This is a genomic window from Labrys sp. WJW (assembly GCF_001676615.1).
Lineage (GTDB): Bacteria > Pseudomonadota > Alphaproteobacteria > Rhizobiales > Labraceae > Labrys > Labrys sedimenti.
This window is the reverse complement of sequence record NZ_LYXZ01000087.1, coordinates 1-44474: the sequence shown is the minus strand read 5'-3', so window position 1 is coordinate 44474 and position 44474 is coordinate 1. Positions and strand designations below refer to the sequence as shown.

Here is a 44474-nt window from a genome sequence, read left to right as displayed (position 1 = left end):
CGCCGCCCCGGTTCCGGCCGCGCCGCGCGTCGCTTCGCCGCCGGCCGATGCCGCGCGCGAGGAGCGCGTGCGCATGACCAAGTTGCGCCAGACCATCGCCCGCCGCCTCAAGGAGGCCCAGGCCAACGCTGCCATGCTGACGACCTTCAACGAGGTCGACATGACCAACGTCATGGCGCTGCGCAACCAGTACAAGGACCTGTTCGAGAAGAAGCATGGCGTGAAGCTCGGCTTCATGTCCTTCTTCGTGCGGGCCTGCACCCAGGCCCTCAAGGAGATGCCGGCCGTCAATGCCGAGATCGACGGCCAGGACATCATCTACAAGAACTATTGCCATGTCGGCGTCGCCGTCGGCACCGACAAGGGCCTCGTCGTGCCGGTGATCAGGGATGCCGAGACGCTCGGCCTTGCCGGTATCGAAAAGACCATCGCCGATTTCGGCAAGCGGGCCCGCGACGGCCAGCTCAAGATCGAGGAGATGCAGGGCGGTACCTTCACCATCTCCAATGGTGGCGTCTATGGTTCGCTGATGTCGACGCCGATCCTGAACGCGCCCCAGTCGGCCATTCTCGGCATGCACAAGATCCAGGAGCGCCCGATGGTGGTCGGCGGCCAGATCGTGGCGCGCCCGATGATGTATCTGGCGCTGTCCTATGATCACCGCATCATCGACGGCAAGGAAGCGGTCACCTTCCTGGTGCGCGTCAAGGAGAGCCTGGAGGATCCGGCTCGCCTCGTGCTGGACCTGTAACAGCCGTCATCCTGGACGCGGCGCAACATGCAATGTCGTGCCGCAGATCCGGGGTCGCGTGCCGCAATATTCCTCATCCTGATGACGGTCCCGGGTCTGCGCAGCACCGCTTCGCGCTGCCACTCACAAGCAAAGCTTGTGAGGAAACGCCCGGGATGACAGCAATAGAAAGCGAGCTCCCATGCCCTCTCATGATCTCGTCGTTATCGGCACTGGCCCCGGCGGCTATGTCTGCGCCATCCGCGCCGCCCAGCTCGGCATGAATGTCGCCGTGGTCGAGAAGCGCGCCACCTATGGCGGCACCTGCCTCAATGTCGGCTGCATCCCGTCCAAGGCGCTGCTGCATGCCTCCGAATTGTTCGACGAGGCCGGGCATGGTTTCAAGGCCTTCGGTATCGAAGTCCCCGCGCCGGTGCTCAATCTGCCCCAGATGCTGAAGCACAAGCAGGAGACCGTGGACGCCAACGTCCAGGGCGTTGCCTTCCTGTTCAAGAAGAACAAGATCACGGCCTATCGCGGCACCGGCAAGATCCTGGCTGCCGGCAAGGTCGAAGTGACGGCCGAAGACGGTTCGACGCAGACACTGGAAACGAAGTCGATCGTGATCGCCACCGGCTCGGACGTTGCGCAGCTCCCCGGCGTCACCATCGATGAGAAGACCGTGGTCTCCTCCACGGGCGCACTCGAACTGGCTGCCGTGCCCAAGAAGCTGGTCGTCATCGGCGCCGGCGTCATCGGCCTCGAGCTCGGCTCGGTCTGGCGCCGCCTCGGCGCCGAGGTCACCGTGGTGGAGTTCCTCGATCGCATCCTGCCGGGCATGGATCTGGAAGTCGCCAAGCAGGCCCAGCGCCTGCTCGGCCGCCAGGGCATCGAATTCAAGCTTGCCACCAAGGTGACCGGTGTCGAGACCAGCGCCTCGGGTGCCGTCGTTTCCGTGGAGCCGGTCGCCGGCGGCAATAGCGAGACCATCGCGGCCGACATCGTCCTGGTCGCCACCGGCCGCCGCCCCTATACGGACGGCCTCGGCCTGGAGGAAGCCGGCGTCGTCACCGAGCGCGGACGCGTGATCATCGACGACCATTTCGCCACCAATGTCCCCGGCATCTATGCCATCGGCGACGTGGTGCGCGGGCCGATGCTGGCGCATAAGGGCGAGGACGAGGGCATCGCCGTCGCCGAGATCCTGGCCGGCCAGCATGGCCATGTGAACTATGACGTCATTCCGGCGGTGGTCTACACCTATCCCGAGATCGCCTCGGTGGGTAAGACCGAGGAAGAGCTCAAATCGGCCGGCATCGCCTACAAGGTCGGCAAGTTCCCCTTCACCGCCAATGGCCGTGCCCGCGCCAACCGCACCACCGAAGGCTTCGTCAAGGTGATTGCGGATGCGACCACGGACCGCGTGCTCGGCGTGCATATCCTCGGCGCCGGCGCCGGCGAGATGATCCATGAGGGCGTGGTGCTGATGGAGTTCACCGGCTCGTCCGAGGACCTGGCTCGTTCCTGCCATGCACATCCGACCATGTCGGAAGCGGTCAAGGAGGCAGCGCTTGCCGTCGAAGGTCGCGCGATCCATATTTGATCGCAGCTTCGGCACGGCTTTGTTGTCACAAAGTCGCTAAAAGGCCATAGACACGCTTTAGGGCACACTTCCCAGAGCAAAGCGCGTTTGGTGAAAACGCCGCTTTGCTCTAGTTCTTCGCTTTGACGCGTCTTTGCGATTCTTGGTGAGACCGTCGAATCGCAAAACGCTATGAAGTGTGCCCACACTGTTTTCTGTCGCCGGTTCCGGTCCCTCAGGCCGGCCGTCCCGGAGTTTGCAATGCCTTTTGCCCGTACCGTTCTCGTCGCTCTTAGCCTGTCCTTGCTGGCCGGCACAGCCTATGCGCAGAACGAGTCAGGCACACCGCCCGCCGAAACGGCGCCTGCTCCCGCCGATGCGTTGCCGCCGGCCGACCTGGTCGCCGCCAACCAGCCGCTGGAAATCGACACTCATCGCGTCAATCCCAAGGCGCTGAGTGCGGCCGATAAGGCGACGCTCGACCGGGTCGACAGTTATTTCAACAATATCAAGTTCTTCTCCGGCAATTTCGTGCAGGTCGGCTCGGACGGCAAGCGCATCACCGGCAAGTTCTGGGTGTCCAAGCCTGGCCGCATGCGTTTCGACTATGATCCGCCGTCTTCGCTGCAATTGCTGGCCGACGGTACCTCGGTGGCGGTGCGCAACCGCAAGCTCAACACCCAGGACCTCTATTTCATCAAGCAGACGCCGCTGCGCTTCCTGCTGGCCAGCAGGCTCGACCTGATCGAGGATTCCAAGGTCCTGGCCGTCGGCAACGAGCCGGCCGGCATCAGCGTCATCCTGGAAGAGGGCTCGGCGGCCAGCGGCGGCAAGTCCCGCATCCAGCTGACCTTTCCGGCACCGGCCTATGATCTGAAGCAGTGGACCGTCACCGATCCGCAGGGCTACGACACCACGGTGACCATTTCCGGCATCGACCGCAAGCTGCAGCTGCCTGACAAGATCTTCTATATCGATCAGACCAAGATCCTGAAGTAGTACGCGGCTCCCTGAGATTCCGGGAAGAGCCGGTAACGAGGAGGAATGGCGCAGACCCCCTCATTGCACTGGCTCAGTGAGTTCCTTTTCGGGCAGAACGGGCTTCGGCAGCGGGATGAGATCGACATTCTTGGACTGGCCGCCCAGGAAGGCCGGATCCAGCACGCCGCCACCCGATGGATCGCCGCCCGGCGGCGCATTCACGTTGACGGGGCCGGACAGGCCTTGCGTCGACGAATGATCCCCGTAGTAGCGCGGCTTGCCGCCGACCAGCATGCCATCCTTGATCTGGCTCTGCGCCTGATTGACCCGATCAGCCAGTTGCCGCGAATAGGGCAGCAGATAGGAGCGGGGCACGCCGCTCGGCAGGTTGGCCGCGTCGAGTTCCTCGACCCAAAGATGCACGGCGCCGGGATTGGCGTGCGCCGGGTCGGGTTCGACGACATAGGTCCACAACACCTTGAAATGCTCTGGCAGGGCAACGGGCGCCGACCAGCCGAGCAGGCCCTGCGTGGAAAAGAAGACCGCGACGTAGAAGGCGCTGGCCAGCACGATCGCGGCCACCTTCGCGAGCCGGTTGAAGGCCATCCGGCTCAGGACGGCAAGCAGCAGGGCCGTCGTCGCGACATAGGCCAGGGTGAGCAGAAGCACATGGGTCTGGACCCAACTCATGGCTTGGCACCGTTGGCGCGAGGATTGTAGAAGGTCTGCAGGATCGACTTCTGGGTCTGGCTGACCTTGGTTACCGCACCCCTCTCGTCCATGGTGAAGCGCAGGGCCGTCTTCTCGGTGCCGCCGTCGACCACCTCCAGCGTTTCCTTGCCCACGATCGTCACCTTGGGATTGAGCTTCTGCAGCGTCACCGTTACCGGGACCGCGCGGCCGGTCAGGGCGGTGAAATGATAGACGTTGATGGTGTAGTCCCCGGCGACGAAGCCACGGATGCTGACGAGTTCCTGCCGGGTCGCCGTCGGCACCTTGCTGCCATTGACCATGACGAAATCGTTCAGCCCGCCCCTGTCGTCGCGATCGAGCAGCATGAACCCGGCCTCCCTGCGGCGATACCAGACCACGTTGCCGAGCGGATCCTGGACGAAGATATCCATGTCGTCGGGATGATTGTCCGGCCAGTCCATGCTGATCAGGAACTCGGCCTTACTGTCGACCTTGCCGTTGTCGGCCTTGGGCGCCACGATCACCAGGGCGATGAAGAACAGGAAGGCGACGACCTGCAACGCCTTGAACAGCACCACGCTGAACGGATCGAACGCCTCCTCGCGAGGCATCAGGTCGAAATCGTCGATCATGCTGCCTGAACCCGCCGTTCCAGCGCCGAGACCACATAGACCTCGGTGATATCCACGGCGAAGGCGAAGATGGCAGCGGTGGCGCTTTCCAGGAACTGATACTGGATCTTCAGGAGGATGGAGCCTGCCAGCCCCAGGAGCGTGGTGTACATGGCCACGGCCATGCCGTCGCTCATCAGCGACATCGAGGTCCGCATGGCCGTGTGGTTTTCGACGTCGAGGCCGGCGATCGGCGCCAGCATCATGATGAAGCCGATGATGGTGCCCAGGAGCCCCAGCTTCATCAAGGTATCGCTGGCGAAGGCGCCCAGGCCGTTCGAACCGCGCAGCCGATTGGCGAGAACCCGCAGCAGCAGCGTCTGGTCGAGGCGCATATGTCCCTGCAGGCTGGCCTTCGTCTTGAGATCCCGGATATGGGACGAGACAAGCCCCGCCGGCAACTCCTTGGCGAGATCGACTCTGGGCTCGCCGGACAGACCGTTCTCGTAGCGGACGAGAAGCCGCGCCGATCGCCGGGCTGCTTCGCCCTCCTTCGAGATGATCAGGACGCGCCACAGGCAATGAAGGCTGGCGGCGACATACAAGACGGCAATGACGACCGAGATGAAGGTATGGTCGCTCTCGACCATCTTGGCGACCAGCCCGAAATACCAGGCCAGCAGGAAGGCGAATAAAGTCACGCCAGTAAAGATCAACCAGGCTGGAAACGGGTCGCTGCCTGGCAATTCCGCCACTTCCTGCGTGCTCAACGCATCCTCCTTGCTGAACTTCGGCTGCCTTCAGGGCAAGCTCTCGCGGCATTCGAAAGGATAGGATGAGGTATTTTGGAATTTATGTCTTTATATCTTCGCTGAACCTAAATTAATAAGGATTTTATCAGCGTAATTGCCAGGTATTCCGGCGGATGATTGCTTCCTGTTCTGCGATGGGGGTTGCCGAGGCACAAGGTCAGGGGCGGCGACGCCGTGGGGAAGGCTGACCCGGAACGGGAGGTTCAACGCCTGGCCTTGGCCATCAGGGCGATTCGCATCAAGGCACGCGCGACGATCGCCTGGCCCAGAACGGCGTTGCGGCGGGCGTCGAGCACGGCTTCCGACAGGTCCGCCACGATGCGGTCGAGCCTTGCCATGTTCAGGGCCGAGAGCTGGGCCGTGACGCCGGCCTTGCGTCGGAAATGCACCTGCATGCCCATGGAATCGACGACGCCCGCGGCCGGGCGCCCCTTCTCGACCTCGCCTCGCAGGCGGTGAAGCAGGAGTGCATGACGCAGGGCCGTTCCCGCCAACTGCGAGGTATTGACGCCTTCGTTCCAGGCCTTGGCGAGGGTGGAGTCGAGCAGATCCGCCCGGCCGGAAAAGGCAGCGTCGATGATCTCGTCGGTGGCGAGCGCACTGGCATCGCCTACCACGGCCTCGACGTCGCTGAGCTCGATGCGCCCGGCGCCATGGGCGTAGAGCGTGAGTTTCTTCAGTTCGCTCCGGGTGGCCAGGCGATCGCCGCCGAGTAGCCCGATCAATGTCTCTCGGGCTTCAGGCGCGATGGTGAGGCCTGAAAGGGCGACTTCCTCGGCAATGATCTGGCCGATATTGGCGTTCTCGTCGCCGAAACAGGCGATCACAGCCCCGGCGCGCGATTTCTCCACCAGGGAGACCAGAGCATGGCTCTTCTTGAGGTCGCCCGCTTCGATCACCACCCGGCAGGCGCTGGGCGGATTGGCGAGCACGGGCTCGACTGCCGGCACGATATTGCGGCTGCCTGCCCTGAGGCGCACAGCGCGGCGCCCGCCGAAGAGGGGAATCGTGAAGACCTCGTCGGCGAGCCGCGCCGGATCACCGCTGATCTCGTCGCCGTCGAGCCGGACTAACTGGAAGGGATCCTCGATATCGTCGACCGAGGCTGCGACCAGGGCGCGCACTCGCTCGCTCACCAGCCCGGTATCCGGCCCATAGACCATGATCACCGCGAAATGGGCGTCCGGCTTCTTGATGAAGGCATCGACGGCGCGCCGTTCGATGGAGGCCATGGGTCAATCAGCCATCAGGGATGGTCGGCGAGCCAAGTCGCCAACCTCAGGCGGATCTGGTCAGCCATCACGTCGGCCGCATCGTTCTCCGCATCGCGTCGGGCGCGTACGGTGGCGAAACGTTGCAGGCCGGAATTATAGGATTTGCGCGTGAAGTTCTTCGCCTTGAGCAGGATCTTGTCCGTGGCCGGGTCGAGCAAGGTGTAGTCGGTCGTCAGTGTCACCGTGTCGATTTGCGGCGTGGCGTTCAGCGCGTCGACCAGCGCCGAATCGGAGCTGGAAGAGGTTACAAGCACCAGCCGGTAGCGCGCCGGCGGAGCCTCGGCGCCGCCCGTGAGATTGAACGACAGCCGGTTGCGCACCTGCTGGCCGACACGGTCGTCGACCGGATCGATGGCGATGGCGGCGAGCCGGTTCTTCAGCCCGGGCGAACCGTTGCCGGGCTCGGCCAGCATCGGACGGAAGCAGCCACCCAGCATCACCGCCGGCACGAGGGCGAGGGCGAACAGCGCGCAGCGGCGCGAGGTCTGACTAGACGACGACATTCACAATCCTTCCCGGCACCACGATGATCTTTTTGGGAGCGCGCCCTTCCAGCACGCGCTGGACGGTTTCGTTCGCCAATGTGGCAGCTTCGACTTCCTTTGGCGATGCCGATTTCGGCACCGTCAGATCGGCCCGCTTCTTGCCGTTGAACTGCACCGGCAGGGTGACGGTGTCGTCTTCCAGCAGCGCAGGATCGGCCACCGGCCAGGAGGCTTGCGCCACCAGGCCCTGACAGCCCAGCACGCTCCAGCATTCCTCGGCCAGATGCGGCATCATCGGCGCGATCAACTGCACCAGCATGACGCCGGCTTCCTTCAGCGCAGCGGCGAGATTGGCGGGCACAGCCTCGCCGTTCTTGTAGCCGTCCAGCGTGCGCCCCAGGCTGTTCACCAGCGTGTAGATATGGGCGACGCAGCGGTTGAAGCCGAGACGCTCGATATCGCCCTCGACGGCCGCCAGGGCACGGTGTGCCGCCTTGCGCACGGCGAGGACATCTTCCTCGCTTGCGGGGGCAACCGATGAGGGGACTTGGGCGGCGATCTCGTTGACGATGCGCCAGATGCGCTGCACGAAGCGGCCGGCGCCCTGGACGCCGTCCTCGGTCCAGATCACGTCGCGCTCGGGCGGCGAGTCCGACAGCATGAACCAGCGCGCGGTGTCGGCGCCGTAATCGGCGATGATGTCGTCGGGGTCGACGACATTCTTCTTCGACTTCGACATCTTCTCGATCGAGCCGATCTCGACCGGCTCGCCGGTGCGGTTGTTGACGGCGCGGCGCTCGGCGCCGTCGCCCTCGATGCGCACATCGGCCGGCACCACCCATTCGCCATTTTCAGCGCGATAGGTCTCGTGCACCACCATGCCCTGGGTGAACAGGCCCTTGAACGGCTCGTCCAGGCCGACATGGCCGGTCTTCTTCATGGCGCGCACGAAGAAGCGACTATAGAGCAGATGCAGGATGGCGTGCTCGATACCGCCGATATACTGGTCGACCGGCAGCCAGGCATCGGCTTCCTTGCGCACCGTCGGCGCCGTCTCGATCCACGGATCGGTGAACCGGGCAAAATACCAGGAAGAATCGACGAAGGTGTCCATCGTGTCCGTCTCGCGCCGAGCCGGCTTGCCGCATTGCGGGCAGTCGACATGGCGCCAGGTCGGATGATGGTCGAGCGGATTGCCGGGCCGATCGAAGGTGACGTCGTCGGGCAGCTTGACCGGCAGGTCCTTCTTGGGCACCGGCACCACGCCGCAGACCTCGCAATGGATCACCGGGATCGGGCAGCCCCAATAGCGCTGGCGCGAGATGCCCCAGTCGCGCAGGCGGAAATTGACCTTGCGCTCGGCCACTGGTGCGTTGCCATGCGTCCGGCTTTCCAGACGGCGGGCCACTTCTTCCTTGGCCTGCTCGATGGTCATGCCGTCGAGGAAACGCGAATTGATCATCAACCCGTCGCCGTCATAGGCGACGTCGGTGATCACGAAGCTGGCGGGGTCCTGGTCCGGCGGGCACACCACCGGCGTATTGCCCAGGCCATAGGCGTTGACGAAGTCGAGGTCGCGCTGGTCATGCGCCGGGCAGCCGAAGATGGCGCCCGTGCCGTATTCCATCAGCACGAAATTGGCGACGTAAACCGGCAGTTTCCAATCGGGATCGAAAGGATGCACGGCACGGATGCCGGTGTCGAAACCCTTCTTCTCGGCCGTCTCGATCACGGCGGCCGAGGTGCCCGTACGCCCGATCTCCTCGATGAACGCAGCCAGTTCCGGGTTATTCGCGGCGGCGGCCCTGGCGAGCGGGTGATCGGCCGCGATCGCCATGAACTTGGCGCCGAACAGCGTGTCGGGGCGGGTGGTGTAGATCAGCAGTTCGTTCTCGCCCGCCGGCGCCGTGGCCGTGTCGAGCTCGAAGCGCACCTGCAAGCCTTCCGACTTGCCGATCCAGTTCTTCTGCATCAGCCGGACCTTTTCGGGCCAGCGATCCAGCGTGTCCAGGGCCGAGAGCAGGTCCTGCGAGTAATCGGTGATCTTGAAGAACCACTGGGTCAGCTCGCGTTGCTCGACCAGGGCGCCCGAGCGCCAGCCACGGCCGTCGATCACCTGCTCATTGGCCAGCACCGTGTGGTCGACCGGATCCCAATTGACCTTGGAAACCTTGCGCTCGACCAGGCCCGACTGCAGGAAGTCCAGGAACATCGCCTGCTGGTGGCGGTAATAGGAGGGATCGCAGGTCGCGATCTCGCGGCTCCAGTCCAGCGACAGGCCCATCGACTTCAACTGGCCGCGCATGGTGTCGATATTGGCATAGGTCCATTTGGCCGGATGCGTCTTGTTCTGCATCGCGGCATTCTCGGCCGGCATGCCGAAGGCGTCCCAGCCCATGGGATGCAGCACGTTGAAGCCCTTGGCCCGGCGATAGCGCGCCACCACGTCGCCCATGGTGTAGTTGCGCACATGGCCCATATGGATGCGCCCGGAGGGATAGGGGAACATCTCGAGCACGTAGTAGCGCGGACGCGGATCCTCATTCCTGGTTTCGAAGATCGCCTGGTCGGCCCAGGTCTTCTGCCATCTGGGCTCGGCGTCGCGGGCGTTATAGCGCTCGGTGGTCATGGGGAAGGGAACTCGGAGTTGAGACGTCACTCAATGAGTGACATTGGAAACGCCGCTTTTAACCGGCGTATTGGTGCAAAGCTAGCCTCGTCTCCTTTCCAAGGCCTGAAGAGGACCGGTTTTTCGCAGGCGGGACGCCGAAACACGGTGTGCCGATCTTCTCAGCTCCGTCAAAGGACGGAGCGGAACCGGCATTCTCGAAAGCGGCGCGCCTGCCGACCAGAGTGCCGATCCGAAGATCGGCACACCGGCCTCTGGCTCATGTCCGCCAAGTCTCGTAGGGCAGCGGGCGCCTAGGGTGCGAGCTTGACCGGCACCGGACGGGTCAGGAGATCGACGTAGAAATCGAAGAAGCGCTTGTTGTCGAACTGCTTGACCACCTTCACCTTCTGCAGGAGGTCCGTCGGCTGCTTCTGCCAATAGCCGAGCGTGCGGCCATAGCCCGGCCCGAACGCCACATCGACGTCGATATAGAGATCGTCGACCTTGGTCGCGTAGCTCGGATCGACCAGATAGGCGAGGGCGAGCGTATCGAACACGCTGGCCTTGGCCTTGTCGTCCTTGGCGAACTTCTTGGCCATCCAGCTGTCCCGGAAGAGCTTCTGGACCGGGCCTTCGCCGGCGGTGAGGCGATCGAATTCGGGCTTGCCGATCTGGGTGATGTCGGTGACATCAAGGGGAATGAGGGCCTGTTCGATCGGCTCGCGCATGACGATACGGGCGGCCTCCGGATCGATCCAGACATTCATTTCGGCGGCGGGCGTGGTATTGCCCTTCACGTCGACCGCGCCGGCCATGTAGACGATACGCTTGATCAGCGGCACGATTTCCGGGTTCTTGCGGATCGCCAGGGCGATGTTGGTGGCCGGCCCGATCACCAGCAGTGAGACTTCGTGCGGATTGGCCTTGATCGCCTCCACGATGAAGTCGACAGCATCCTCCTTGCGCAGCTTCGCCTTCTTGGCGAAGCCGTCCGGCGGGGCGATCAGGTCGGCCTCCTTGGGCTGCGGGCGATGGAACGAGGTCTTGTAGCTCTCCCCGAAGCCGAACAGCGCACGCTCGTGCTCGAAGCTCCTGGGATCGTGAACGAGGGGCAGGTTCGCGCCGGCATAGACGCCGACCCTGTCCTCGATGCCGAGGCGTTCGACGGCGCGCAGGGCATCGGCGACTTCTTGCTTCAGCCAATCATTGCCGGTGACCACGGTGACGCCCAGAAGGTCTATCGCCTTGTCCTTCTGCAACTGGGCCGCCATGATCAGCACCTGGCCGTCATCGCCGAGCGTCGAGAAATCCGTGTCGAGAATGATCTTTTCGGGGGCAGCATAGGCGGGCGAAGCCAGGAATGCGCCTGCGGCCAGGAAGACGGCCGCCATCAATCGTTTCATCGAAAATTTCCTCCTGATTCCAATATCTGGTCACGCCGGAAGAATGGCGCGCCATGCCGCTCGAGCGGCGGCGAGGCCACATTCGAACCTGTGACAGGGGATGGCAAGCCGGCACGTGGTAGAGCTGACCCGGCAATATGTGTTCCGCGCGAAACAGATGATGGACGGAAGGCCGGCTCGCCGCGCTTGCGCCACAGCGATAGCCCGACTTCGCCATCATCGGCGGGGAGCTTGGCCTGTCGCAACTCGATTGCAGAACGCCCGGGAGACACGCCGTGAAATCCGCTCTTCGCCTCGCTTTCGCGACGGCCAGCCTGCTTGCACTCGCCATGCCGATCCTGCCTGCCTACGCAGCTCCGGATGCGCAGTCGCGCCCGCGCGTCGAGGTCGCCTTCGTGCTCGACACCACCGGCTCGATGGCGAGCCTGATCGACGGCGCCAAACGCAAGATCTGGTCGATCGCCAACGCCATTGTCGACGCCAATCCGGATGCGGAGATCCGCATGGCTTTGATCGGCTACCGCGACCGGGGCGATGCCTATGTCACGGATGTCCATGCCCTCACCGGCGACATCCAGGGGCTCTATGGCGATCTGGTGCAATACACCGCCGATGGTGGCGGAGACACGCCCGAATCCGTGAACGAGGCGTTGGACAAGGCTGTCCGCAGCCTGCAATGGGGCAGCGGGGGACAGACCCGCAAGATCATCTTTCTGGTGGGGGATGCGCCGCCCCACATGGATTACCCCAACGCGCCGCGCTATCCCGAGGTCGTCAAGGCGGCCGTGGCCAAGGGCATTGTGGTCAACACGGTGCAGGCCGGCGATGCCGGCGACACCCGCCAGATCTGGCAGGACATCGCCCGGCGCGGCAATGGCCGCTATTTGCCGATCCCTCAGGATGGCGGCCAGATCGTCGAAGTGCCCACACCCTATGACGAGGACATCCTGCAACTGCAGCAATCGCTCGACGACACCGTGCTGCCTTATGGCGATGGCGAGAGGCAGCAGGCCGTCCGCAACAAGATGGACCTGCGCAAGCAGGCTCCGGCACCGGCCCAGGTCGACAATTCCAGTTTCTACAGCAAGAAGGCCGGGCCCAAGGAGGTTGTGACCGGCGAGGGGGATCTCACCGCCGACATTGCCAATGGCCGCCAGAGCCTCGACAAGGTTGCAGCCTCCGCGCTTCCCAAGGTGCTGCAGGGCAAGTCCGACGCCGAGCGCAAGGCCTATGTCGAGGAACAACTCGCCAAGCGCAAGGCCCTGCAGGACAAGCTCGCCGAGATCAATCGCAAGCGCGATGCCTTCGTCACGGCGGAACGCGCCAAGTCGGGCAGGAAGAAGGCAGATTCCTTCGATTCGGCCGTGCAGGAAACGCTCAGGCAGCAGCTTTGAGGCTGCTTACGGCGCCTTCTGGCCTGCCAGCCCGATCAGGCTTTCGAAGGCAGCTGAGGTGGCATGGCCATCGGCCTTGGCCTTGACCAGGAGCCTGTCCTGATCCTGGGCGAACACGGCCCGTTCGATCCTGACGTCGAGGCCCGGTATCTCCGGCACGGAGGCCCGGGCCTTGTCCTTGTCGAGGGCCTTGGCCACGGCATCGGTGAAGCGCTGGTTGAGATTGCCGAGCAGGGCGGTCGCGATTTCGGTGATTTGCGGATCGCCGGTCTTGATCGAGGCTTCTCCCTTCACGCGTAGCGCCACCTGGCGCGGCGTCGGGATGTAGAGCTCAACCGGGATGGTGATGGCAATCCTGTCCGTGGCGATCTTGGTCTTGATCTTCTGCCCCAGCACCTTGGCGCAACCCCAGGCCGTCACCTTGCCGGCGACGTCGATCACCGCCGTGTCGCCCTCGGCGCGAATATGGGCGCTATCAATTGAGTTGACCACGAGATTGGGGCCCTTGCGGGCACAGGCATCTTGCGGAAACGGCAATTTGCGGGCGATCGCCAGGGCGTTGTCCTGCAGCGATTTCAGGTCACCGGTGACGGCGAGGTCGAGCTGGACGCCGTCGGTCTCGCTCTTGCTGTCGAGGGAAGCCTGGATCGGAATGTCGAGGGGAATGCCGAAGACCGGCACGGATATCGTGGTCGGACCGATGTCGAGGGCGAAGGCTGCCTGCCCAAGTCCGCAGATCAGGAGCGCTGCCAGGGTGCTTCTTGCCAAGATAGATTTGGCCCCCTTGAACTGCATCATCAGCCTGCCCTCCGCAAAGCGTTTTGTGATTTGGTCGTTTCACCAAGAATCGCAAAGACGCGTCGAATCAAAGAGCTAGAGCAAAATAGCGTTTTCGTCCAAACGCGCTTTGCTCTAGGCAACCCTTGTCCATGCAGGGCTTTTAGCATGGTCCGGCGAGGTTCCGGTAGCCATAGCCCGTCCGTCCCATTATGTCGGAGGCCTGTTTCGTCCTTTCGCCATTCTCTGGAAGTCATGCCATGTCCGATGCTCCAGCCCGCCTTGCAGAGGTTCGCCTTGCCATTGCCCGCGCTGAAGCCGATGCGCTGCGCCCCGCCGGCTCGGTGACCCTGGTCGCCGTTTCCAAGACCTTCGGGCCGGAAGCGATCGAGCCCGTGCTTGCCGCGGGCCAGCGGGTCTTCGGTGAGAACCGCGTGCAGGAGGCACAGGGCAAATGGCCTGATCTCAAGGCTGCCTATCCCGATGTCGAGCTGCACCTCATTGGCCCGCTACAGTCCAACAAGGCCAAGGAAGCGGTGGCCCTGTTCGACGTGATCCATACGGTCGATCGCCCCTCGGTGGCACAGGCACTCGCCAAGGAAATCGCCAGGCAAGGCAGGGCGCCGCGCCTGCTGGTGCAGGTCAACACCGGCGAGGAAGCCCAGAAGGCCGGTGTCGCCCCCCAGGAGGCCGACGCCTTCATTGCGGCCTGTCGGGATGACTACGGCCTCGCCATCGACGGGCTGATGTGCATCCCCCCGTTCGAGCAGTCACCCGGGCCGCATTTCGCCCTGCTTGCCAAGATCGCCGCCCGCAACGGGCTTTCGATGCTCTCCATGGGCATGTCGAGCGATTTCGAGACCGCCATCGAGGTCGGCGCCACCCATGTGCGGGTGGGCAGCGCCATCTTCGGGACACGCTGAGCCCTTTTCCGGGCTTTTCGGGAAATCGCGCATGTCATCCCCGGCGGAGCCTTTGGCTCCGGGAAGGGGATCCAGGGGCCACGCATATATCCCTTTAGCCCCTGGATTCCCTTTCCGCCGCTTGCAGCGGCGCCGGGAATGGCAGGCCCTACATAGTCCGTTGATCTTATTGCGATAATGCTTCGTTGGGAGGTGTGGGACCGCTATTTCTTGCTGCCGTCGCTGGCAGGATCGGCGAGGGGATAGCTCTTGTCGGTCAGGCAGGCGTGCAGCCAGGGGCTATCCTCATCCTCGCCAAGATCGGCGCTGATCTTGGGCGACGGCGTGTTCGTGGCGCTGGCATTGGCGCTTGCGGCCGGTTGGACGGTCCAATGCCGGTCGGCGGAAGGCTGGCCGTCGGGGCAGGGGCTGTTGCCGTTCTCGTCGCCGCAGGTCGCGATCGTCTTGAGCTTGCCATCGACGACTTCCGCCACCGTCTGGGTGGTGTAGAGCGCGTTGGTGGCAAAGTCCGTCGTCACGGAGCAGACCCTATCGTTGTTCTGATAGGTGCGGGTTCCCAGGCAGGTATAGATCTGATCACTGCCACTCGGCAGAAAATCGCAATCGGCGCTATAGCCGGCGAAGGGGCCGCCGCTGAACTGGGCATTGAACCGGCGCTGGCTGTTTGCGATCTCGATCAGCCGCGGCAGTTTGGGATCGGTCTTGGAGAACTCTGCCAAATCGGCGGTGCGCGCCTCGATCGCCTTGAGGAGATTGTTTTTGGGCGCTTCTTCGCCGGAATCGCCGGCACTTTCCGCCCCGTCCTCCTGGTCGAGGCGAAGGTCCCGCCGCGCCAGCCAATGTTTCTGGCTCTCGACCAGCATCGCGCGGATCTCGGGATCCTGGCTGGCCTTGAGGATCCTGGCATAGGCAGTGCCCATGGCGGCATCAGCCCGCCGCAACGATTTGTCGGCGCAGATGCGGCGTTCGATCGAGGTCGAGGCTTTCTTGCAGTCGATGGCGTAAGCGGGCAGGGCGTGGAGGACGGTCAGGGCGGCTATGCCGAAAGCCAGGCGTTTCATTGCGGATGTTCCAGGGTAAGGACGAAGGAGGGGCAGCGGAATCGGGAGCAAAGCGGGCGGCAGAGCGCAGATGTCAGCGGCTGCTGCGCTTGTAGATGCCGTCTATCACGCTGCCCTCGCCGCCGCAGATGGATGCCGCATCGGCGCCGCGAACCGTGATCGTGCCATTGCCGAGCGAGAAGGCGAAGCCGAGGCCGGGTTTGGCCGCTTCGCCCTCTTCGTCGAGGCCGGCCACGATGTTGATCCGGGTAACCTTGCCGTCGAAGGCGCCGCCCGTGATCGAGCCCTCGGCAATGAAGCCGCAATCGGCAACCGTCGCACCGCCGTTCGGAACGCCGCCGATGGCGGCGCTTACCCGCCAATACTCGCCGCTGCGCTTGACGACGAGCGTGGCTTCGCCGTTCTGCCGGCGGACATAGCTGCCGGCGGCGGCGTCCTGAATGCTCATGGCCGCCGTCGTATCGGCGAAAGCCATGGCGGCAATCGCACAGCCGATTGCAGCGAAAATGATCTGCTTCATCAATAATCCTTGCTCTGAAATATCCGCAGACGTCCCGTGTCCGACGCAGCCGTCAGTCGATGATCATCACGGCATGGCGCGACAATCTCGGCAGCACCTTGCGGAACACCTCCGGCGCTACGGCGACGCAGCCGGCGGTCGGCGCGTTGTTCTCGCGGGAGACATGCCAGAAAATGGCGCTGCCCCGCCCTCTGACGATCGGTGCATCGTTCCAGCCGAGCGGCACGATCACGTCATAGAGGCGATCGCCGCGGGCCAGCCTTTCCTCGGCGTTCTGCTCGACGGGGCGCTGGATCAGCGTGTTGTAGCGCCGGTCGCAGACGTCGTCACACCAGGCATCCTCAGGGCGAATGGCGCGGAAGGACAGCTGGCTCGGAATGCGGGGGGCGCGGTCGAGCCGTTGGAACAGGCCGCGGAGCGGCAGCACGGCTCGGGGCGTGACGCCATCTCCTTCCCGTTTGGTGACGGCAATGCCGCTGCGGCCCAACACGCAGGGATAGGAAACTCCGCCCACCGTCAGGCGGCCGCGGCTGCGCGAAAGCGGGGATGCCTGCACGCGAATGAGATCGATCTTGCGCTTCAAGGGCCGACTTCCAAATTTTTCACCGCAAATCCCTGTCGAAAGTGCCGTCATGCGATTCACAAATCATGGCGCACGCCGTCATAATGCGATAGAGCGCTAAAGCGTTTTGCGATTTGTCGGAATCACCAACAATCGTAAAGACGCGTCAAGACAAAGAGCCGGAGCAAAAGGGCGTTTTCGCTAAAACGCGCTATGCTTTGGTATTCAAAGCGCGAAAGCATACCGGGTTTCCTGCCGCGCACGCCGAGCGCCCAGGCAGATTCCTCCTGATCGATCGCTTCCGCCTTCTGGGGAATGTCATGTCCGGCAGCCGCAAAATTCTGATCGTCGACGATGATAACGAACTGCGCCAGGCGCTGGCCGAGCAATTGGCGCTCTATGACGAGTTCGAGATCGAGCAGGCCGAATCCGCCAGCCGCGCTGTCCAGATCGCCAAGGCCGACCATCTCGATCTGGTGATCATGGATGTCGGCCTGCCTGATATGGACGGGCGGGAAGCGGTCAAGCTCCTGCGCAAGAACGGCTTCAAGTCGCCGATCATCATGCTCACGGGGCATGATTCCGATGCCGATACCATTCTTGGCCTCGAAGCCGGCGCGAACGACTATGTCGTCAAGCCCTTTCGCTTTGCCGTGCTGCTGGCGCGTGTGCGCGCCCATCTTCGGCAGCATGAGACGAGCGAGGACGCCGTGTTCAACATCGGCCCCTTCACCTTCAAGCCGGCCTCCAAGCTCCTGTTGACCGACAAGGGTTCCAAGGTCCGGCTGACCGAGAAGGAAACCTCGATCCTGCGCTATCTCTACCGTTCCGGGCAGAAGGCCGTGCAGCGCGACGTGCTGCTGCAGGAGGTCTGGGGCTACAATTCCGGCGTGACTACCCATACGCTCGAAACCCATATCTACCGCCTGCGGCAGAAGATCGAGAAAGATCCCTCCAACGCGGCCTTGCTGGTGACCGAAGGCGGCGGCTACAAGCTCGTGCCGTGAGATCTCACGGCACTTGATCGTGTGGCTGGAATCTCGTCATTGCGAACGCGGCGAAGCAATCAAGGGGCCGGGATAGCAGCCCTTGCCTGGATTGCTTCGCGACGCTCGCAATGATGGTGTGAATTATTGTTTGCGCGTAGGACGTTTCCTTCCGAACCCAAGGCCGCAGATGGCGCTCGAAGACGATATGGCATTGCTGGAAAGAGTGGCGCTGTTCCGCGCCATGGACCGTGATGCCCTGCGCCTGCTCGCCTTCTCGTCCGAGACCAGGCGGCTGCGTGCCGGCGACACGCTGTTTCGCAAGGACGACATCTCCGAATATGGCTTCGTCGTCGCCTCGGGCGCGATCACCCTGATCGACGATGACGTCGCCACCGCCATCGTCGGACCTGGCACCCTGATCGGCGAGATGGCCCTGTTGTCGGAAACCCGCCGTCCCACCACGGCGATCGCGCGGGAGGCCAGCGTGGTGCTGCGCGTGTCGCGCCAGATGTTCAGGCGCACGCTGGAGGAATATCCGGCGACGGCGGCCCGTATCGCTGATGAAGTTCGCCAGCGCGTGCAGGAGATGTCGGCCGAGCTGGCCAGCGTCAAGGATCGCCTGCGCCGCATCGGCATCGACAGTCATGACGACGAAGGCTGATTCGCTCGCTTTTCGTTCCAGTGCTGTTCACTTTCCTAAAGTGTTGGCTGCGATAGAGCCAAGTTGTTCCGCTACGGGACATCCATCTGTCTCGTTCAGCTGCGGTTCAGCCGCGGCCTGCTAAATTCGACGCCCAGAAACCTTCATTTGTTTCGACGCGTCTTTACGGTGCCTGGCGTTATTTCCGGATCGTAAAACGCTCAAGGAGAGTGCAGGATGAGAACGTCTATCGGGTTGATCTTCGCGGCTTGCTTTGCTGCGATTGGTTTCTTTGCGGTCGCTCAAAGCTCATCGGCCATGCCCATCGCCCCCGCCGGTCAAACCAGAGCCGACAGTCAGGCGCAGGGCAACGGCTTGGTCCAGAATATCCGCCATCGCCGTCATTGGCGTCCTTATTACCGCTACCATTACCGCCCCTATTACAGGCGCCACTATTACCGCCCCCATTATTATCGCCCCTATTATCGTCCCTACTACAGGCGCCATTATTATCGACCCTATTACCGTCCCTACTATCGCCCCCGCTATTACCATCATCGGGGCTGGGGATGGGGTCATCGCCGCTGGCATCGCTGGTAGGAGGTGGGCTTCGTCACTCAAAGGTGACGTGGTTCACGGGCCGGTCTCAGGACCGGCCCGTTTTGCTGTCGAACGAAGTCGGTGATTCGGGCGCCCTTTGTTCCAGGCGCGTACCAGGCCTTAAGCGACGCTGCCAAAAACCAGGCAGGGTGGCCCATTCCGGGAATTAATCCCTGTCGGCCGGAAGGAAGTGGCTGCGGCGCTTTCGTCATGGACGAAGGGAAGCAGGCGCGAGGCTTTCGGGGGATTGCGGAATGGGAATCGGCAGGACGGTCGGTGATTCGCTCCCGCTTCGTTCAAAGGCCGTTCCTGGCATTAATGGCTCACCATGAAACGCCGAAAGCCTGGCCCAAAATGGGAACGCGTTCCTCGCATTGCCGGTGTCGGCCAAGCTCGCCCTTAACCCTGTTGAGGCTGAGGGGGGCGCCGATCACGCCATGCCCATCCGGCAATGGCTGAACGGAGCGGGAATTTCGCCCGGGCAGTGATTCGGGCGCTTTCCGTTCCAGTCTCGTTCGGGGGGTTAAATTTCGGCCGTCCACGCCCATATTTGCGTTTCACGGCGAGACAGAATGACATGTGTCTGGTACCAGAATGCAGGAAATACGCGCAAAGGTCGTATTTCCTTGACGTCGCGGGGCATTGGGTGTCTGGCGAATTCGGGACGCTCCGGCTTCCCTCAAGGCGTCTTGTGATTTGACTGAAGCTGGTCGAATCGCAAGGACGTGTCGAAACAAGGAGTTAGAGCCAGGAAGCGTTGCCGCCGAAACGCGCTTTGCTCTGCGAAATGACGCCCGAAAGACCGCCGACCTTGATGCTGCCTCCCATCCTGCCTCCATCCGTGCGCGCACGCGGCGTCACAGCGGTGCTGGGGCCGACCAATACCGGCAAGACCTATCTGGCCATCGAGCGCCTGCTCGGCCATGGCGCCGGTATCATCGGCCTGCCGCTGCGCCTGCTGGCGCGCGAGGTCTACAACAAGCTGGTCGAGCGGGTGGGCGCCGAGTTCGTGGCGCTCGTGACCGGCGAGGAGAAGATCAAGCCCGACAAGGCCCGCTACTGGGTGGCGACGGCGGAAGCCATGCCGCGCGACTTGGAAGTACCGTTCGTGGCGCTCGACGAGATCCAGATCGCCGCCGATCTCGAGCGCGGGCACGTCTTCACCGACCGGCTGCTCAATCGCCGCGGCACGCATGAGACGCTGCTGCTCGGCTCGGCGACGATGAAGCCGATCGTCGAGAAGCTGATTCCGGGCGTCAATGTCGTGACCCGGCCGCGGCTGTCCCATCTCCTGTTCGCCGGCGACCGCAAGCTGACCCGCCTGCCGAGGCGAACCGCCATCGTCGCCTTCTCGGCCGACGAGGTCTATGCCATCGCCGAACTGATCCGCCGCCAGCGCGGCGGTGCCGCCGTGGTGCTGGGTGCGTTGTCGCCGCGCACCCGCAACGCCCAGGTGGCGATGTACCAGAACGGCGACGTCGATTTCCTGGTCGCCACCGACGCCATCGGCATGGGCCTCAATCTCGACGTCGACCATGTCGCCTTCGCCGGCGACCGCAAATTCGACGGCTATCAGTTTCGCCGCCTGACGCCGGCCGAATTCGGCCAGATCGCCGGGCGCGCCGGGCGCCATGTCCGCGACGGCACCTTCGGTTCGACCGGACGCTGCGAACCGTTCGAGCCGGAACTGGTGGAAGCCATCGAAGGTCATAGCTTCGACAGCGTGAAAGTGCTGCAGTGGCGCAACCCGGCCCTGAACTTCGCCTCGCTGGAGGCGCTGCAGGCCTCGCTGTCCGCCACGCCGGAAGAGGCGGGGCTGACCCGGGCACCTGATGCCGACGACATCCGAGCCCTCTCCATCCTCGCCCGCGACGAGGAGGTCAAGCGCCTCGCCAAGGGGCCGCAGGCGGTGGCTCGGCTGTGGGAAGTGGCCGGGCTGCCCGATTATCGCAAGATTTCCCCTCATTCCCATGCCGACATCATCACGAATCTCTATGGATTTTTGATGCGGGAGGGTAAGGTCCCGGACGACTGGTTCGCCCGTCAGGTTGCCATGTCGGATCGGACCGACGGCGACATCGATACGCTTTCAACCCGTATCGCCCATATCCGAACCTGGACTTTTGCGGCAAATCGGCTTGACTGGCTGAAAGACCCCGCTCATTGGCAAGGTGTGACACGCAGTGTGGAGGATAAGCTCTCCGACGCATTGCACGAACGTCTTGCCCAACGCTTTGTCGACCGTCGCACCAGCGTGCTGATGCGGCGCCTTAGAGAAAACGCCATGCTTGAGACTGAAATTACCAAAACCGGCGATGTGATTGTCGAAGGACAGCATGTCGGAACACTGCAGGGTTTCCAATTCGCGCCCGACCCGAGTGCCGGTGACGGTGAAAGCGGCCGCGCCTTGCGAGCCGCCGCGGCCAAGGCTCTGGCAGGCGAGATCGAGGCGCGGGCCCAGAAATTCGCGCAGGCGCCCGATACCGAATTCGCCCTGGCGGCGGATGGCACCGTGCGCTGGATCGGCGAGCCGGTTGCCAAGCTCATCGGCGGGGAGAAGCCGCTGGCGCCGCGCATCCGCCTGCTGGCGGATGAGCAGCTGACCGGGCCTGCGCGCGATTCCGTGCAGACGCGCCTCGACATCTGGATCGGCAACCACATCACGCGCCTGCTCGGGCCATTGCTGCTGCTCGACAAGGCCGAGGACCTGCAGGGCCTGGCCAAGGGCATCGCCTTCCAGCTCGTCGAGGCATTGGGCGTGCTCGATCGCTCGAAGGTGGCCGAGGACCTCAAGCAGCTCGACCAGAATCAGCGTGCCTCGCTGCGCAAGCATGGCGTGCGCTTCGGCGCTTATCACATCTATCTGCCGATGCTGATGAAGCCGGCACCCCGTGCCCTCGCCGCGCAGTTGTGGGCTCTCACCCATGGCGGCCTCGACCAGAAGGGGCTCGACGAGATCCCGCATCTGGCGGCCTCGGGCCGGACCTCCATGCCGGCCGACAAGACCATCGACAAGGGCCTCTATCGCCTGGTCGGCTATCGCGTCTGCGGCGAGCGGGCGGTGCGCGTCGACATTCTCGAACGCCTCGCCGACCTCATTCGCCCGGCGATCGCCTATCGCCCCGGCACCACGGTGGGCCAGCCGCCGGCCGGTACGGCCGATGGCGACGGTTTCGTCGCCACCGTGCAGATGACCTCGCTGGTCGGCTGCTCGGGCGAGGATTTCGCCTCGATCCTGCGAGGCCTGGGCTATCGTTCGGACAAGCGCAAGGGCCCGGCGATCACCCAGGAAATCCGGCTGCCGGCGCCGACCGAGCCGGCCGCGCCTGTCGAGGCCGCCGCGTCCGAGACAGCGGACGGTGCTGAGGCTGCCGAATCGAACCAGGACGCCGCCCCGACGCCCGCCGAGATCGATGCCATGGAGGCGATCGGCTCGCCGCCGCATGAGCACAGCTTCCAGGAAGTCGCCGAGGCTGCCGGAGAGGCGGTGAGCGACGCGCCGGCCGACGATGTGCCCAGCACCGAGGCTCCGACCGAGGAAGCGCAGATCGCGGAGGCCCTGGCCGAGGAAGCTCAAACCAAGGAAGCTCAATCCGAGCAGGTCCAATCCGAGCCGGTCCAGGCCGAGGAGGCTCAGGTCTCCGAAGCCCCGGCCGAGGAAACGACCGGAACCGAGGTTGCGGCTTCTGAAGAGCCCGCGCAAGCGAGCGAGAGCATCGAAGGTGCCGAGGCTGCGACCACGGCCGAAACCTCCTCCGAGACGCCCGCCGCCGAGGCGGTGGCCGAGGAAGTGCCGGAGATCGAGGTCTGGCGTCCGGCGCGCTTCGAGCGGCATCAGCGCCCGCATCACCATGGCCGTCCTCAGCATGGCAACCGCCAGCCCGGCGCCGAACGCAAGCCAGAGGCAGGCGGCGGCTTCCGCCGTGGCCGACCGGCTCCGGCGGAAGGCGCAGCTCCCGCCGAAGGTGCGGAGGCCCGGCAGGGCGAGCGGCCCAACCGCTTCGACCGGCCGCGCCGCGACGATCGCGGCAATGGCCGTCCGCGGGAGGACAGGGGCTCCGGCGAGCGCAAGCAGGGCGGTGAAGGTGGGCGGCCCCGGGCGGATGCCCGTCCCGACCGTGGCCCGCGCCCCGATCGTGGCCCGCGGCCCGACCGGCAGGAGCGGGGCGGCGACCGCCCGCGCAACTGGTCGAGCGACTCCAAGCCGCAGGGAGGACGCGACTCCAATCGTGCACCGGATCCGAATTCGCCCTTCGCCAAGCTGCTTGCCCTCAAGGAGCAGATGCAGGGCGGCAAGTCGGACAAGACCTGATCCATAGCGTTTTGCGATTTGACGGAGTCGCCCGAATCGCAAAGACGCGTCTGAACGCGTTTTGCTCTAGGGAACCTGACTTATGAGCCAGGCCGGAAGCCAGGATCGTCTTCGGATCGACAAATGGCTCTGGCATGCACGCGTGGTGAAGACACGCTCTCTGGCCGCCAAATTGGTGGCGGACGGTCATGTCCGCCTCAACGGTATGCGCACGGATACCCCGGCCAAGGCCGTCAAGGCGGGGGACGTCCTCACCATCGCCTTGGAGCGTACCGTGCGGGTCTATCGCGTCCTCGCCCTTGGCGATCGACGCGGCCCGGCGAGCGAGGCCCAGACGCTCTATGAGGACCTGTCGCCCGAACCGCCGGGCCGGCCGCCGGCGGGGTCCGAGCAAAGTGATGCCGGATAGCCGGCGGCGAGTTCACGTGTGTCTGCGCGGCTCCCCTCATCCCCCTGCCGGGACCTTCTCCCGCAAGGGGAGAGGGGGGGGCCGCTGCCACCTTCCTAGCAATGGCCCTTACCGATTCGGTCCATAATCCCTATATTCGTGATAGATAGGATGGACTTTGTCCTGCGTGGAGCGAATCGGTCAATGCTGACGAACAAGGGCAAATATGGTCTCAAGGCGCTGGCGCACCTCGCCAGCCTGCCGGCCGGCGAGACGGCGCAAAGCCAGGAAATCGCCGAAGCCAACCGCATTCCCAAAAAGTTTCTCGACGCGATCCTGGGCGAGTTGCGCGTGGCCGGCATCGTACGCTCCAAGAAAGGCAAGGGCGGTGGCTACATGCTGGCGCGCGAGGCCAGCCAGATCAGTGTCGGCAATGCCATCCGGGTTCTCGACGGTCCGCTCGCGCCGATCGCCTGCGCCAGCCATACCGCTTATCAGCCTTGCCTCGACTGCCCGGATGTTCCAGGTTGCACCGTACGCCTTTTGATGCGGCGTGTGCGGGACCTCTCTTCCAACCTGCTCGACAACATGTCGGTGGAAGAGATGCGTCAGGCAGGGGGCGGGGAACAAGAGCTGACCTATTCGATTTGAACTCCCTGCGGCCCTTGAGCCCGAACCGGCACGCTCATGTGCCGGACGGCCTATTTGTTGTCATGAATATGGAGAGCATTCATGGAAAAACGTGCGATTGGACGGTCGGATCTGTCGGTTGCTCCGCTTGGCCTGGGTGGCAATGTCTTCGGCTGGAGCGCGGATGAGAAAGCCTCCTTCGCCGTCCTCGATGCTTTCGTCGGGGGTGGCTTCAACCTGATCGACACTGCCGATGTCTATTCAGCCTGGGTTCCCGGCAATCAGGGCGGCGAATCCGAGGCCATCATCGGCAAATGGATGAAGGCTCGCGGCAATCGCTCCGAGATCGTGATCACCACCAAGGTCGGCTCGGAAATGGGGCCGGGCAAGAAGGGCCTGTCGCGTGCCTACATCGTCCAGGCGGTGGAGGATTCGCTCAAGCGCCTGCAGACCGACTATATCGATCTCTATCTCTCCCACTGGGAGGATCCGGAAGTCGAGCTCGAGGAGACGCTGGGCATCTATGCCGAGCTGGTCAAGGACGGCAAGGTCCGGGTGATCGGCAATTCCAATCATAGCGCCAACACCATGTTCAAGGCGCTGGCGATCAGCACCAAGGAGATGTGGCCGCGCTTCGAGAATCTGCAGACGCAATATAATCTCTATGATCGTTCCGGTTATGAGCGCGAACTCGAGGCTTTCTGTCTCAAGAACGAGATCGGCGTGACCAGCTATTTTTCGTTGGCCAAGGGCTTCCTGTCCGGCAAATATCGCAGCGAAGCCGATTTCGCCAAGAGCAATGCCCGCGGCGGCGACATGGGCAATTACCTCAACGAGCGCGGCCTGCGCATCCTTGCCGCCCTCGATGCGGTGGCCGAGGCCAAGAACGCTACGCCGGCCCAGATTGCCATCGCCTGGCTGATCGCAAGGCCCGGCATCGTCGCTCCGATCGCCAGCGCCACCAGCGTCGAGCAGCTCGCCGACCTGATCAAGGCGACCGAGCTCAATCTCGGATCGGCCGAGATCGAGCAGCTCACCAAGGCAAGCGCATAATTTTCCTGCCGCTGTCGAAAGCGAACGGGATGGCGCGTCATTGTCATGCCGGCGCATCATGCGCCGGCAGAGACAGGAGGAACCCATGCAGTTCGCAATTCTGATCTACAGCAACGAAGAAGCCATGCTGAAGGCGGATCCCGCCAACAAGCAGCAGATCCTGGCCGCCTACCAAGCCTACACGCAGGCTCTCCAGTCGTCCGGCAGCCTGGGACCGTGGAGCCGCTTGCGTCCGACGGCTTCGGCCACCACCGTGCGTATCGCCGACGGCAAGACCCAGGTGCTCAACGGTCCCTTTGCCGACACCCGCGAGCAGCTCGGCGGCTTCTACATCATCGACGTGCCGGACCTGGATGCCGCGATCGGCTGGGCGGCGCGCTGCCCGAGCGCGGCCATCGGGACCATCGAGGTCCGGCCGATATGGGACGCGAAGGACTATTGAGCAAGCGGGCCGAGCCGGTGTCTTCGGCCCCCGCTGCCGACCTTGCCGAAGTCGTGGCGCGACGCAGCTATGGCCGTCTCGTCGCGCTTCTTGCGGCACGCTCGGGCGACATTGCGGGGGCGGAGGACGCCCTGGCCGACGCCTTCGCGGCAGCCTTGGAACATTGGCCGGCGGGCGGCGTGCCCGCCAATCCCGAGGCCTGGCTGCTGACCGCGGCCCGCCGCCGCCAGATCGATGCGGCCCGCCGCGCCAGGCTGCGCGGCGAAAAGGCGGACGAGGTCAGCCGCCATGTCGAGGTCCTCGCCTCGGAGCAGGGCGAGCGGCATGCCGTGCCCGACGAGCGCCTGCGCCTGATGTTCGCCTGCGCCCATCCCTCTCTCGATGCTTCCGTGCGTGCGCCCCTGATCCTGCAGGTGATATTGGGGTTCGATGCCGGCGCGATCGCCAGCGCCTTCCTGGTCTCGCCCACGGCGATGGGCCAGAGGCTGGTGCGGGCCAAGGCCAAGATCAAGCAGGCCGGCATTCCCTTCCGCATCCCGGAGCCCGACGAGCTGCCCGGCCGTCTCGATGCGGTGCTGGAGGCCGTCTACGCCGTCTATGCCGAGGGCTGGGCCGATCCGGAAGGGGCTCACGCCCGCGAGCGCAATCTGTCGGCGGAAGGTATCTGGCTCGGCCGGCTGCTGGCTTCGCTCCTGCCCGGCGAGCCGGAAGTGCTGGGACTGCTGGCGCTGATGCTGCACGCCGAAGCGCGGCGAGCGGCACGCCGCGGCCCGGGTGGCGATTATATTCCGCTGGAGCAGCAGGATACCGCGCTCTGGGATGCCGGCCTGATCGAGGAGGCCGAGGGCTTGCTTGCCCGGGCCGGCCAGGTCCGCCAGATCGGCCGCTATCAGCTGGAAGCCGCGCTGCAATCGGCCCATGCTCATCGACGCATCTGCGCGACGACGGACTGGGCCGCGATCGTCACGCTGTATGAAGCCCTGGTCCTGCTGACCGCTTCTCCGGTGGCCGCCATCAACCGGGCCGTGGCGCTGGGCCGCCTTGCGGGGCCGCAGGCTGGTCTGGACGCGCTCGACGAGGTCGCCGGCGACGGACGCATCATCGATTACCAGCCCTATTGGGCAGCGCGTGCCGACTTGCTGGCGCGGGCCGCGAAACCGGAAGAGGCCCGCAATGCCTATTCGCGGGCGATCGGCCTGGAGAGCGATCCGGCCATCCGCCGCTATCTGCAGGGACGCCTGGCGGATCTGGGGGCGTGATTGCGCAGCGAGGGAGCTGGTCAGACACTGGTGCTCACCCCTACACCAACTCGCGCAATCCCCGACCCGTCATTGCGAGCGAAGCGAAGCAATCCAGGAACTCGCAGGCCTGGAGTTCGGGGCTCTTGGATTGCTTCGCTTCGCTCGCAATGACGTTGATGAGTCGAACTCAAAGCGTGCTGGTATTACTCACTACGTCGCGCAGCCTTGGCGAAAGGAAGCAGGCGGGCAATGCCCGCAAACCGCCCTCAGGATTGCTTGGCGAAGGTCTCGTCGAAGGAATAACCGGCGCCACGCACGGTGCGGATCGGATCGATCTCGCGGGTGCGATTCATCGCCTTGCGCAGGCGGCCGACATGCACGTCGACCGTGCGCTCGTCGATATAGACGTCGCGGCCCCAGACGCTGTCGAGCAACTGCTCGCGCGCGAACACCCGCCCCGGTGCCTGCATCAGGAATTCGAGCAGGCGGAACTCGGTCGGGCCGAGGCGGATCTCGCGATTGCCGCGATGGACACGCTTGGTCTCCCGGTCGAGCGAGATGTCGCCGGCCTTGAGCAGGGAGGCGACGTGATCGGGCTTGGCCCGACGCAGCAAGGCACGCACGCGGGCCGAGAGTTCGGGCACGGAGAAGGGCTTGACGACATAGTCGTCGGCGCCCGTGGCTAGGCCACGCACGCGTTCGGTTTCCTCGCCGCGCGCCGTGAGCATGATCACCGGCAGGCGCTCGGTTTCCGGCCGCATGCGGATGCGCCGGCACAATTCGATGCCGGACAGGCCCGGCAACATCCAGTCGAGCAGGACGAGGTCCGGCACGCTTTCGCGCAGCCGGATCTCGGCATCGTCTCCGCGTGCGACGCTATCGACCTCATAGCCTTCGGCTTCGAGATTGTAGCGCAGCAGCAGAGTCAGGGCTTCTTCGTCCTCGACGATCAGAACCTTGGGAGGCATGGCCTATCCCTTGTTATTTAGCCGGCACAGGAAGGTCGACGAGATCGGTGCTGTTGTCCGCCTTGGGCCGCTCGCCGGCCGGCGATTCACCGGTGACCAAATAGTGCACCGTCTCGGCGATGTTGGTAGCGTGGTCGCCGATGCGCTCGATGTTCTTGGCGCAGAACAGCAGATGGGTGCAGAAGCCGATATTGCGCGGATCTTCCATCATGTAGGTCAGCAATTCGCGGAACAACGAGGTATACATCGCATCGATCTCGCCGTCCGAGCGCCAGACCGAGAGCGCTTCCTCGACGTTGCGCTGGGCGAAGGCATCGAGTACCTGCTTGAGCTGCTCGAGTACCAGGTCGGCCATGTGATCGAAACCGCCGAAGAGCTGGGCCGGCTGGGCGTGGCTGTGGATGGCCACCACGCGCTTGGCGACGTTCTTGCCGAGGTCGCCGATCCGCTCGAGGTCGTTGGCCACCCGCAGGGCCGAGACGATCTCGCGCAGGTCGAGCGCCAACGGCTGGCGCTTGGCGATGATCAGGATGGCCCGGTCCTCGACCTGGCGCTGCAGCTTGTCGATCGCCGCATCGAGATCGATCACCGCCTTGGCGCGCTGGGTGTCACGCTTGAGCAGGGCTTCGACGCTGTCGGCCACGCTCTTTTCGGCGTAGCCACCCATTTCGGCGATCATGTTGCGCAGTTCGCGCAGTTCCTGGTCGAAGGATGTAACGATATGGTCGGACATGCCGCCTCCAAATGAATTCGACGCTGGCCGGGAATCAGCCGAAGCGGCCGGTGATGTAGTCCTGCGTACGGCTGTCGTTCGGGGTGGTGAACATCTTGTTGGTCTGGCCGACCTCGATGAGGTCGCCCAGATAGAAGAAGGCCGTCACATCCGCGCAGCGCGCCGCCTGCTGCATATTGTGCGTGACGATGACGATGGTGAAGTCCCGCTTCAATTCGTCGATCAGTTCCTCGATCTTGGCGGTCGAGATCGGATCGAGCGCGGAGGTCGGCTCGTCCAGCAGCACGACTTCGGGCTTCACCGCGATGGTGCGGGCGATGCACAGGCGCTGCTGCTGGCCGCCGGACATGCCGAGCGCCGAAGCGTGCAGGCGGTCCTTGACCTCGTTCCACAAGGCAGCCTTGGTCAGGCACCACTCGACGCGCTGGTCCATCTCCGCCTTGGAGATCGACTCATGCAGGCGCACGCCGAAGGCGATGTTGTCATAGATCGACATCGGGAAGGGCGTCGGCTTCTGGAACACCATGCCGATGCGGGCGCGCAGCACGGCCGGATCGATTTCCTTGCCGATGACGTTCTGGCCGTCGAGCAGCACGCGGCCCTTGGCGGTCTGCCCCGGATAGAGGTCGTACATGCGGTTGAGCACGCGCAGCAGGGTCGACTTGCCGCAGCCGGAGGGACCGATCATGGCGGTGACCTGCCGGTCGATCATGTCGAGATTGATGCCCTTGAGGGCATGCTTCTCACCATAGAAGAAGTCGAGATTCTCGACCTTGAGCTTCACGGCGGCGGCTGGATCGGCGAGGGGGCGTTCGGCAACCGCGATGGAGGCTTGGGGGGTAGCGGACATGGGAGCACTCATTTCTTGGGAGCGAGCACGAAGCGGGTCAGGATATTGAGCGCCAACACGCCGGCGGTGATGAGGAGGGCGCCGCTCCAGGCCACCGAGACGGCCTTGGGGTCGGGATAGGGCGCGAGCTGGTAGATGGCAGCCGGCAAGCTGGCAAAAGCGTTGCCGAGGTTGAGCGACCAGTTGGAATTGCCGAAGGCTGTGAGCAGCAGCGGTGCCGTCTCGCCGGCGGCGCGGGCCAGGGCCAGCAGGATACCGGTGACGATACCGGTACGGGCCGAGCGCCACGTGACGAAGGTAATCACCTTCCACATCGGCGATCCCAGGGCAAAGGCGGCTTCACGCAGGCTGGTCGGCACCAGGGCCAGCATGTCCTCGGTGGTGCGCACGACCACCGGCAGGATGATGATGGCGAGGGCGATCACGCCGGCCCAGCCGGAGAAGCCGCCCGTGGCCACCACGATCATCTGGTAGACGAACAGGCCGATCAGGATGGACGGCGCGGAGAGCAGAATGTCGTTGATGAAGCGCACCGCATCGGCGAATTTGCTGCCGCGGCCAGCCTCGGCGAGGAAGGTGCCGGCCATGATGCCGATCGGCGCACCGATCAGGAGGGCGAGCAGCACCATGACCAGAGAGCCGACGATGGCGTTGCGCAGGCCGCCATCGGCCATGTCCTTGGTGAAGAGGTCCATGGTCAGCGAGGGCAGCCCCTCACGCAGCAGCGTGAACAGGATCCAGGCCAGCGCCAGCAGGGAGATAGCGGCAAAGCTGATGGAGACGACCTTGTAGGCATAGTCGAGGGCGCGGCGGCGGGCGAGACGGGCGCTGCCTTGGGCGAGATTGGCCATGATGCCCTCCCTTACTTGGCGTTGGTGCGCACGAGCATGCGGGAGATCGCAAGCACGATGAAGGAAATCACGAAGAGGACGAAGCCCAGCTCCAGCAGCGACTGGCTGCGCAGCGAGCCGGCCGGTGCGTCCGGGAATTCGTTGGCGATGGTGGAGGCGATGGTCGCGCCCGAGGAGAACAGCGATGCCGATATTCGGTTGGCGTTGCCGATCACGAAGGTCACCGCCATCGTCTCGCCCAAAGCGCGGCCGAAGCCGAGCATGACGGCGCCGACCAGGGCCGTGCGGCCATAGGGCACCGAGACGTTGCGGAAGACCTCATAGGTGGTGGCGCCGACGCCATAGGCCGATTCCTTCAGCATGGCGGGCACGGCTTCGAGGATCTCGACGAACATCGCGGTGATGAAGGGAATGATCATCAGGGCCAGGATGATGCCGGCCGTGAGCATGCCGGCGCCGTTGGTGGGGCCTTTGAACAGATAGCCGAGCACCGGCACGTGCGAGAAGATGGAGATGATCGGCGGATAGATCGTCTGGGCCAGGATCGGCGCCACGATCAGCGAGCCCCACATGCCGAAGATGATCGAGGGCACGGCCGCCAGGAGCTGGATGGCGATGCCGATCGGCCGCCGCACGCTCTGGGGTGCGATCTCCGTGAGGAAGAAAGCGATGCCGAAGGACATCGGCAAGGCAATGATCAAAGCGAGAATGCCGGTGAACAGCGTGCCGTAGATCATGACGCCGGCGCCGAATTTCTCGGTGACGGGGTTCCAGGCGGTGGACCAGTAGAAGCTCGGCCCGAAATGGGCCAGCGCCGGCCAGCCGCCATAGAAGAGCAGCACGACGATCGAGCAGAGCAGGATCAGCACGAGGGAACCGCAACCATAGAGGGCGGCCTTGAAGATGGGATCCAGGTTGGCGCCAGGAACCGTCTTGGCCCCGGGCGAGGGAGAACCCTGCGCGACCTTTGCGGCCGAGTTGGATGCGTCCAGCGAGGAGTCGGCTACGGCGCTCATGGCGATATTCCAGCCTGTGATTCGATCAAAGAGGATGACCCGGCGCAGAACTGCGCCGGGCCGGGTTTTCAGCTTATTCGTAGACGGCCTTGCCGTCGGCAGCCTTCACTTCGCTCTTCCAGGCGGTGCGAACGGTATCGATCACTTCCTTGGGCAGCGGGATGTAGTGCAGCTTCTCGGCCGTCGCGGCGCCATCCTTGTAGGCCCAGTCGAAGAACTTCATGACTTCGGCCGACTGCTTGGCGTCCTTGGGATCCTTCGGCAGCAGGATGAAAGTGGTGGAAACGATCGGCCAGGAGGTCTCGCCGCCGACGTCGATCATGGAGACGGCGAAGTCCTTGGCACCCTTCCAGTCGGCCTTGGAGGCCGCGGCCTGGAACGCGGGAACGGTCGGCTTGACGACCTTGCCGTCCTTGTTCTGCAGCTGCGTGGTGGTCAAGCTGTTGTTGGCGGCATAGACATATTCGACATAGCCGATGGCGCCCTGGGTGTTCTTCACGGCGCCGGCGACACCGTCATTGCCCTTGGCCCCCGAGCCGGTCGCCCATTGCACCGAGGTGGCGGCGCCGATATTGCTCTTCCAGTCGGGGCTCACGGCCGAAAGATAGGACGTGAAGACATAGGTCGTGCCCGAGCCGTCGGCGCGGTAGACCGGGGCGATGTCGAGATCGGGGAGCTTCACATCCTTGTTGAGCTCGGCGATCTTCGGATCGTTCCACTTGGTGATCTTGCCCTGGTAGATGTCGGCGATGATCGCGCCGGTCAGCGTCAGCTGGTCGGCGGACACACCCTCGATGTTCACGATCGGCACGATGGCGCCGATCACGGTCGGGAACTGCAGCAGCTTGGCAGCGGTCAGCTTGTCGGTGGCCATCGGAGCATCGGAAGCGCCGAAATCGACGGTGCGGTTGGTGATCTGGGTCTGGCCGCCGCCCGAACCGATTGCCTGATAGTTCAGCGCAGTGCCGGTCTTGGCTTTGAAATCGCTACCCCAGGCATTGTAGACCGGGGCGGGGAAGGTGCCACCGGCGCCGGTGATGTCGGCAGCGAAGGCGGCGGTCGCGGCGATCGTGCTGGACAGGGCTACCGAAGCGGCGAGCGCGAGGAAGGAAAGCTTCACGGTCTATCTCCGTTGTTCTCTGGACAGGCGCTACGACCGTTTACCGGTCGGCAACCCTGTCTACGGCGCGACTCCTAACAAGCCGGCAGCAACGGTTCTATGACAGTTAGGCTATCGTTTTATGACAAATAAAACCATTATAATTCAATGAGTTGATTGTATTTTGTTGGTTTGGCCGAAAAGGCGGTGACGCCATTGTTAAAAACCGTCAAACCCCTGTGACGACGCCCGCAGCCTTCGTCATCATGCCAGATTCGAGGATTTCTGCCGGTGTGCCCGGTGATTTTCGACACCAAATCAAGTGTTTGGCGGCAATCGCCAAAAGGGACCGGCAGTCCTTGAAAATGCCTCGCCGTCTCAATCGATCTGGTCGATCCGGACCGAGAAAACCGTGCTTTCACCCGGTACGCTCTCGATGCCGAGGCGGCCACGGTGGCGCGCCACGATGTGCTTGACGATGGCGAGCCCGAGGCCGGTGCCGCCCTTCTCGCGGGACTTGGCAGCGTCCACCCGGTAGAAGCGTTCGGTCAGGCGCGGCACATGCTCGGCCTCGATGCCCGGGCCGTAGTCGCGCACCGTCACCACCGCCTCGCGACCCTTGCCTTGCGGCTTGGGCAACGAATCGAGGGTAACTTCGACCTTGCCGCCGGAGGCGCCGTATTTGATGGCGTTTTCCACCAGATTCTCGAAGACACGGATCAACTCGTCTCGCTCGCCCCGCACTTCGAGCGTCGGGACGCGCTTGTCGACGCTGAGCGTGACGCTGCGGTCCTGGGCGAGGGGGCCGAGCGTATCGGCGACATGGCCGACAACGGCACCGAGCTCGACCGGCTTGTCGGGCTGCACATGGGCGTTGAGCTCGATGCGCGAGAGCGACAGGAGGTCGTCGATCAGCCGGGACATGCGATTGGCCTGGGACCGCATGATGTCGAGAAATTTTTCGCGCGCGGCGGCGTCGTTGCGTGCCGGGCCCTGCAGGGTTTCGACGAAGCCCAGCAGGGAGGCGAGCGGCGTGCGCAGTTCGTGGCTGGCATTGGCGACGAAATCGACCCGCATCTGTTCGACGCGGTGGCGCTGGGTAACGTCGCGCAGCACGATCACCACGAAGGCCGTGCGCCCGTTCTCGCCCGCAATGGTGGAGATCTGAGCCTCGATGACGCGATCGATCGGCACACGTTCGGAATATTCGATCTGTCGGCTGGCCCCGGTGTCGAGGGCGGAGCGGATGGCATCGACCAGTTCCGGCACGCGCAGCGCATAGGTCAGCGCTTCGGAGATGCGCAGATTCGGCACGATGTCGCGGGCGCGGCGGTTGAAATAGCGAACCGCAAGCGCCGAATCGAGCACGATCACCGGATCCGGAATGGCCATCACCAGGTCGTCGAAGGAAGGCTTGCCGCCGCCTTCGGGAAGAGCGGGCTGGATGCTGCCGTCATGGCCGCCGGTCGAGGGAATGGTGCCCGTCGCGGCGACGATCATGGCGAAGATGAGCAGCCCATGCCAGGGATTGGCGCCGTCCCACAGCACGAGAGCGGCCAGCAGGACCGCGATCGAGAGCACGAGCCAACGGCGACTCCAGATGCGGTTCAGGATGTTTCGGTTCGAGCCCACCGGATCAGCTACACCGCTCCAGGCCAATTTCGTCAAGAGCCAGGAGCGTTCCATCACCATCGACATTGCGGCTTTCCATCCAAAGCGTCTTGCGATTTGACGGATCGGTCTCGAATCGCAAGGACGCGTCCAACCAGAGAGCCAGGGCAAAGGGTGTTTCTGCCGGAACGCGCTTTGCTCTAGGCATTGTGGAAATCGTTCATGCTGGCAATGTAGACAGAGCGATGACAGTTTCACGACGATCGCGCGGATTTGGAGAGGTTCCATGACAAAGAAGGCGGGTAAGCAGACGGACGAAGCACTGAAGAGGGCGATTGCCGGATTTCGTCTCGATGATCTCGACCTGCCTCCGGAGATCGACGAGGCAGCTTTCCGATCGGGCAACTACCCGCACAAGGAAAAGCTGAAATCCAAGACCTATGAACGGGATCTGCGCGCTTTGCAGATCGAACTCCTCAAGGCGCAGACCTGGGTCAAGGAGCAGGGCGAGCGCGTGGTCGTGGTGTTCGAGGGGCGGGACACGGCGGGAAAGGGCGGTGCCATCCATCGCTTCACGCAGCATCTGAGCCCTCGGGATGCGCGCGTGGTCGCCTTGTCGAAACCGACGCCCACCGAGCAGGGACAGTGGTATTTCCAGCGCTATGTCAGCCAATTGCCGACCAAGGGCGAGATCGCGATCTTCGACCGCTCCTGGTATAATCGCGGCGGCGTCGAGCCGGTGATGGGGTTTTGCACGCCGGAACAAACCGACAAATTCCTGCACGAAGCGCCGCAATTCGAGGCGATGCTGGTGCGTGACGGCGTCCGGCTGTTCAAGCTCTTCCTCACTATCGGCCAGGCCATGCAGCTCAAGCGCCTGCATGCGCGCTATGCCGATCCGCTCAAGCAGTGGAAGCTTTCGCCGATCGACCACCAGGCGGTGGGCAAATGGGATGACTATTCTCAGGCCTATGACCGCATGCTGGAGGCGACCGACACGGTCGACACGCCCTGGACCATCATCAAGGCCAATGACAAGCTGCGCACCCGCCTGGCCGCTATCCGTGCCGTGCTGGCCGACCTGCCCTATCCCGACAAGGACGAGAAGCTGGTGGGCGGGCAGGATAGCAAGATCGTCCTGAGCGCGGAGCGTTTTCTCGCCAATGGCGGGGAGGTCTGAGACGCTCGCAACGCGGGTGGGCCGATCTTCCGCCCGGCATCCTTGCCGATGGTCCATCCGCGGATGCGATCCCGCTTCAGCTCGCGAGGGAGCGGAGCGGCAATCCTTGCCTGCACCGGGAACCAGGCGCGTACCTGCACGTTTCCTCCATGGCGGCCGGCCGATCGCGGATTGGGCGAATGTCGTGCCATGACTCGGTCCAGTGTCCGAGCGGCGCCGCTCCGTACAACGCGACGAGGGAGCGCAGCAATGCCACACACGACCGAACAGCGCATTCGAATGAAGGCCTATGAGATCTGGCTGCGCGAAGGCTGTCCGGAAGGCAGCGATCTTCGCCACTGGGAGATGGCCAAGAAGTTCATCGTCGGCGAGGAGGCAAAATCGACGCTGACCTCCCGCTTCTATGACGTGCACGAGCTCAATGAGAAGGGGGAGCCCGAGGAAAAGGCAGCTCCCGCCGCCGCCAAGCCCAAAGCCCGCAAGCATTGACCTGTATCGACGGCTTGCCGGGCATTCGCATCGGCCATGGCCTTTGTGCCTTGCTTCTCTAGCGGCTAGAGAAGTTATGCTTCCCTGCACCCCGAATACGGGTCGCGGCAAATGCAAGGGGGTATGGATGGCACAAGGGCACGCGCATGGAACGATCTCGCGCGGAGAGACGGCGGCTGGCCGTCATAAAGGCAGCCTGCTGGCCGCCCTCGCCTTGACCTCGGCCTTCATGGCGGCGGAGATTATCGGCGGGTTATGGACCGGCAGCCTCGCTTTGCTGGCGGACGCCGCGCATATGCTGACGGATGCCGGCGGCCTGGCCCTGGCCCTGATCGCCATCCGCTTCGCCGAACGGCCCGCCACGCCGCAGAAGACCTATGGCTATGTGCGCATGGAGGTCTTGTCTGCGCTGACCAATGCCGTCGTGCTGCTGCTGCTGACTGTCTACATACTCTATGAAGCCTATGAGCGCTTCCGCAATCCGCCCGAGATTCTCGGTGGCCCGATGCTGGCGGTGGCCGTGGCGGGGCTGGTGGTCAATCTGATCAGCATGAAGCTGCTGTCCAGCGGTTCCTCGCAGAGCATCAATGTCAAGGGGGCCTATTTCGAGGTGCTGTCGGACATGCTCGGCTCCCTCGGCGTCATCCTGGCCGCCCTCGTGGTGATGCTGACGGGCTGGACGCTGGTCGATCCCATCATTGGCGCGGGGATCGGTCTGTTCATCGTGCCGCGCACCTGGATCCTGCTGAGGCAGGCGGTGCACATCCTGATGGAAGGCACGCCGCCGGAGGTTGATCTCGCTTTGCTCGAGAAGAAGCTGGCCGAAATTCCCGGCGTGGCCGCCGTGCATGATTTGCATGTGTGGACGATCACCTCAGGGCTCGACGCCATGAGCGGCCATCTGGTGCTGGCCGACATGGCGCGGGCACGCGAGGTCCTGGTGGCGGCACGCGAACTCGTCGGGCACGAGTTCGGCATCGGCCATGTCACCATCCAGACCGAGGATCGGGCGTTGCGTGAGGCCGAGGGCGAAACCAGGCTGTAACGGCTAGCCGGGCTCGCCGGCTCAGCCGAGCGGCACGCGCCGATGCAGCGAGAAGCCGGTTTCGCCCGGCGTTTCGAGCCCGGCTCGCAATTGCATGGTCGGAATCAGGTAGTCGCCGGCATTCTGGCGCCGGTAGGGGATGGGCAATGTCGACGGCAGCGTTCGCATTCTGTCACGCAGGCGCTCGGCCAGGGGCTCGAAACCCGCTTCCTTCAGGCCATCGGCGCGATAGGCCACGAAGGGCGGCAGCACGTCGTAGCCGGGATAATAGAGAATACCGTGATGGATCGGGAACAAGAGGTCGTCAATCGGGCCGTTGATGCCGCGCGGCGTGTAATGTTCTTCCCAGCCTCCGGCCGTGACGATCAGCATCGCGCGCTTGCCGGCCAAGGTCCCCTCGCCATACCGATCCCCCCAGCGCTGCTCGCTGTGCTCCCCCACGCCATAGGCGAAACCATAGGCGAAGACGCGGTCGACCCAGCCCTTGAGGATGGCCGGCATGGTGAACCACCAGAGGGGGAATTGCAGGATGAGGACATCGGCCCAGAGCAGCTTCTCGATCTCGGCCTTGACGTCGTCGGTCAAGGTGCCGGCCTCGAAGGCCTTCTTGGAGGCTTGCACCGGCATCAGCCGGGTGTCGGCTTCCAGCGCTGGAAAATCGGCTTGGTCGACTTCGGATTTCCATTTGTCGGCATAGAGATCGGACAGACGAACTTCGTGGCCTTGGGCCTCGAGTTCGGCGATGGCGACGTCGCGGAGCCTTGCGTTGAGCGAACGGGGTTCGGGATGCGCGAAGACAAGCAGGACTTTCATGGGTGCTTCCAGGAATGAGAAATCATTCCTCAAAGCTAGGGAAGCTCCATATAATCCGCTACATCGAGAGAATGCATAACATTGTGCCGGATAATGGATAAATCGGACGTCACTTTGGAACGCATGCGCAGTTTTGTTCGCGTCGCCGAGCGTGGAAATTTCTCCGCGGTCGCGCGCGAGCTGAACATCGGCCAGTCCAGCGTCACGCGGCACCTGAGCGAGCTCGAGGATGCGCTGGGCGTGGCTCTTCTCAGCCGCACGACGCGGCGTGTCTCGCTCACCGAGGAAGGCAGCCGCTACTATGCGCATGCCGTCCAGATCCTGCGCCTCGTCGAACAGGCCGGCGACGAGGCGCGACAGGGGCAGGGCGAGCATGCTGGCACGGTCCGCCTGTCCTGCACGGCGGCCCTCGGTGTTCGGCATATTGCCCGCCTGCTCTTCGCCTTCCAGGATCGTCACCCCGACATCAGGGTCGAATTCAGCCTCACGGATGAGCGAATCGATCTCGTCCGGGAAGGCGTCGACCTGGCGCTACGGCTCGGCCCGCTGGACGAGAGCTCCATGAAGAGGCGATCGCTGGGTCGCAGCCGGCGGATCCTCGTGGCGGCTCCAGGCTTTCTGGCCCGACACGGCCGGCCGGAGACGCCGGAAGACCTGGGCGGGCTCGAGGGCATACGCATGTCGAACATTGCGGGCAGCGAGACGCTCATTCTCGAGGGGCCGGACGGAAGCCGCCATGCCATACCCTTCGGCGGCCGCCTGCAGGTCGATCACGGACTTGCGGCGCGCGAGGCGTTTGCTGCCGGCCGCGGCTTCGGCCCGACCCATGTCTGGCTGGTCGACGATCTCCTGGAGCAGGGGCGGCTGGAGCCGATCCTGCCTGAATATGCGCCGCTGCCGACACCTTTGAACATGCTGATCGTGCCCGAACGCGCCGGGATTGCGCGTGTGAGGCTGCTGATCGAATTTCTCGCCGGCGCGATCGCCCGGCTGCCGGGCATCGATGCCAAGGTGCCCTGAGGACTGTCGCCCCTGACGCTACAGCCGCGCGCCTCAGCCTCGCATCGTTCCTGCTCCTTGTGACCGCGGGGTGATGCACCTCTGGGTTGCAGGTAATATTAAACCTGTCAAAAGGGAGATGGAGAGACGTTTGCCCGAGCCGGTCGATTCGGGACGCGTCGCTGCATTGCCTTCACGCCGAGTGGGGTGAGTGCAGGCAGGCCTCCCAACCCCTGAAGCGGCGTCCATGAATCTAGAAGAAAAGCGTCTTGCAGTTACGCGTCGGCTCGTCGGGGAGGTCGCCGACAAGCTTGGAGCGGATCTCAGCCTCGAATTGTGGAACGGCGAAGTTCTGCCGCTCGGGCCTCGCGCCAGAGACGACATCCGCTTCGTGTTGCGCTCGCCCGAGGCGATACGCCGGATGTTGACGCGCCCGAGGCTGATGACGCTGTTCGAGCTATACGCCGAACAGGAGGTCGACATTGTCGGTGGAAGCCCGCTCCAGGCGGCGGCACGCTGGAATCACAGCAAGGCACTCGCCACGGGCCGGTCATTCCCCAAAATGAAGCTGTTGAGGTTTGCCACGCCATTCCTCTTCGGCCGGATGGCCAAGGCAGCTCCACTGCCCAGCTTCGGTGGCTCGGTTCCGATGCACTATGCCAAGGGGCGGGACGACAAGGAGCTGATCCAGTTCCATTACGACGTCTCGAACGAGTTCTATCAATTGTTCCTGGATCCCGAGATGGTGTATTCGGCGGCCTATTTCCCGAGCCCGGAATCCTCGCTCGAAGATGCCCAGAGGACCAAGCTCGACCGTATCTGCCAGAAGCTTCAATTGAAACCCGGTGACCGATTGCTCGACATCGGTTGCGGCTGGGGAGGGTTGGTCTGTCATGCCGCCAGGCATTACGGCGTCACGGCCTATGGCGTGACCCTGGCGCAGCGCCAGCTGGAATTCTGCCACGCGAAAGTCGAACGAGAGGGACTGGGAGACAAGGTCAAGGTGGAATTGCGCGATTATCGCAACATCGAGCCATCAGGTCAGTTCGATGCGGTCGCGCAGATCGAGATGTTCGAGCATGTGGGGCTGAAGAATCACGACCGCCATTTCATCCACATGCGTGACCTGATGACCCCCGATGGCCGCTATCTCCACCAGGCCAGCGTTCGGCGTGCCTTGTTCGACATGTCCAAGTTCGGCCGGGAAACGGCCTATATGAGAGTCATCCGCCGCTATATTTTCCCGGGCGGCGAGATGGACCACATCGGCATGACCGCGACCAATCTCGAGCGGCATGGCTTCGAAATCCATGATATCGAGCCGATGCGCATGCATTTTTACCTGACCCTCAAGCACTGGGTCGACAATCTCTGGGCGAACCGGGAGAAGGCCAGTGCCATGGTCGGCTGGGAACGCACGAGGCTATGGCTGCTCTATTTGTCGATGTGCTGCATCAGCTTCCAGCGCGGCGGTATCAATGTGTTCCAGACCGTGGCAACCCGGCGCATCCATGGTCCATCGATCCTGCCCCTGCGAAGGGCGGAGTGGTTTCAGGAAGCCTGAAGTTCCTCGGTCTGTCGTAAATGAACCGGCCCGCGAGACAGGAAAGCACCGAACTCGGTTCAGGAACCGGGCCCGATGCCGCAGGGCGCTGTTGCCCCGTCGTCTTTGCCAAAAACCGGTGTCCGCCTTTTGGCACGGCGCTCTATAATCTGAAGATGCGCTTGGGCAGCAATTCGCCGCTATCGAGTTCGGCGAGGGCCACCAGCGTGCCGCCGGACATCACCGCCGCCACGCCTTCGAAGACCGGCGCGTCGCGTCCGCGCAGGATCACGCCCTGGCCGCGAGCAAGGCGGCCGGCATCGTGCTGGGAAACCACCAGGGTCGGCAAAGCCTCGAGGGCGGTTTCGACCGGCAGCAGGGCTTCCGCCAGCGGCGGCAGATCGGCGGCGCCTTCCTTCATGGCGCGCAGTTCGTCCGGCGTCACGGCATCCTGCTCGTCAAAGGTGCCGACCACTGCCCGGCGCAGGGCCGTGACGTGGCCGTAGCAGCCAAGATCCCGGCCCATGTCGCGGGCGAGCGCCCGTACATAGGTGCCCTTGCCGCACTCGGCCTCGAACGTGGTGGCCTCGCGGCTGTATTCCACGATGCGCAGGGCGTGCACCTCGATGTTGCGGGCCTCGAGTTCGACTTCCTCGCCCTCACGCGCCAGGTCATAGGCCCGCTCGCCATCGATCTTGATGGCGGAAAAACGGGGGGGAACCTGGCTGATCACGCCGGTATAGCGTGGCAGCAGGGCCTCGACCTCGGCCCTTTCGGGCCTGGCGTCGGAGGTCGCCACCGGGCCGCCCTCGGTGTCATCGGTATTGGTCTCCACCCCCCAGGCCACGGTGAAGCGGTAGACCTTGCGGCCGTCCATGACATAGGGAACGGTCTTGGTGGCTTCGCCCAGCGCGATGGGCAGGATGCCGGAGGCCAGGGGATCGAGCGTGCCGGCATGGCCGGCCTTCTTGGCGTTGAACACGCGCTTGACCACCGAGACGCCCTGGGTCGAGGTCATGCCGACGGGTTTGTCGAGGATGATCCAGCCATTGACCTCGACGCGGGTGGAACGGGGAGCACTCATTCCTCGTCCTCCTCCTGGCCCGGCAGTTTCTGTTCGAGATCACGGCTGACTTCCGGCTGGCGCAGGAGGGTGTCGACCTTGGAGGCGTAGTCGAAGGTCGTGTCGATCATGAAGCGGAAATTAGGCGCATATTTCATGGTCACGCGCCGTGCGATCAGGCCGCGCAGATATTTGGCATGGGAGGCCAGGGCCTTGATCACGGCCTCGCCATCCCCGCCGCCCAGCGGCATCACATAGACGGTTGCGACCTTGAGATCGGGCGACATCCTGACTTCCGGCACGGTGATGACCTTGCCTTCGAGCACGGGATCCATGATCTCGCCGCGCTGCAGGATATCGGCGATGGCGTGGCGGATCAGTTCCGCGACACGCAATTGCCGCTGCGACGGGGCTTTGGAAGAGGAGGGGGTAAGACGGGGCATGGTGTTCTTCTGGGAGCGCGGACATCCTGTCCGCTCTTTTCTTTTCATGGGCTGGAGCGCTGTCCGAAACAAGAGCGGACAGGATGTCCGCGCTCCATAAAACAGCAATGGCCGGGCTTGCACCCGGCCATTGCGCGACTTTCTGCCGAGATCGATCAGAGCGTACGCTTGATTTCCTCGACGCGGTAGCACTCGATGACGTCGCCCGAGCGCATGTCCTGGTAGTTCTCGAAGGCCATGCCGCATTCCTGGCCGACCTGGACTTCCTTGACCTCGTCCTTGAAGCGCTTGAGCGTGGAGAGCTTGCCTTCGTGGATGACGACATTGTCGCGGATGAGGCGGACATTGGCGCCACGCTCGACATGGCCATCGGTGACGCGGCAACCCGCGACCTTGCCGACCTTCGTGATGTTGAACACCTCGAGGATCTGGGCATTGCCGAGGAACTCTTCGCGCAGGGTCGGCGCCAGCAGGCCGGAGAGCACGCCCTTCACGTCATCCACGAGGTTGTAGATGATGTTGTAGTAGCGGATCTCGGTGCCGGTACGCTCGGCCGCCTCGCGGGCTTCCTTGTGCGCACGCACATTGAAGCCGATCACGGCAGCGCCCGAGGCCTCGGCCAAAGTGATGTCCGACTCGGTGATGCCGCCGACACCCGAATGGATGACGCGAGCCTTCACCTCGTCATTGCCCACCTTGTCGAGGGCACCGATGATGGCTTCCAGCGAACCCTGCACGTCGGCCTTGACGACCAGCGGCAGTTCACGGGCACCCGACCCGGCCTTCACCGCCGCCATCATGTCGGCGAGCGTGCCACGACCGGCGCCAAGGCGTGCCGCGGTATTCTCGCGCTTCTGACGCGTACGATATTCGGTGATCTCGCGGGCTCGCGCTTCGCTCTCGACCACCGCAACGCGGTCACCCGCTTCCGGTGTGCCGTTGAAGCCGAGCACCTCGACCGGCAGGGACGGGCCGGCTTGCGGAAGCGTGGCGCCCAGATCGTTGACCAGAGCGCGCACGCGGCCCCACTCGGCACCGGCGACGACGATGTCACCGACCTTGAGCGTACCGCGCTGCACCAGCACGGTGGCAACCGGACCCCGGCCGCGATCGAGCTTGGCTTCGATCACCGAACCTTCGGCCGGACGATCGGGGTTGGCCTGCAGGTTGAGAATTTCGGCCTGCAGCTGGATCATTTCCAACAGCTTGTCGAGATTGGTACGCTGCTTGGCCGAAACGTCGACCTCGATGGTTTCGCCGCCCATCGATTCCACCTGGATGTTGTGCTGCAACAGTTCGGTGCGCACGCGTTCCGGCTTGGCGTCGGGCTTGTCGATCTTGTTGATCGCCACGATCAGCGGCACCTTGGCGGCGGTCGCGTGATTGATGGCTTCCACCGTCTGCGGCATGACGCCGTCATCGGCCGCCACCACCAGCACCACGATATCCGTCACCTTGGCGCCGCGGGCGCGCATGGCAGTGAAGGCGGCGTGGCCGGGCGTGTCGATGAAGGTGATCTTGCCGCCGAGCGGCGAGGTCACCTGATAGGCGCCGATATGCTGGGTGATGCCGCCGGCTTCGCCGGAGACGACATTGGCCGAGCGGATGGCATCCAGCAACGAGGTCTTGCCGTGGTCGACATGGCCCATGATGGTCACCACCGGTGGGCGCGGCTCGAGATGATCGTCGATGTCGGCTTCGGCGAACAGGCCTTCCTCGACGTCGGCTTCCGAGACGCGCTTGGCCGTATGGCCGAGCTCTTCCACGATCAGCTGTGCGGTATCGCCGTCGATAACGTCGTTGATCTTCTTCATTTCGCCCTGCTTCATCAGCAGGCGAATGACGTCGACCGCGCGTTCCGACATGCGGTTGGCGAGTTCCTGAATGGTGATCGCTTCCGGAATCACCACCTCGCGCATGATCTTTTCCTTGGCCTCGACATGGCGATGGCCGGTCATGCGCTGGGTGCGGCGGCGGAAGGAAGCGACCGAACGCGTGCGTTCGTCCTCGTCCCCGGTCGCGCTGGTCACGGTCAGACGGCCGCGGCCCTTCTGCTCGGTCGTGCGCGGGGTCGCCTCACGGCGCGGGGGGGCGGCATTGCCGCGCCCGGGACCGCCGGGACCACGGCGCACACCGCGACCGCTATCGTCGTCATCGGCAACCGCGCGGGTGCGGACCGGTCCGCCGACATTGCGGCCGGCCGGCGGCGTGATGGCCGGCTCCGAAGGCGTAAAGGCAGTGGCACCACGATTGGCACCGAAGCCACCGCCGGGGCGGCGATCGCCGAAGCCCGAACCACCTTCGCGCGGCGGGCCACGACGCTCACCGAAGCCGGTGCCGCCTTCACGCGGCGGACCACGGCGTTCGCCGAAACCACCACCCTCGCGCGGCGGACCACGGCGCTCGCCGAAGCCGGAACCCCCTTCGCGCGGCGGACCGCGACGTTCACCAGCCGGTCCTGCGCCGCCTTCACGGGGACGCCGGTCACCGAAGCCGGAACCGCCTTCGCGCGGCGGACGCCGGTCGCCGGAGCCTTCGCGCCGGTCGCCATAGCCACTGGGCCGGGCCGGTGCTGCCCCTTCACGGGGCGCCGGTGCGGCATCGCCAAGATGGCGTCGTGCCTCGGCCTCGCCATGGCGGCGGGTTTCTTCCTCGCGGCGATGACGCTCTTCTTCTTCGCGCTTGCGGATTTCAGCAGCCTTGCGCTCTTCCTCGCGACGAGCTTCCTCGGCCGCACGGCGCACGGCTTCCTCGGCTGCGCGCTTGCGCTCCTCGGCCTCGCGAACACGGGCTTCCGCCAGCACGCGGGTGCGGGCATCCATTTCCTCGCTGGAGAGCGTGCGCAGAACCATGCCGGCACCCGGACGGTTCGGACGCTGCCCCTGGGGGCGACCTCCCATCGATTGGCCGGGGCGTCCGCCCTGCTGGGGACCACCCGGACGTCCCGGTGCAGCCGGACGCGGTGCGGAGGGAGCGGCAGCGGCGGGAGCCGCGGGGCGGGGAGCCGCCGGGGGCGCTGCTGCCGGAGCCGGAGCCTGGGCCGCGGGACGCGGGGCG

General features: G+C 64.1%; 41 protein-coding genes. 19 read left to right on the top strand and 22 right to left on the bottom strand.

Going from position 1 to position 44474, the window contains the following annotated elements:
* The 3 genes from odhB to BA190_RS33845 all read left to right on the top strand — a co-directional run.
* Positions 1-751, top strand: a 751-nt coding sequence (odhB, locus tag BA190_RS33855; protein WP_082980250.1) for a 2-oxoglutarate dehydrogenase complex dihydrolipoyllysine-residue succinyltransferase, incomplete at its 5' end; no start/stop codon positions are given.
* Positions 752-932: 181 nt separating this feature from the next.
* Positions 933-2333, top strand: coding sequence for a dihydrolipoyl dehydrogenase (gene lpdA / locus BA190_RS33850; protein WP_068299243.1), 1401 nt, complete (start codon positions 933-935; stop codon positions 2331-2333).
* Between the two features lie 240 nt (positions 2334-2573).
* A complete protein-coding gene (locus tag BA190_RS33845; RefSeq protein ID WP_068299238.1) occupies positions 2574-3311 on the top strand; it encodes an outer-membrane lipoprotein carrier protein LolA in 738 nt (245 codons plus the stop codon).
* A 60-nt stretch (positions 3312-3371) separates the two neighbouring features.
* On the opposite strand, the gene BA190_RS33840 is transcribed toward BA190_RS33845, so the two are convergent.
* From BA190_RS33840 to BA190_RS33810, 7 genes are all read right to left on the bottom strand, one after another.
* The gene (locus tag BA190_RS33840) at positions 3372-3983 is read right to left on the bottom strand and encodes a hypothetical protein (protein ID WP_068299231.1); all 612 of its coding nucleotides are present in this window, start codon (positions 3981-3983) and stop codon (positions 3372-3374) included.
* Positions 3980-4618 (bottom strand): hypothetical protein, encoded by a 639-nt coding sequence (locus BA190_RS33835; RefSeq protein WP_068299227.1) that lies wholly within the window; start codon positions 4616-4618, stop codon positions 3980-3982. Before BA190_RS33835 ends, BA190_RS33840 begins: the two co-directional genes overlap by 4 nt.
* Complete coding sequence (locus BA190_RS33830) at positions 4615-5367, bottom strand: MotA/TolQ/ExbB proton channel family protein (RefSeq protein WP_068299223.1); 753 nt, start codon at positions 5365-5367, stop codon at positions 4615-4617. Before BA190_RS33830 ends, BA190_RS33835 begins: the two co-directional genes overlap by 4 nt.
* 245 nt (positions 5368-5612) lie before the next feature.
* Positions 5613-6641: a DNA polymerase III subunit delta gene (gene holA / locus BA190_RS33825; protein ID WP_068299220.1), complete on the bottom strand. Its 1029-nt coding sequence runs from the start codon at positions 6639-6641 to the stop codon at positions 5613-5615.
* Positions 6642-6655: 14 nt separating this feature from the next.
* The gene (lptE, locus tag BA190_RS33820) at positions 6656-7186 is read right to left on the bottom strand and encodes an LPS assembly lipoprotein LptE (protein WP_068299216.1); all 531 of its coding nucleotides are present in this window, start codon (positions 7184-7186) and stop codon (positions 6656-6658) included.
* The gene (gene leuS, locus BA190_RS33815; RefSeq protein ID WP_068299213.1) at positions 7173-9797 is read right to left on the bottom strand and encodes a leucine--tRNA ligase; all 2625 of its coding nucleotides are present in this window, start codon (positions 9795-9797) and stop codon (positions 7173-7175) included. The genes lptE and leuS overlap by 14 nt, the downstream gene beginning before the upstream one ends.
* A 293-nt stretch (positions 9798-10090) precedes the next feature.
* Positions 10091-11182: a nucleoside hydrolase gene (locus BA190_RS33810; RefSeq protein ID WP_068299210.1), complete on the bottom strand. Its 1092-nt coding sequence runs from the start codon at positions 11180-11182 to the stop codon at positions 10091-10093.
* Positions 11183-11457: 275 nt separating this feature from the next.
* Here BA190_RS33810 and BA190_RS33805 point away from each other — a divergent pair, with 275 nt between their 5' ends.
* Complete coding sequence (locus BA190_RS33805) at positions 11458-12576, top strand: vWA domain-containing protein (protein WP_068299207.1); 1119 nt, start codon at positions 11458-11460, stop codon at positions 12574-12576.
* A 6-nt stretch (positions 12577-12582) separates the two neighbouring features.
* Here BA190_RS33805 and BA190_RS33800 read toward each other — a convergent pair whose 3' ends face one another.
* Complete coding sequence (locus BA190_RS33800) at positions 12583-13344, bottom strand: hypothetical protein (protein ID WP_156771828.1); 762 nt, start codon at positions 13342-13344, stop codon at positions 12583-12585.
* Positions 13345-13613: 269 nt separating this feature from the next.
* Between BA190_RS33800 and BA190_RS33795 the strand changes: the two genes are divergently transcribed.
* Complete coding sequence (locus BA190_RS33795; protein ID WP_068299201.1) at positions 13614-14276, top strand: YggS family pyridoxal phosphate-dependent enzyme; 663 nt, start codon at positions 13614-13616, stop codon at positions 14274-14276.
* A 203-nt stretch (positions 14277-14479) separates the two neighbouring features.
* Here BA190_RS33795 and BA190_RS33790 read toward each other — a convergent pair whose 3' ends face one another.
* The 3 genes from BA190_RS33790 to BA190_RS33780 all read right to left on the bottom strand — a co-directional run bounded on the left by BA190_RS33790 (position 14480) and on the right by BA190_RS33780 (position 16440).
* A complete protein-coding gene (locus BA190_RS33790) occupies positions 14480-15337 on the bottom strand; it encodes a lysozyme inhibitor LprI family protein (protein ID WP_068299199.1) in 858 nt (285 codons plus the stop codon).
* A gap of 73 nt (positions 15338-15410) precedes the next feature.
* Positions 15411-15857: a hypothetical protein gene (locus BA190_RS33785; protein WP_068299197.1), complete on the bottom strand. Its 447-nt coding sequence runs from the start codon at positions 15855-15857 to the stop codon at positions 15411-15413.
* Positions 15858-15909: 52 nt separating this feature from the next.
* Complete coding sequence (locus tag BA190_RS33780; RefSeq protein ID WP_068299194.1) at positions 15910-16440, bottom strand: L,D-transpeptidase; 531 nt, start codon at positions 16438-16440, stop codon at positions 15910-15912.
* 299 nt (positions 16441-16739) lie between these two features.
* Between BA190_RS33780 and BA190_RS33775 the strand changes: the two genes are divergently transcribed.
* From BA190_RS33775 to BA190_RS33735, 9 genes are all read left to right on the top strand, one after another.
* A complete protein-coding gene (locus BA190_RS33775; RefSeq protein ID WP_068299254.1) occupies positions 16740-17426 on the top strand; it encodes a response regulator transcription factor in 687 nt (228 codons plus the stop codon).
* 169 nt (positions 17427-17595) lie between these two features.
* Positions 17596-18069 carry a cyclic nucleotide-binding domain-containing protein gene (locus BA190_RS33770; RefSeq protein ID WP_068299191.1) on the top strand — a complete coding sequence of 158 codons (474 nt, stop codon included), beginning with the start codon at positions 17596-17598 and terminating at the stop codon, positions 18067-18069.
* Positions 18070-18285: 216 nt separating this feature from the next.
* Entirely contained in the window at positions 18286-18648 is a 363-nt protein-coding gene (locus BA190_RS35615) for a hypothetical protein (protein WP_156771827.1), read from the top strand.
* Between the two features lie 814 nt (positions 18649-19462).
* A complete protein-coding gene (locus tag BA190_RS33760; protein ID WP_068299185.1) occupies positions 19463-22960 on the top strand; it encodes a helicase-related protein in 3498 nt (1165 codons plus the stop codon).
* Between the two features lie 82 nt (positions 22961-23042).
* Positions 23043-23369, top strand: coding sequence for an RNA-binding S4 domain-containing protein (locus BA190_RS33755; protein ID WP_068299182.1), 327 nt, complete (start codon positions 23043-23045; stop codon positions 23367-23369).
* A 183-nt stretch (positions 23370-23552) separates the two neighbouring features.
* Positions 23553-23999 (top strand): Rrf2 family transcriptional regulator, encoded by a 447-nt coding sequence (locus BA190_RS33750; protein ID WP_068299180.1) that lies wholly within the window; start codon positions 23553-23555, stop codon positions 23997-23999.
* A gap of 81 nt (positions 24000-24080) precedes the next feature.
* Positions 24081-25031, top strand: coding sequence for an aldo/keto reductase (locus BA190_RS33745; protein ID WP_068299177.1), 951 nt, complete (start codon positions 24081-24083; stop codon positions 25029-25031).
* Between the two features lie 85 nt (positions 25032-25116).
* On the top strand, positions 25117-25473 hold the full coding sequence (locus BA190_RS33740) for a YciI family protein (RefSeq protein WP_068299176.1): 357 nt from the start codon (positions 25117-25119) through the stop codon (positions 25471-25473).
* Positions 25470-26732, top strand: coding sequence for an RNA polymerase sigma factor (locus BA190_RS33735; RefSeq protein WP_245315040.1), 1263 nt, complete (start codon positions 25470-25472; stop codon positions 26730-26732). The genes BA190_RS33740 and BA190_RS33735 overlap by 4 nt, the downstream gene beginning before the upstream one ends.
* 248 nt (positions 26733-26980) lie before the next feature.
* Here the strand turns inward: BA190_RS33735 and phoB are convergent, their stop codons facing one another.
* The 7 genes from phoB to BA190_RS33700 form a co-directional block, all read right to left on the bottom strand.
* Positions 26981-27682, bottom strand: coding sequence for a phosphate regulon transcriptional regulator PhoB (gene phoB, locus BA190_RS33730; RefSeq protein WP_068299173.1), 702 nt, complete (start codon positions 27680-27682; stop codon positions 26981-26983).
* Positions 27683-27695: 13 nt separating this feature from the next.
* Entirely contained in the window at positions 27696-28415 is a 720-nt protein-coding gene (phoU, locus tag BA190_RS33725) for a phosphate signaling complex protein PhoU (protein WP_068299159.1), read from the bottom strand.
* Between the two features lie 34 nt (positions 28416-28449).
* Complete coding sequence (gene pstB, locus BA190_RS33720; protein ID WP_202908575.1) at positions 28450-29277, bottom strand: phosphate ABC transporter ATP-binding protein PstB; 828 nt, start codon at positions 29275-29277, stop codon at positions 28450-28452.
* Positions 29274-30116, bottom strand: coding sequence for a phosphate ABC transporter permease PstA (gene pstA, locus BA190_RS33715; protein WP_068299153.1), 843 nt, complete (start codon positions 30114-30116; stop codon positions 29274-29276). The genes pstB and pstA overlap by 4 nt, the downstream gene beginning before the upstream one ends.
* 11 nt (positions 30117-30127) lie before the next feature.
* On the bottom strand, positions 30128-31132 hold the full coding sequence (gene pstC / locus BA190_RS33710; protein ID WP_156771826.1) for a phosphate ABC transporter permease subunit PstC: 1005 nt from the start codon (positions 31130-31132) through the stop codon (positions 30128-30130).
* A 73-nt stretch (positions 31133-31205) separates the two neighbouring features.
* The gene (gene pstS / locus BA190_RS33705; protein ID WP_068299150.1) at positions 31206-32252 is read right to left on the bottom strand and encodes a phosphate ABC transporter substrate-binding protein PstS; all 1047 of its coding nucleotides are present in this window, start codon (positions 32250-32252) and stop codon (positions 31206-31208) included.
* Positions 32253-32609: 357 nt separating this feature from the next.
* Complete coding sequence (locus BA190_RS33700; protein ID WP_245315039.1) at positions 32610-33929, bottom strand: ATP-binding protein; 1320 nt, start codon at positions 33927-33929, stop codon at positions 32610-32612.
* Between the two features lie 199 nt (positions 33930-34128).
* Between BA190_RS33700 and ppk2 the strand changes: the two genes are divergently transcribed.
* The 3 genes from ppk2 to BA190_RS33685 all read left to right on the top strand — a co-directional run bounded on the left by ppk2 (position 34129) and on the right by BA190_RS33685 (position 36556).
* Complete coding sequence (ppk2, locus tag BA190_RS33695; RefSeq protein WP_082980246.1) at positions 34129-35022, top strand: polyphosphate kinase 2; 894 nt, start codon at positions 34129-34131, stop codon at positions 35020-35022.
* A gap of 249 nt (positions 35023-35271) precedes the next feature.
* Complete coding sequence (locus tag BA190_RS33690; protein ID WP_082980245.1) at positions 35272-35511, top strand: DUF2934 domain-containing protein; 240 nt, start codon at positions 35272-35274, stop codon at positions 35509-35511.
* 127 nt (positions 35512-35638) lie between these two features.
* The gene (locus tag BA190_RS33685) at positions 35639-36556 is read left to right on the top strand and encodes a cation diffusion facilitator family transporter (protein ID WP_068299139.1); all 918 of its coding nucleotides are present in this window, start codon (positions 35639-35641) and stop codon (positions 36554-36556) included.
* Positions 36557-36577: 21 nt separating this feature from the next.
* Here BA190_RS33685 and BA190_RS33680 read toward each other — a convergent pair whose 3' ends face one another.
* Positions 36578-37369, bottom strand: coding sequence for an NAD(P)H-dependent oxidoreductase (locus BA190_RS33680; protein WP_068299136.1), 792 nt, complete (start codon positions 37367-37369; stop codon positions 36578-36580).
* A 93-nt stretch (positions 37370-37462) separates the two neighbouring features.
* Here BA190_RS33680 and BA190_RS33675 point away from each other — a divergent pair, with 93 nt between their 5' ends.
* On the top strand, positions 37463-38389 hold the full coding sequence (locus tag BA190_RS33675) for a LysR family transcriptional regulator (protein WP_068299133.1): 927 nt from the start codon (positions 37463-37465) through the stop codon (positions 38387-38389).
* A gap of 226 nt (positions 38390-38615) precedes the next feature.
* Positions 38616-39932 carry a cyclopropane-fatty-acyl-phospholipid synthase family protein gene (locus tag BA190_RS33670; protein WP_068299130.1) on the top strand — a complete coding sequence of 439 codons (1317 nt, stop codon included), beginning with the start codon at positions 38616-38618 and terminating at the stop codon, positions 39930-39932.
* Between the two features lie 142 nt (positions 39933-40074).
* Here the strand turns inward: BA190_RS33670 and truB are convergent, their stop codons facing one another.
* The 3 genes from truB to infB all read right to left on the bottom strand — a co-directional run bounded on the left by truB (position 40075) and on the right by infB (position 44239).
* Positions 40075-40995, bottom strand: coding sequence for a tRNA pseudouridine(55) synthase TruB (gene truB / locus BA190_RS33665; RefSeq protein WP_068299127.1), 921 nt, complete (start codon positions 40993-40995; stop codon positions 40075-40077).
* Positions 40992-41417: a 30S ribosome-binding factor RbfA gene (gene rbfA / locus BA190_RS33660; protein WP_068299125.1), complete on the bottom strand. Its 426-nt coding sequence runs from the start codon at positions 41415-41417 to the stop codon at positions 40992-40994. Before rbfA ends, truB begins: the two co-directional genes overlap by 4 nt.
* 155 nt (positions 41418-41572) lie before the next feature.
* A complete protein-coding gene (gene infB, locus BA190_RS33655; RefSeq protein ID WP_371260454.1) occupies positions 41573-44239 on the bottom strand; it encodes a translation initiation factor IF-2 in 2667 nt (888 codons plus the stop codon).
* Positions 44240-44474: the final 235 nt, after the last annotated feature.

What these genes read in the sequence shown, in the direction of transcription:
- lpdA (WP_068299243.1), top strand. Translation starts at nt 933, where the DNA reads ATGCCCTCTCATGATCTCGTCGTTATCGGCACTGGCCCCGGCGGCTAT.
- BA190_RS33845 (WP_068299238.1), top strand. Translation starts at nt 2,574, where the DNA reads ATGCCTTTTGCCCGTACCGTTCTCGTCGCTCTTAGCCTGTCCTTGCTG.
- BA190_RS33840 (WP_068299231.1), bottom strand. Translation starts at nt 3,983, where the DNA reads ATGAGTTGGGTCCAGACCCATGTGCTTCTGCTCACCCTGGCCTATGTC.
- BA190_RS33835 (WP_068299227.1), bottom strand. Translation starts at nt 4,618, where the DNA reads ATGATCGACGATTTCGACCTGATGCCTCGCGAGGAGGCGTTCGATCCG.
- holA (WP_068299220.1), bottom strand. Translation starts at nt 6,641, where the DNA reads ATGGCCTCCATCGAACGGCGCGCCGTCGATGCCTTCATCAAGAAGCCG.
- lptE (WP_068299216.1), bottom strand. Translation starts at nt 7,186, where the DNA reads ATGTCGTCGTCTAGTCAGACCTCGCGCCGCTGCGCGCTGTTCGCCCTC.
- leuS (WP_068299213.1), bottom strand. Translation starts at nt 9,797, where the DNA reads ATGACCACCGAGCGCTATAACGCCCGCGACGCCGAGCCCAGATGGCAG.
- BA190_RS33810 (WP_068299210.1), bottom strand. Translation starts at nt 11,182, where the DNA reads ATGAAACGATTGATGGCGGCCGTCTTCCTGGCCGCAGGCGCATTCCTG.
- BA190_RS33795 (WP_068299201.1), top strand. Translation starts at nt 13,614, where the DNA reads ATGTCCGATGCTCCAGCCCGCCTTGCAGAGGTTCGCCTTGCCATTGCC.
- BA190_RS33790 (WP_068299199.1), bottom strand. Translation starts at nt 15,337, where the DNA reads ATGAAACGCCTGGCTTTCGGCATAGCCGCCCTGACCGTCCTCCACGCC.
- BA190_RS33785 (WP_068299197.1), bottom strand. Translation starts at nt 15,857, where the DNA reads ATGAAGCAGATCATTTTCGCTGCAATCGGCTGTGCGATTGCCGCCATG.
- BA190_RS33775 (WP_068299254.1), top strand. Translation starts at nt 16,740, where the DNA reads ATGTCCGGCAGCCGCAAAATTCTGATCGTCGACGATGATAACGAACTG.
- BA190_RS33770 (WP_068299191.1), top strand. Translation starts at nt 17,596, where the DNA reads ATGGCGCTCGAAGACGATATGGCATTGCTGGAAAGAGTGGCGCTGTTC.
- BA190_RS35615 (WP_156771827.1), top strand. Translation starts at nt 18,286, where the DNA reads ATGAGAACGTCTATCGGGTTGATCTTCGCGGCTTGCTTTGCTGCGATT.
- BA190_RS33760 (WP_068299185.1), top strand. Translation starts at nt 19,463, where the DNA reads ATGCTGCCTCCCATCCTGCCTCCATCCGTGCGCGCACGCGGCGTCACA.
- BA190_RS33755 (WP_068299182.1), top strand. Translation starts at nt 23,043, where the DNA reads ATGAGCCAGGCCGGAAGCCAGGATCGTCTTCGGATCGACAAATGGCTC.
- BA190_RS33750 (WP_068299180.1), top strand. Translation starts at nt 23,553, where the DNA reads ATGCTGACGAACAAGGGCAAATATGGTCTCAAGGCGCTGGCGCACCTC.
- BA190_RS33745 (WP_068299177.1), top strand. Translation starts at nt 24,081, where the DNA reads ATGGAAAAACGTGCGATTGGACGGTCGGATCTGTCGGTTGCTCCGCTT.
- BA190_RS33740 (WP_068299176.1), top strand. Translation starts at nt 25,117, where the DNA reads ATGCAGTTCGCAATTCTGATCTACAGCAACGAAGAAGCCATGCTGAAG.
- phoB (WP_068299173.1), bottom strand. Translation starts at nt 27,682, where the DNA reads ATGCCTCCCAAGGTTCTGATCGTCGAGGACGAAGAAGCCCTGACTCTG.
- phoU (WP_068299159.1), bottom strand. Translation starts at nt 28,415, where the DNA reads ATGTCCGACCATATCGTTACATCCTTCGACCAGGAACTGCGCGAACTG.
- pstB (WP_202908575.1), bottom strand. Translation starts at nt 29,277, where the DNA reads ATGAGTGCTCCCATGTCCGCTACCCCCCAAGCCTCCATCGCGGTTGCC.
- pstA (WP_068299153.1), bottom strand. Translation starts at nt 30,116, where the DNA reads ATGGCCAATCTCGCCCAAGGCAGCGCCCGTCTCGCCCGCCGCCGCGCC.
- pstC (WP_156771826.1), bottom strand. Translation starts at nt 31,132, where the DNA reads ATGAGCGCCGTAGCCGACTCCTCGCTGGACGCATCCAACTCGGCCGCA.
- BA190_RS33700 (WP_245315039.1), bottom strand. Translation starts at nt 33,929, where the DNA reads ATGTCGATGGTGATGGAACGCTCCTGGCTCTTGACGAAATTGGCCTGG.
- ppk2 (WP_082980246.1), top strand. Translation starts at nt 34,129, where the DNA reads ATGACAAAGAAGGCGGGTAAGCAGACGGACGAAGCACTGAAGAGGGCG.
- BA190_RS33690 (WP_082980245.1), top strand. Translation starts at nt 35,272, where the DNA reads ATGCCACACACGACCGAACAGCGCATTCGAATGAAGGCCTATGAGATC.
- BA190_RS33685 (WP_068299139.1), top strand. Translation starts at nt 35,639, where the DNA reads ATGGCACAAGGGCACGCGCATGGAACGATCTCGCGCGGAGAGACGGCG.
- BA190_RS33680 (WP_068299136.1), bottom strand. Translation starts at nt 37,369, where the DNA reads ATGAAAGTCCTGCTTGTCTTCGCGCATCCCGAACCCCGTTCGCTCAAC.
- BA190_RS33675 (WP_068299133.1), top strand. Translation starts at nt 37,463, where the DNA reads ATGGATAAATCGGACGTCACTTTGGAACGCATGCGCAGTTTTGTTCGC.
- BA190_RS33670 (WP_068299130.1), top strand. Translation starts at nt 38,616, where the DNA reads ATGAATCTAGAAGAAAAGCGTCTTGCAGTTACGCGTCGGCTCGTCGGG.
- truB (WP_068299127.1), bottom strand. Translation starts at nt 40,995, where the DNA reads ATGAGTGCTCCCCGTTCCACCCGCGTCGAGGTCAATGGCTGGATCATC.
- rbfA (WP_068299125.1), bottom strand. Translation starts at nt 41,417, where the DNA reads ATGCCCCGTCTTACCCCCTCCTCTTCCAAAGCCCCGTCGCAGCGGCAA.
- infB (WP_371260454.1), bottom strand. Translation starts at nt 44,239, where the DNA reads ATGGATGCCCGCACCCGCGTGCTGGCGGAAGCCCGTGTTCGCGAGGCC.